Raw genomic sequence first — 56,272 nt, 5'->3', positions numbered from 1 at the left:
CAGCAGCCGTCCCGCACCCCATGAGCGACCAGAAGCCGGAACAAGACCAGGAAATGCCCCTGGTCTCGCACCTCACTGAACTGCGTACGCGCCTCCTGCGCTGCGTGGCGGCGATCTTCCTGATCTTCGCGGGCCTGTTCTATTTCGCCCAGAAGATCTACACCCTGGTATCGGCGCCCCTGCGCCAGTACCTGCCGGAAGGCGCGACCATGATCGCCACCGATGTGGCGTCGCCCTTCCTCACGCCCTTCAAGCTGACCATGGTCGTGGCGCTGTTCCTCGCCATGCCGGTGATCCTGCACCAGGTCTGGGGCTTCATCGCGCCTGGCCTGTACAAGCACGAGAAGCGCGTCGCCCTGCCCCTGCTGGTCTCGAGCATCGTGCTGTTCTACGGCGGCATGGCCTTCGCCTACTTCCTGGTGTTCCCGCTGATCTTCCACTTCTTCGCCAGCGTGACGCCCGAAGGCGTGTCGATGATGACCGACATCAGCAGCTATCTCGACTTCGTGATGACGCTGTTCTTCGCCTTCGGCGTGGCCTTCGAGATTCCCGTGGCCGTCATCCTGCTGATCTGGATCGGCGTGGTGGATGTCAGCTATCTCAAGCGCATCCGCCCCTACGTGATCATCGGCTGCTTCGTGGTGGGCATGGTCCTGACCCCGCCAGACATCTTCTCCCAGACCTTGCTGGCCGTGCCCATGTGGCTGCTGTTCGAGGTCGGCGTGTTCTTCGGTGGCCTGATCCGCAAACGCGGCGATCATCCGGAAGACGACGCCGAAGAGCCCGGCGACCAGCCGCCCGCTACCCGCCCGTGAACCTGCTGCTTCTCGAAGACGCCGACTTCATCGCGGCGGACCGGGCACGCCTGGAAGGCAGACGCCTCAAGCACCTGCATGAAGTCCACCGCGCCGAGGCCGGCGACAGCCTGCGGGTGGGTCGCCTGGGCGGCCAGATGGGCCAAGGTCGCCTGCTGAGCCTCGAAACCAACTGTGCGGAGCTGGAAGTCAGCTTCGACCAGCCGCCGCCAGCCAAGCTGCCCATCACGCTGCTACTGGCCCTGCCCCGCCCGAAGATGCTCCGCCGCGTGTTGCAGACCGTCGCCGCCATGGGCGTGCCGCGCCTGGTCCTGCTGAACAGTTACCGAGTGGAAAAGAGCTTCTGGCAGACCCCTTTCCTCGAAGCGGCGGCCATCCGTGAACAGCTGATCCTGGGCCTGGAACAAGCTCGGGACACCGTGCTGCCCGAAGTCGTCATCGAGAAGCGTTTCAAGCCGTTCGTCGAAGATCGCCTGCCGCAGCTCGCCGCCGGCACCCTCGGCTTGGTGGGTCACCCCGGTGACCACCCGCCCTGTCCCCGCGCCGTGGACGAGCCCATCACCCTGGCCATTGGCCCCGAAGGTGGCTGGATTCCCTACGAGGTCGAGAAACTGCACGAGGCCGGCCTGCAGCCCGTGCAGCTCGGCGAGCGCATCCTGCGGGTGGAGACGGCGGTAACCGCGTTGCTCGCCCGACTGTTCTGAGGCGCGGCGCTGGCGTAGGCTGGCAACATCCTCTCCGCTATCGAGATTGAGCCATGCGCCCGCTGACCATCGACCTCGACCAACTCGCCTTTGCCCTCAACACTTTCGGACTCGACCACTACCTCGACCTGCTCAGCGGCAAGGTGCTGCTGATCCCCGAAGAAGATGCCGATCCCGAACTGGAAGCCCTGCTGCGCGAGGAGCCGGAGCGTTTCCTGCTGGTTGAACCCCTCGGCCAGGCCGACGAACTGCGGCTGATGCAGGAGTTCCTCCATGAAGTGGTCCATCCCCATGCCTATTCCGCCCTGGAACAGGCGCTGGCAAGCCGCAAGCCGGCGCGCACGTTCCGCCACGTGCTGATGGAGTACCCGGTGCTGCTGGAGGCCTGGCACCAGTTCGAAGCCGCCCGGCTACGCGAGCTGGCCCAGGACTGGCTGGCGGAGAATGAGCTGCAACCGGCGATGCCGCTGCACTGAGCCCCTTCCCATTGCGGCCCTCACCCCAACCCTCTCCCGGAGGGAGAGGGGGCTGTCTGTGCCGGTGCCTAGCGCAGCGCAAACCCTGTAGGGGCGAATTCATTCGCCAAGGGCCGCGCAGCGGCCCAAAGCATTCCGATCAGAGCACCTGCCGCAGGAAGCTCTGCGCACGCGGGTCCTGGGGCTTGTCAAAGAACTGCGCCGGAGGCGCGTCTTCCAACAGCTTGCCATGATCGAAGAACAGCACCCGGTCGGCCACTTCACGGGCAAAGCCCATTTCGTGGGTCACGCAGACCATGGTCATGCCTTCCTGGGCGAGCTGCTTCATCACGTCCAGCACTTCACCGACCATTTCCGGGTCGAGCGCCGAGGTGGGCTCGTCGAACAGCATCACCTTGGGCTCCATGCACAGGGCCCGGGCAATGGCGACGCGCTGCTGCTGGCCGCCGGACAGGCGCGAGGGGTACTCATGGGCCTTCTGCGCGATGCCGACCTTGGTCAGCAGCGCCTGGGCCTTGGCCTCGCGTTCGGCCTTGCCGCGCTTGCGCACGACCTTCTGGGCCAGGCAGAGGTTTTCCAGCACGGTCATGTGCGGGAACAGGTTGAAGTGCTGGAACACCATGCCCACTTCGCGGCGGTAGGCGTTCACGTCGGTCTTCGGGTTGGCGAGGTCGACGCCGTCGATGCTCACCGAACCGGAATCCAGCTCCTCCAGGCCGTTGAGGCAGCGCAGGAAGGTGGACTTGCCGGAGCCCGACGGGCCGATCACCACCACCACTTCGCCACGCTTCACCTGCGTGGTGACGTTATCCACAGCCCGCACTTCATGGCCGCGGGCATCGAAGACTTTCACCAGGTTTCGGACTTCAATCACTTTTCCCGAGCCTCCGCTCCAGACGGCTGGCGATTTGCGACAGCGGCAGGTTGATGACGAGGTACAGCCCGGCGACGCAGAACCAGATCTCGAAAGTGGAGAAGGAGGTCGTGATTGCCTCGCGGCCGCTCTTGGTCAGTTCGGTGATGGCGATGACCGACACCAGCGACGTGTCCTTGACCAGGCTGATGAACTGCCCGGCCAGCGGCGGCAGCACGCGCTTGAACGCCTGCGGCAGGATCACGTGGCGCATGGACTGGCCGGCGGTCAGGCCCAGGGAGCGTGCCGCCTCGTTCTGGCCACGGGCGATGGACTGCACGCCAGCGCGGACGATCTCGCCGACGTAGGCGCCGGTGAACAGCGCCAGCGCCGCCACCCCGGCGAACTCGCGGGAGAGGTTCAGCACGGTGCCGATGAAGAAGTAGAAGATGAAGATCTGCACCAGCAGCGGCGTACCGCGCACCAGCTCGACGTAGACGGTGGACAGGTCGCGCAGGGTGGGGTTGCTGGACAGGCGGCAGAGGCCGGTGAACAGGCCGATCACCAGGCCGAAAGCGCCGGATACCACGGAAATCCACAGGGTGGTCCAGAGGCCCCAGAGCAGAGGGCCGGCGGCCCAGTGGCGAGTCACACCGATCTGGTCGCCTTCGGAAACATCATCGCCCTGGCTCACCTGCAGGCTGTCACGAGCGACTTCCAGCACCTGTTCCTCACCGCCCTCGGCGGTCAGGGTCACGCGGGCGTTGTCACCGGCGTCGGCGATGGCGCTGACGGTGCCGTAATCGGCAGCGCGCTGACTTTCCTCCGCCTGGTAGGCGAAGTACTGGGGCACGCGATTCCAGCGCCATTCGTAGGAAATCAGTGAGGTGGAGTACCAGAGTCCCCAGCCCACCACGACCAGGATCAGACCGGTCAGGATGTGCCAGGGCCAGTTACGGCGATGTTTTCTAGTCACGGGAAATCTCGCTCATGGCGGGTAACAAAAGGCAGGCCCGGCCTTGTGGGCCGGGCCTGTCATAACCAACGCGGCCCTGAAGCCGGCGCGGCCTTATTCCATCTCTTTCAGCCAGTCGTTCTTCTTGAACCACTTGGTGTGGATGCGATCGTAGGTGCCGTCGTGGCGGATCTGGTTCAGCCAGTTGTTGACCCAGTTGATGCTGTCGTAGTCACCCTTCTTCAGGCCGTAGGCCAGGGGTTCGAAGGTGAAGGGCTCTTCCAGGAACACCAGCTTGCCCGCACCGGCCTTGTTCACGGCAACCACGTTGTACGGGGCGTCGTAGATGAAGGCGTCGGCCTTGCCGTTGACCACGTCCATCACCGCTTCCTGCTCGTTGTCGAAGCCGTGGTACTGGGCCTTGGAGATCAGCTTCTTGGCGACCATCTCGCCGGTGGTACCGATCTTGGAGGTAATGCGGTACTTGGCATCGTTCAGGTCCTTGTAGGACTTGATCTCGCCTTGCAGCTCCTTGCGGATCAGCAGGGTCTGGCCGACCACGATGAAGGGCTCGGAGAAGTTGATGCGCAGGTTGCGCTCCTGGGTCAGGGTCATGCCGGAACCGATCATGTCGAACTTGTCGGTCAGCAGGGCCGGGATGATGCCGTCGTAGCTGGTGGACACCAGTTCCAGCTTCACGCCCATGGCCTTGGCCATGGCTTTGAGCAGGTCGACTTCGAAGCCGATGATCTCACCGCGCTTGTTGGTCATTTCGAAGGGCATGTAGGTCGGGTCCATGCCGACACGCAGGGTGCCGCGCTTGACTGCATCATCGACCATGCCGGCGTGGGCCAGGCCAGTCAGTGCGCTGGCGGCGAACAGCAGTGACGCGAGAAGCTTTTTCATTCTTTCTCCTAATGGGGCGGCTCGTTGAGAAACGTTAACGACGCAGTCGAGGCGACGCCTCGGCAACGCAGGTAGCGTTTCAACAGCCTGCCAATGGGGCAGCTCGTTGTTGTTGTGCAGCCCACGAACGACGGGGCATGGCGCGCATGCTAAACCGCATCTTCGTGGATGGCGAGTCGCAGGAAGCAGATATCGGGCCAGCTCAGCTTTCGAGCAGGAAAGTGACCGGTCCGTCGTTGACCAGGTGCACCTGCATGTTGGCGCCGAAGCGGCCAGTGGCGACCTGTGGATGCTTGAGGCGGGCCTGCTCCACCAGATAATCGAACAGCTCCTCACCGCGCGCCGGGGATGCTGCGGTGGAAAAGCTGGGGCGCAGGCCGCTCTTGGTATCGGCGGCCAGGGTGAACTGGGATACCAGCAACAGCCCGCCACCGACCGCGCCGAGGGACAGGTTCATCTTGCCCTCGGCATCGGCGAATACGCGGTAGTTGACCAGTTTGTGCAGTAGTTTGTCGGCGCTGGCCTCGGTGTCCTGGGGCTCGACGCCGACCAGCACCAGCAGGCCCTGGTCGATGGCCCCGACCACTTCACCTTCCACCTCGACGCGGGCGGCACTGACCCGTTGCAGCAGTGCCTTCATCAGGCGTCTTCCTCGGGCGGCAGTTCCAGCAGGCGGCGCGCCATCTGGTTGGAGGCGCGCACCAGGGCATCGGTGATGCCGGCCTCGGATGCGGCGTGACCCGCGTCCCGAACGATCTGCAGCTCGCTGTTCGGCCAGGCCTTGTGCAGCGCCCAGGCGTTGTCCAGGGGGCAGATGACGTCATAGCGGCCGTGCACGATCACGCCCGGCAGGTGCGCGATGCGCGGCATGTCGCGGAGCAACTGGTTGGGTTCGAGGAAGGCGTTGTTGACGAAGTAGTGGCATTCGATACGGGCAATGGACAGGGCGCGCATCGGTTCGCTGAACCGTTCCACCACCGGCGCGCTCGGGCGCAAGGTAGCGGTGCGGCCCTCCCAGGTGGACCAGGCCTTGGCGGCGTGCATCTGGGCGATCTGGTCAGGGCCAGTCAGGCGCTTGTAGAAGGCCTGCATCAGGTCGCCATGTTCCTCGGCCGGGATCGGCGCCAGGTAATCCTCCCAGTAGTCCGGGAATATGCGGCTGCAGCCTTCCTGGTAGAACCACTCGAAGTCCTGCGGACGGCACAGGAAGATGCCGCGCAGGATCAGGCCGAGTACGCGATCCGGGTGCGCCTGGGCATAAGCCAGGGACAGAGTGGAACCCCAGGAGCCGCCGAACAGGACCCACTTGTCGATCCCGAGGTGCTGGCGAATGCGTTCGAGGTCCGCCACCAGGTCCCAGGTGGTGTTCTTTTCTAGGCTCGCATGGGGCGTAGAGCGGCCGCAGCCACGCTGGTCGAAGGTGACGATGCGGTACAGATTCGGATCGAAGAAGCGCCGGCTCAGAGCGTCGCAGCCGGCTCCCGGGCCACCGTGGATGAATACCACCGGCAGCCCTTCCGGCGTGCCGCTCTCGTCCACGTAGAGCACGTGCGGCGCATCCACCGCCAGCTCGTGCCGGGCGTAGGGTTTTATCTCCGGATACAAAGTCTGCATTCTTGGCTCCCGAATCTGTGCGAAAGGTCGACTCCTGGGCGAGTCCGGCCTTTTAATCTGCCGGGCATCATAACGAGGAAAAAGGAGTTCAGCATGCTACTCAGGAAGTTCGCGCTGCCAACGCTATGCGTTCTGGCAATCCTAGCCGGTTGTGGCCGGAACGACCCGGCAGCGGAGCTGGATGCGGCGGTGCAACAACTGCAGGACAACCTCGAAGCGAAGAAAACCGCTGCGGTGCTGGAGCAGTTGCACCCGCAGTTCATTGCCCAGCAACAGAACGATCGCGACTGGGCCAAGCGCACCATGACCCTGCTGTTCATGCGCCACAAGAATGTCAGCGTGCTCGCCCTCAGCAAGGCGAACAGCCTAGACCCGACCTACCGCGAAAAAGGCTACACGGACGCCCAGGTGGCCCTCACGGGTGCCGAGGGGCTGATTCCCGACAGCGCACGCCATTACGGGGTGAAGCTGGAATGGTGGCTGGAAGACGGTGAGTGGAAGCTCGCCCGGATGGACTGGCAATGAGCGCGCCGCTCACCCATCGCATCCGCGCCGCCGGGCTGCTGGTACACGAGGGTCGCATCCTGCTGGTCAAGCACGTGGTCGGCGACGATACCTACTGGATCCCGCCAGGCGGCGGCTTCGAATCGGTCAGCGACGAATGCACCCGCGATACGGTCCGCCGTGAGTTCAGGGAAGAAACCGGACTCGACGTGGACGTCGGCCCGCTGGTCTACGTCCGCGAATTCTCCGAACCGGCCATGGGGCGCTTCCATATGGAACTGTTCTACCGGATCGACGCCTGGCGCGGCGAACTCAGCCTGGCCAATCTCAACGGCCTGGGTGGCGACGAGTTCGAGATCCGGGAAGTGGGCTGGATCAGCCGCGAGGCGCTTGCCGCCCTGCCCTTCTACCCGGCCGAGCTGCTGGACGATGTGTGGGAACGGGTGACGGCCGAGGAGGTGGTGATCCGTCACCTGGGGTTGCAGCGGTAGAGCCCTTGGCTATCGTCGCAATCAGCTCTTGATCTGGAGTGCCGGGTTCACGGGGCTAGCCTTGGGGTTTTGGGGGCTTCCACTTTCGCGAGGACAGTCGCCATGCACCCGGACCCGTTGGAAACCGACTACCTGGTGATCGGCGCCGGCGCTGCAGCGATGGCCTTCGTCGACACTTTGCTCAGCGAGTCCGACGCCACTGTGCTGATGGTGGACCGCCACGCCCAACCCGGCGGCCACTGGAACGACGCCTACCCCTTCGTCCGGCTTCACCAGCCCTCGGCCTGCTACGGCGTGAATTCCCGTGAGTTGGGCAGTGGGAAGAAAGACAGCTCCGCGCTGGGGGAAAACCTCTACGAATTGGCCTCCAGCGCGGAAATCCTCAGCTACTACGAGCAGGTGATGAACCAGCGTTTCCTGCCGTCGGGTCGGGTGCGCTACTTCCCCATGTGCGATTACGTCGGGGATCGCGCGGCGGACCATCGTTTCGTTTCCCTGCTTGGCGGCACTGAGTATCGGGTGCAGGTACGACGGAAAGTGGTCGATGCCACCCATGCCCAGACCCAGGTGCCTTCTACTCATCCGCCGAAATACCGGGTCGCCGCCGGGGTAACCTGCGTGCCACCCAACGAGCTGCCACAGATCCGCCAGCCACATCCCGCCTACGTGGTGGTTGGCTCCGGCAAGACTGGCATCGATACCTGCCTGTGGCTGCTGCAGAACGGCGTGGCGCCGGGATCGATTCACTGGATCATGCCCAGCGATCCCTGGCTGGTGGATCGCGCCACCTTGCAACCCGGCCTCGAGTTCTTCGAGCAGTGCGTGCGTGGCGTCACAGCGCAGTACTCGGCCCTCGCCACCGCCACCTCGCTCGCAGACCTGTTCGACCGGCTTGAACAATCGGGCCAGCTGCTGCGGATCGATCCGTCCGTCACGCCTGGCGCCTATCGCGGCGCCACCGTCACCCGGAGCGAGCTGAGCGCTCTGCGCGGCATCGGACACAAGGTGCGGTTGGGTCATGTCGAGGCGATAGAGCCGGGTAAGGTCCTGCTGGAAGGCGGCAGCGTCGAGGTGCCCGTGGGAGCCCTGTTCATCGACTGCAGTGCCAGAGCCCTGGCCGGATGGAAGGTGGCGCAGGTGTTCGACGGGAACAGGATCAATCTGACTTTCGTCAGCAACAACCAGCCGGTGTTTTCAGCCGCCCTGATCGCCTACGTCGAATGCCACCTGCCCGACGACGCAGCCAAGAACGCCTGCTGCCAACCGGTGCCGGTGCCACGGGTTCCGGAGGACTGGCTCAGGGTCTGGGGCGTCTACCTGGGCAACTTCCAGCGCTGGCGAGAAAACCAGACCCTGACCCAGTGGCTGTTCAGCTCCCGCCTGTTCCTGATGACCACCGTGGTACGCGACGTCCGGCCGGACGACAGCGGGCGCCACGCCCTGCTCCACGAACTGACCCTCGCCCGGCAGCAGGCAGCGGTGAACCTGCCCCGGCTGATGGCACTGCTCGCCTGAGCGGCCGTTGTGAAAATGCCCGCTCCGACACTGGAAACCCTCACCGTCAACGGCATCCGCATGCGCGTCGCGATGCAGGGCGAAGGGCCCCTGGTGCTGCTGTGCCACGGCTTCCCGGAGCTGTGGTACGCCTGGCGGCACCAGCTCGATGCCCTCGCGGCGGCCGGCTTCAGGGTGGTCGCCCCGGACATGCGCGGCTACGGCGGAACCGACGCCCCGCAAGCCGTGGAGGCCTACTCCAGGCTGCACCTGGTCGGGGACATGGTGGACCTCGTGCGGGTGCTTGGGGAGCGCCAGGCGGTCATCGTCGGGCACGACTGGGGGGCCATGGTGGCCTGGGCCGCCGCCCTGGTGCGACCGGACCTGTTTCGCGCGGTGATCGGCATGAGCGTGCCCTTCGCGCCTCCCGACCCGACGGACATCCTCAAGGTGCTGGAAGACCGGGGTATCCATGATTACTACCTGCAGTACTTCCAGGCCCCTGGCGTGGCGGAAGCCGAACTGGAGTGGGATGTCAGCGCAACCTTCCGTCGAATGCTCTTCTGCGGTTCCGGTGATTGGCAGGGCCTGCCGGCATTCGGGCGCTTGCAACCCGGCCAGGGCTTCCTGGGGCACATGGAGGAACCCGATGTGCTGCCAGCCTGGCTCAGTGAAGACGACCTCGACTACTACGTGCAGGCTTTCCGGCACACCGGCTTTCGCGGCGGGCTGAACTGGTACCGGACCATGCGCCTGTCCAGCGAGCTCATGGCACCGTGGCGCGGCGGCATCATCCGCCAGCCGTCGCTGTTCATGGCTGGAACCCGGGACTCGGTGCTCGGTTTCCCGGTGATTCCCCAGTTGATCGCCGCGTTCCCGCGAACGCTGCCTGGGCTACGCGGCTGCCACCTGCTCAATGGCGCCGGGCACTGGGTTCAACAGGAGCGGGCGGAGGAAGTCAGCAGCCTGATGCTGAATTTCCTCCGCGCCCTTTGAGGCAACGACGGCGCTCGCCGTTGCCTGCCAGGGAGGTCAGCGGCCGTAGCGCTGCTGCCCCCACGCCAGCATCGCCTGCAGCAAGCGATTCAACACGGCCTGAGTCGGCGCCGCGAGGTCTTCGCGGTAGTCGAAGGGCACCTGCTCGTCCATGTAGGTGCACTGAGCGAGCTCCAGTTGCACGGCATGGATGTGTTGGTCCGGCTGGCCGTAGTGGCGGGTGATGTGACCACCCTTGAAGCGGCCATTGAGCACGTGGCTGTAGTCCTCCGCCTCGGCGCAAACCGCCACCAGGGCATCGGCCAGGCCCGGATCGCAGCTGGCCCCGGCGTTGGTGCCGAGGTTGAAGTCCGGCAAGCGGCCATCGAACAGGCGCGGGACGAAGGAACGGATGGAGTGGGCGTCGAACAGCATGGCGTAGCCGAACTCGGCCTTCATCCGCGCCAGTTCGTCATGGATGGTCTGGTGATAGGGGGTCCAGATGCCTGCCAGGTAGCGCGCCCTCTCCGCCGCGGAAGGTTCTTCACCCTCACGGTACAACGGCTCGCCATCGAACAGCGTCGCGGGATAGAGGCCGGTGGTGGCGGTGGCATAGAGCGGCTTGTCGTCGGCTGGGCGGTTCAGGTCGATGACATAGCGCGAATACTGCGCCGCCAGCGTGCTCGCCCCCAGCTCGGTGGCGAAGTCGTAGAGGCGCGGGATGTGCCAATCGGTGTCGGTGAGGTCCCAGCCCGCTTCCACCATCCCGGCTTCCACCGCGGGGGTCAGGTGGGTACCGGGGTGCGGCATGCTGATCAGCAACGGAGCGTCGCCGCGACTGAAGTTCAGTACGTTATCCACAGTCGATCTCCTGTCCATGTCGAATCACCCGCTTGGGCACGTCGCCGCCCAGCCAGTAGGCGAGTTCCGCCGGGCGCTGGATGTCCCAGGCGATGAAGTCGGCCACCTTGCCGTTCTCCAGGCTGCCGTGGCTGTCGGCCAGGCCCAGGGCCTTCGCGGCGTGCAACGTGGCGCCGGCCAGCGCTTCCTCTGGAGTCAGGCGGAAGGAGGTGCAGGCCATGTTCAGCATCATCCGCAGCGACAGCGCCGGGGACGTACCGGGGTTGAGATCGGTGGATACCGCCATCGCGACACCGTGCTTGCGCAGGGCATCGATGGGCGGCAGCTGGGTTTCCCGCAGCAGGAAGAAGGCGCCTGGCAGCAGCACGGCAACGGTGCCGGCCTTGGCCATGGCGATGGCGTCGTCCTCGGTCATGTATTCCAGGTGGTCTGCCGACAGAGCCTGATAGCGCGCCGCCAAGGCGGAACCGTGCAGGGAGGACAGTTGCTCGGCATGCAGTTTCACTGGCAACCCGAGTGTCTTTGCGACCTTGAAGACGCGTTCCACCTGGGCCGGAGAGAACGCCAGGTGTTCGCAGAAGGCGTCCACCGCGTCCACCAGCCCTTCATCGGCAAGCGCCGGCAGCATCTCGTTGCAGATGTGGTCGATGTAATCATCGGCGCGGCCGGCATATTCCGGCGGCAGGGCGTGAGCCGCCAGGCAGGTGGCGCGCACGGTGATCGGCAGGGTCTCGCCCAGGCGCCTGGCGACCCGCAGCATTTTGCGCTCGCTGGCCAGGTCCAGGCCGTAACCGGACTTCACCTCCAGGGTGGTGACGCCGTCGCGCAGCAGCTGGCGCGCACGACGGCTGGCGCTCTCCAGGAGCTCCTCCTCGCTGGCCTCGCGGGTGGCGCGCACGGTGCTGGCGATGCCGCCGCCCTGGGCGGCAATCTCGGCGTAGCTGACGCCTTCCAGACGCTGTTCGAACTCGCGGCTGCGGTCACCGCCGAACACCAGGTGCGTGTGGCAGTCGATCAGTCCCGGGGTCAGCCAGGCACCGCCGAGATCGACTTCGACATCGTAGGGGATGGCCGGCAGTTCATCGCGTGGGCCGATCCACTCGATGCGCCCTGCGTAGGTCAGCAGCACGGCGTCTTCGATGATCGAGTACTTGCCGCCTCGCATGGTGGCGGCGTGGCAGTTGTGCCAGAGGTGTTTCATTGCAGGCCTCCGGTGCGAACGGAAATCCCTTCCAACGCAGCACCGTCACGCAGCAGGTCGGCGGCACGGGCGATGTCCGGTGCCAGCCAACGGTCCTGGTCATAAGCCGGCACCTGTTCGCGCAGGGTTTCCCACGCGGCCGATGTGCCGACACCGAAGCCCCTGGGCTTGTGGAACTCGAAAGCCTGGGCGGCAAACAGATATTCGATGGCAAGGATACGGCGGCAGTTCTCCACCGCCTTGCCCAGCTTGAGGGCGGCACTGGTGCCGAGGCTCAGGTGGTCTTCCTGCAGGCCGGAGGTGACGAAGTTATCCACAACGGCCGGCTGCGCCAGCTGACGGTTTTCCCCGACCAGGGCGGCGGCGACGTACTGGGCGATCATCATTCCCGAGTTGACCCCGGGCTGGCTCACCAGGAATGCCGGCAGGCCGCTGACCAGCGGGTTGACCAGGCGATCCAGGCGGCGCTCGGCGATGCCGCCAAGCTCGGCCACGGCGATGGCCAGCAGGTCCGCCGCCATGGCCACCGATTCTCCGTGGGGGTTGGCCTGGGAAACGATCTTGTAGCTGTCCGGGGTCCCCAGCAGCAGCGGATTGTCGTTGGCCGATGCCAGTTCGGTATCCACCTGCTTCGCGGCATGGGCCAGCTGATCACGGCAGGCGCCATGCACCTGCGGGATGGAGCGGATGCTCAGGGCGTCCTGGGTACGGATGCCCTGGCTGGCGGCGACCACCTCGCTGCCCGCGAGCAGGGCCAGCAGGTTGGCGCCCACCGCCTGCACGCCGGGGTACGGCTTGAGGGCGATGATGTCCGGGTCGAAGGCGGCGATCTGTCCGCGCAGGGCTTCAAAACTCATGGCGCCGATCACGTCCGCCCAACGCATCAGGCGCTCGGCGTCGTCCAGCACCAGGCAGGTCAGGCCGGTCATGCAAGGCAGGCCGTTGACCAGGCAGAGCCCGTCCTTGGCACCCAGGCGCACGGGTTCGAGGCCTTCGGCCGCCAGCGCTTCGGCTGCGGGCACCACCTGACCGCGATAGCTCACTTCGCCGACACCAAGCAGGGCGATGCCAACGTGGGCCATATGGGTCAGGTAGCCCACTGAACCCTGGGACGGCACCTGTGGGGTGATGCCGCGCTCCAGCAGAGCCAGCAGTGCTTCCACTACAGCGCGCTGCAGGCCGGAACGACCATGGCTGTAGTTGGCGATGGCACAGCAGATGATGGCGCGGGTCTGCTCGTCGGCCAGCACCGGGCCGACACCGCAGGCGTGGCTGAGCAAGGTGTTGCGGGACATCGTGGCGAACTGCTCGGCGGTCAGCACGACCTCGCTGAGCGCACCGAGACCGGTGCTGATCCCGTAGGCGCGCTCGCCCCGCTCGACAATGCGATCGACAATGCCGCGGGCATTGTCGATGCGCGCCCAGGCGGAAGGCGTCAACTCCAGGCGCGCGCCGTGGCGCGCCACCGCCACCACCTGGCGCCAGTTCAACGGCGAATCGCCCAGCAGGACTTTCTCGGGTAACGACATTCAGCTGTTCCTTACAGATTGGCCACGCGGCGCTGGACGAAGCGGTCGACGTAGTCGTCCGCTGGCTGGTGGAGGATCTCTTTCGGCGTGCCGACCTGGATCAGCTGACCGTCCTTGAGGATGGCGATGCGGTTGCCGATGCGTACGGCCTCGTCGAGGTCATGGGTGATGAAGACGATGGTTTTCTGCAGGGTCTTCTGCAGTTCCAGCAGCTGCTCCTGCATGTCGGCGCGGATCAGCGGGTCGAGGGCGCTGAAGGCTTCGTCCATGAGGATGATGTCGGTGTCCGAGGCCAGCGCCCGAGCCAGGCCGACGCGCTGGCGCATGCCGCCGGAGAGCTGGTGCGGGTAGGACTTCTCGTAGCCCTTCAAGCCCACCGTGGTGATCCAGTGCTGGGCACGCTCCAGGCAGTATTCCTTGGTCTCGCCGCGTACCTTGAGGCCGTAGGCGACGTTGTCGATCACCGACTTGTGCGGCAGCAGGCCGAAGCTCTGGAACACCATGCTGATCTTCTTACGGCGGAATTCGCGCAGCTCTTCCATGTCGTAGCGCAGGATGTCTTCACCATCGACCAGGATCTGCCCGCTGGTGGGGTCGATCAGGCGATTGAAGTGGCGCACCAGGGTGGATTTGCCGGAACCGGACAGGCCCATGATCACGAAGATCTCACCCGCGCCGATGGACAGCGACAGGTCGTTGACCCCGACCACGCAGCCGGTGTTGGACAGCACGTCCGCCTTGCTCTTGCCCTGTTGGATCAGCGCCAGGGCCTCGTCGGCGCGCTGGCCGAAGATCTTGAATACGTTCTTGACGACGATCTTGCTCATGTTCTCGCCACTCATTTGCTGGCTGCGTGCCGCGAACGGCCGTAAGCCTGGGTGATGCGGTCGAAGACCACGGCCAGGATGACGATGGCCAGGCCCGCTTCGAGGCCCTTGCCGACGTTGAGGGTCTGGATGCCCACCAGGACGTCCTCGCCGAGGCCACGGGCGCCGATCATGGAAGCGATTACCACCATCGACAGGGCCATCATCGTGGTCTGGTTGATACCGGCCATGATGCTCGGCATGGCCAGCGGCAACTGCACGCCGAACAGCTGCTGCCAACGGTTGGCCCCGAAGGCGTTGATGGCTTCCATCACCTCTCCATCCACCTGGCGGATACCGAGGTCGGTCAGGCGGATCAGCGGCGGCGCGGCGTAGATCACGGTGGCGAAGATGGCCGGCACCTTGCCCAGGCCGAAGAGCATCAGCACCGGAATCAGGTACACGAAGCTGGGCATGGTCTGCATGATGTCCAGCAGTGGCATCAGCACCGCACGCAGGCGGTCGCTGCGGGCCGCGAGGATGCCCAGCGGAATGCCGATCAGCACCGAAATGAAGGTGGCCACTAGCATCAGCGCCACGGTCTGCATCAGTTTGTCCCAGAGCCCCACGGCGCCCACGAGGAACAGCAGGCCAGCGATCACCACTGTCGGCAGGATGCGCCGGGTGGCGTGCCAGGAGATCCCGGCGACCACGATCAGCACCAGCCACCAGGGCGTGGCGCGCAGGATGCCTTCCAGATAGACGATGGCCCAGAGCAGGGTGTCGGAGATATGGCGGAATACATCGCCGTAGTTGGTCACCAGGCTGTCTACCCAGCCATTGACCCAGTCAGCGATGGAGAAGGTGAAGCGTTCGGGGAACATAGCTCGCTCCGGTCAGGTGGTGAACCCGCTCCTCCGTCCGAGGAGCGGGCCGTGATAGGGGGACTGCCTCAGCCTCAGAGGGCGGCTTCGATCTTCTTCGCCGCATCCTCGCTGACCCAGGCGTGCCACACCTCCGGGTGCTCCTTGAGGAAAACCTTGGCCAGGTCGGCCGAGTCCATCTTCTCCTTGGCCATCTTCGCCAGGTTCTGGTTCAGCAGGTCGATCGGCAGGTTGACCTTCTTCAGCACGGCCACCAGTTCCGGGGCCTCGTCATGGAAGGTCTTGGACAGGCCGACCTGGATGGTCACGCTCTTGTCCTCGCCGGGCTTCTCCTCCAGCTTGACCAGGTCCGCCTGGCCCATCAGCGGCGTCGGCGACCAGTAATAGAAAAGAATAGGCTCGCCACGGCGATAGCTCGACAACACGGCTGCATCCAGGGCTGGGCCGGTGCCGGGCCGGAAGTTGGTGAACTTCTCTTCCAGGCCGTAGCTCTTCAGCATTTCGCTGTTGTCCAGCTCGCAGGTCCAGCCGGCCGGGCAGTTGTAGAAGCGGCCCTTGCCCGGCTCTTCCGGGTCGCGGAAGAGTTCGGCGTACTGGCCCAGGTCGGCGATGGACTTGAGCTGCGGCGCCTTGGCCTCGATGCCGCGCTTGGCATCGCCCTCGATCACATAGCGCGGTACGTACCAGCCTTCGGTAGCGCCGACGATCGGTGCACCCACGCCCACCACCTTGCCGGCGGACGCGGCCTTGTTCCAGGCGTCGCTGCGGCCGATCCATTCCTCGGCGAAGATCTGGATGTCGTTGTTGCCCAGGGCCTGCTCCATGGTGATGGAGTTGCCCGGCAGGCTGTCGGTCTCGCAGCCGTAACCATTCTTCAGCACCAGTTGCAGCACGTCGGTGAGCAACATGCCGCTTTCCCAGTTAAGCCCGGCGAACTTCACCGGTTTGCCGGATTCACACCAGCCCGCCGCCTGGGCGGAAGCTCCTCCGGCCAGCAGACCCGCAGCACACATCAGGCCCAACACTCGCTTCTTGAATTGCATGTTCCGACGCTCCTGAAACTTGGTAAGGGTTAAGGCAGTTCGTTCATCGACAGAAGCCGGTTGTGCCGGCTCCCGGTGCCAGTGACTGGCAATTGTTGTTTTGACGACCGGTCCCGACTCGTGATCGTTCCCGGGCACCTCAAGCAGTTGCGGTCTTCCCGACCTGGGCAGGACACACGCGCCCCACCCTCCCGCTCCCTACTTCAGGTTCACAGGCTCGGCAGCAGCTTTGCCGGGACCAGCGCGTTCAGGCAGCCGCTGGCCAGCAGGTCACTTGCCGTTTCGATGTCAGGGGCGAAGAAGCGGTCCTCCTGGTAGTAGGAGACCTTGGCGCGCAGCAGGCCGCGGGCTTCTTCGAGCTTCGGCGAACTCTTCAGGCCGGTGCGGAAGTCCAGGCCCTGGCAGGCGCCCAGCCATTCGATGGCGAGGATGCCGCGCACGTTTTCGGCCATGGCCCAGAGACGCTTGCCGGCGTTCGGCGCCATGGACACGTGGTCTTCCTGGTTGGCCGAGGTAGGCAGGCTGTCGACGCTGGCCGGGTGGGACAGGGCCTTGTTGTCGCTGGCCAGGGCGGCGGCGGTGACCTGGGCGATCATGAAGCCGGAGTTGACCCCGCCGTTTTCCACCAGGAAGGGCGGCAGCTGGGACATGTGCATATCCATCATCAGCGAGATACGACGCTCGGACAGCGAGCCGATCTCCGCAATGGCCAGCGCCAGGTTGTCAGCGGCCATGGCCACCGGCTCGGCGTGGAAGTTGCCGCCGGAGATCACATCGCCCTCTTCGGCGAACACCAGCGGGTTGTCGGAAACCGCATTGGATTCGATCTCCAGCACCTCGGCAGCCTGGCGCAACTGGGTCAGGCAGGCGCCCATGACTTGCGGCTGGCAGCGCAGGGAGTACGGGTCCTGCACCTTGTCGCACTTCTCATGGGAGCGGGCGATTTCGCTGCTGGCGGTGAGCAGTTCACGGTAGGCAGCTGCCACGTCGATCTGGCCGCGCTGGCCACGGGCGGCATGGATGCGCGCATCGAAGGGTGCACGGGAACCGAGCATGGCTTCGACGCTGAGACCGCCGCAGACGGTGGCGCCGGCGAACAGATCCTCGGCCTCGAACAGGCCGCGCAGGGCATAGGCGGTGGAGACCTGGGTGCCGTTGAGCAGGGCCAGGCCCTCCTTGGCGGCCAGGGTCAGCGGCTCAAGCCCGGCAACGGCCAGGGCCTCAGTGGCCGGCAGCCACTGGCCCTTGTGACGCGCCTTGCTTTCGCCGAGCAGCAGCAGGGACATATGCGCCAGGGGCGCGAGGTCGCCGGAAGCGCCTACCGAGCCTTTCAGCGGGATGTGCGGATAGACCTCGGCGTTGATCAGGGCGATCAACGCGTCGATCACCTTGCGACGGATGCCGGAGAACCCACGTGCAAGGCTGTTCACCTTGAGCAGCATGATCAGGCGCACCATGGCGTCGTCCAGCGCTTCGCCAACACCGGCGGCGTGGGACAGCACCAGAGAGCGCTGCAGTTTTTCCAGGTCGGCCGGGGCGATCCGGGTCGACGCCAGCAGGCCGAAGCCGGTGTTGATGCCGTAGGCGGTACGGCCTTCGGCGATGATGCTCTCGACGCAGGCAACGCTAGCGTCGATGGCCTTGCCGGCGCTGGCGTCCAGGGTCAGCCGCAGGGGCTGCTGGTACACCTTGCGCAGGTCGGCCAGGGTCAGTTGGCCGGGTTTCAGATTCATATTCATCGAGGTTCTCCTTGGCCGCCTCTCGACCTTGTCCGCCGCCGCCTTCCGCTGGCGACGTGCTTTAAAAAGTGGATGCGACGATCAGGTCGCATCCCGTTTTGAGTACCCGATTCAAGTGCCGCTGGCTAACTTGCTCAGGTTCATGGATTCGCAGGTGACATCATGCGCTCCGCTTCCGACCTGGCGCTGCAATGGACAACCAGGTCTTGGAGTGCGTTGGGCATTGCACCTGCGCATGAGCCTCGATCTCAGCGTTTTCCGGTGATCATCGGCAGGTTCAGGCCCTGTTCCTTGGCGCAGTCGATGGCGATCTGGTAACCGGCATCGGCATGGCGCATCACGCCGGTGCCTGGGTCGTTGGTGAGGACGCGGGCGATGCGTGCCGCGGCTTCGTCAGTACCGTCGCAGACGATGACCATGCCCGAGTGCTGGGAGAAGCCCATGCCCACACCACCGCCGTGGTGCAGGGACACCCAAGTCGCGCCGCTAGCGGTGTTCAGCAGGGCGTTGAGCAGCGGCCAATCGGAAACGGCGTCGGAACCGTCCTGCATGGCCTCGGTTTCGCGGTTCGGGCTGGAGACCGAGCCGGAGTCCAGGTGATCGCGGCCGATGACGATGGGCGCGGACAGCTCACCGCTGCGGACCATCTCGTTGAAGGCCAGGCCGAGCTTGGCGCGCAGGCCCAGGCCAACCCAGCAGATACGCGCCGGCAGGCCCTGGAAGCTGATGCGCTCGCGGGCCATGTCCAGCCAGCGGTGCAGGTGGGCGTCGTCCGGGATCAGCTCCTTGACCTTGGCGTCGGTCTTGTAGATGTCCTGCGGATCACCGGACAGCGCGGCCCAGCGGAACGGGCCGATGCCGCGACAGAACAGCGGACGGATGTAGGCCGGGACGAAGCCGGGGAAGTCGAAGGCATTGGCCACGCCCTCTTCCTTGGCCATCTGGCGGATGTTGTTGCCATAGTCGAAGGTGGGCACACCCATCTTCTGGAAGTCCAGCATGGCCTGTACGTGGACAGCCATGGACTGCTTGGCAGCCTTGACCACGGCGGCCGGTTCGGTCTTCGCGCGGTCACGGTACTGCTCCCAGCTCCAGCCGATCGGCAGGTAACCGTTGAGCGGGTCGTGGGCGCTGGTCTGGTCGGTGACCATGTCCGGACGGACGCCACGGCGCACCAGTTCCGGCAGGATTTCAGCGGCGTTACCCAGCAGGGCGATGGAGATCGCCTTGCCTTCGCCGGTGTACTTGGCGATGCGCGCCAGGGCGTCGTCCAGGTCGGTGGCCTGCTCGTCGACGTAGCGGCTGCGCAGGCGGAAGTCGATGCTGGTCTGCTGGCATTCGATGTTCAGCGAGCAGGCGCCGGCCAGGGTCGCGGCCAGGGGCTGGGCGCCGCCCATGCCGCCGAGACCGGCGGTGAGCACCCAGCGACCGGTGAGGTTGCCGTTGTAGTGCTGGCGGCCAGCCTCGACGAAGGTTTCATAGGTGCCCTGGACGATGCCCTGGCTACCGATGTAGATCCAGCTGCCGGCGGTCATCTGGCCGTACATGGCCAGGCCCTTGGCGTCCAGCTCGTTGAAGTGTTCCCAGGTCGCCCAATGGGGAACCAGGTTGGAGTTGGCGATCAGCACGCGCGGGGCGTTGGCGTGGGTCTTGAAGACGCCGACCGGCTTGCCGGATTGCACCAGCAGGGTTTCGTCTTCGTTCAGTTCCTTCAGGGACTCGACGATCTTGTCGTAGCACTCCCAGTTGCGCGCGGCACGGCCGATGCCGCCATACACCACCAGTTCCTTCGGGTTCTCCGCCACCTCGGGGTCGAGGTTGTTCATCAGCATGCGCAGCGGCGCTTCGGTCAGCCAGCTCTTGGCGTTCAGCTTGTTGCCACGCGGGGCGCGGATTTCGGTGTCACGGAATTTGGTCATGCCTGGCTCCTCGTAGGGTGGTTGCGGTGGCAACGTTACTGCCTGACTGCGCGGGAAAAGCAGTGCACATCTGCACACATATAAACTTGTACATACAAGCATATGCAAGCCAGGGGCCAAATCCGTTCAGGCGAGTGGCAAAGGGAGGGGAAAGCCTTGCGGCACAAGGGGCGCAGCGCGACAAGATGTATAGACAAGTGAAGAAGCAGACAGCGGAAAAACTGTTACCGCGACGGGGAAGCGCCCGCTTTCGAAGCAGGCGCGCCCCTAACTGGGGCCTTAGGTAACAACTACTTCAAGGAGGCATCGATTCGCTGCGCGACGTCCGCCGGCACCCAGCGCGACCAGACATCGCGATGCTGGCGATAGAAGTCGACGGCCACGGGCGCAGCCTCGGCATGTTCCTCCGCCATGCGCGCCAGAATGCCGTTGAACAAGGGCAGTGGGATTTCCAGCTTGGCGAAAGCGTCCACCAGGGGCTGTGCCTTTTCATGCAGCTCGCGGGATACGCCGATGGAGATTTTCGCCGGCAGCGAGCGGGAGCCAATGGGCTTGGGGTTGTTCGGGTCGATCAGGGTTTCCCAGGCCTTCTGGTCGAAAGGCGGCTCCTCCAGCTGCACCAGTTGATAGCGACCCATGAGCGGCGTCGGCGACCAGTAGTAGAAAAGAATCGGCTGGCGCTGGCGGATCGCTGATGTGATGGCCGCATCCAGCGCCGGTCCGGTTCCGGTGCGGAAGTTCACATAGCTGTCTTCCAGGCCGTAGGCTTTCAGCTTCTGGGTATTGACCCCTTCACAGGTCCAACCCGTTGGGCAGTTGTAGAAGCGCCCCTTGCCGGGCGACTCCGGGTCCTTGAACAGCACCTTGAAGCGCGGCAGGTCGTTCACCGAACGCAGGTCGGCAGCGGGGGCGCCCTCCCCTTTCACCAGGTAATCCGGCACCCACCAACCTTCGGTGGCACCCTTGACCGGCTCGCCCACGGCGAACACTTCGCCTGCTGCCTCGGCCTTGCGCCACAACTCGCTGCGTCCGGCCCACTGCTCGGCGATCACCTGGATATCGTTCTGCCGCAGGGCGTTCTCCATGGTCAGCGTGTTACCCGGCAGCACATCGGTCTTGCAGCCGTAGCCCTTTTCCAGCAGGTAGCGCAGCACTTCGGTGGTGAACATGCCGCTTTCCCAGTTCAGCCCAGCCAGCACCACGGGTTTGGGATAGGGACATTCGGCAGCTGAGGCTGAGGCGGGTAGCACCAGCGACAGGGCGATGGCAGCGAGGACGCTGTGGCGTGGCATGGGGCAGCTCCGAGAGGCGTGGCAGGCGACAGGTTAGGTGTAGACCCTGTGGCGCGGTCGTGCCCGCCAATGGAGCTATGGAGCAGGTTATCTGTAGGGGCGAATTCATTCGCCAAGCTGGCCGTAGGGTGCGCTGTGCGCACCGACGTCAGGATCAGCCTCTGCACCCCGTCAAACCGCCGGTGCGCATGGCGCACCCTACCGGATTGGCTTCATCCCTTGGCGTGGCGTCAGCTCGATCAGGCAGCAGGCGCCCTTGCCATCCAGCTTCAGCTCGGCCAGCGCGCCGGATGCTTCGATATGCAGGCAGTCATGGCGGCCCAGCGCCTCGGATGCCTGGCCATCGATCACCAGGCTCGTTCCTGCTTCGGCAGCGAACAGCAGCAAGGTGCTGGCAGCACTGAACAGCTTGTGTTCGCCATCGACCCGCAGCCACTGCAGACGAGCTGCATAGCGCTGGGGCGAATAGATGAGGTTGAAGTCGCGGATCGGGCCGTCGATCAGCTCGCAATGCACCGTGCTGTCGCCATCGAAGGCGAAGGCGTCGAGGGCGGTCAGGTCGCGGGATTGCTGCCCATCCACCGCAAGGCGCATGCCGGCGCCTTCCAGCACCGTGATCACCCGCTGGTAGCCGGTGAAGGCGGAAAAACCACCCGACTCGCCGACGTCGGCAATGGACAACCGCCAGCCGAAGCCGTCGAGACCGTCGCCGGCATCGCGGGCGATTTCCAGGGTGGAACCGGCGCCGTTCTTCCACGGCATACGGGGGTAGTCGGCGGCACGCAGCAGGCGGGATTGGGTCATGAACCGAAACGTCCTTCGAGGCGGTAGCGGGAACCGGGATAGAGCAGGCGCGCGCTGGTCACGGTATTGCGTCCGGACCAGGTACGACGGCGGATCAGCAGGCAGGGCTCACCGCGCTCGATCTGCAGCAGCTTGCACTCGTCCGCGTCGGCCAGGATGGCCTCGACCACATGCTCACCCTCGGTCAATGGCGCCACACTGGACAGGTAGGCATAGGGGGTCTGGCGAGTGAAGTCCTGCTTCAGGTAATCGGGGGCGACCGCGGGATTCACGAAGCGGTCTTCGATCTGCACTGGCACATCGTTCTCGAAGTGCACGATGCGCGAATGGAACACGCGTTGTCCTTCGCGCAGGTCGAGCGCCAGCGCCCGCTCAGGACCCGCCACCTCGTCCACCAGGCTGACCACCACGCAGTGATGGCGATGGCCACGGGCGGCGATCTCTTCGGCGATGTTGTGCACTTCGAACAGGGCCGACTGGCCCTTCGGCTCGGCGACGAAGGTACCGACGCCCTGCATGCGCACCAGAAAGCCTTCGGCGGTCAGCTCGCGTAGCGCGCGGTTGATGGTCATACGGCTGAAGCCCAACTCGTTGACCAGCTCGCTCTCGGACGGCACGCGATAGTGCGGCGGCCAGGCTCCACTCTGGATCTGCTGGCTGATCATCTGTTTGACGCGGGCATAGAGCGGCGCGGGGGTTTCCCCCATCTGGGCGGCCAGCGAGGAAGGCGCTGTAGGCGAACTGGACACGAGATTCTCCTTGTCGGCGAAGAGGCAGGACTGGCGGTGCCCGGAACGTGGCGCCCGTCACCGGCATGTACCGGATTCGACAACTCCAGACAAGTGCGCGACTGACGGTGAGTTTACGTTACACGCAAACGTCTGTATATGTATATACAAATAAAACCACCCATCCAGGGGCCCCTCACCATGTCCGCATTCTTCGCCGAACGTGCCTTGCTGCCGCAGGGCTGGGCGCGCAACGTCCGCTTCGAAGTCTCCTCCGACGGCCTGATCCAGCAGGTCCTGGCCGATGCCGACGCGGCCGGAGCCGAACGTCTGCAAGGCCCGGTTCTGGCGGGCATGCCGAACCTGCACTCCCATGCATTCCAGCGCGCCATGGCCGGACTGGCAGAGGTGGCGGGCAATCCCAATGACAGCTTCTGGACCTGGCGCGACCTGATGTACCGATTGGTGGGCCGGCTGTCGCCGGAGCAGGTCGGGATCATCGCCCGGCAGCTCTATATCGAGATGCTCAAGGCCGGCTACACCAGCGTCGCCGAGTTCCACTACGTGCACCACGATGTCGATGGCCGCCGCTATGCCGACCCCGCCGAGCTGTCCCTGCAGGTCAGCCAGGCCGCCCGCGATGCCGGCATCGGCCTCACCCTCCTGCCGGTGCTTTACAGCCACGCCGGCTTTGGCGGTCAGGCACCGAATGACGGGCAGCGTCGCTTCATCAACAGCACCGACAGCTACCTGGCCCTGCAGGAACGCCTCCAGGCGGAAATCGCCCGCCGGCCCAACCAGCGCCTGGGCCTGTGCTTCCACTCGCTGCGCGCGGTAACGCCTGAACAGATCAACGCGGTGCTGGCTGCGGAACAGGGCACGCGCCCCATCCACATCCATATCGCCGAACAGCAAAAGGAAGTGGCCGATTGCCTGGCCTGGAGCGGCCGCCGTCCCTTGCAGTGGCTTTACGAGAATGCCCCGGTGGATGAGCGCTGGTGCCTGGTCCACGCTACCCATGCAGAGCCGGACGAAGTGGCATCCATGGCGTCCAGCGGCGCGGTGGCCGGTCTCTGCCTGACCACCGAGGCCAACCTGGGTGACGGTATTTTCCCGGCGGTGGACTTCCTCGCCCAAGGCGGTCGCCTCGGCATCGGCTCCGACAGCCATGTGTCGGTCAGCGTGGTGGAGGAACTGCGCTGGCTGGAGTACGGCCAGCGCCTGCGCGACCAGCGTCGCAACCGCCTCTATCGCGCCGATCAGCCCCAGGTCGGCCGTACCCTGTTCGATGCGGCCCTGGCCGGCGGCGCCCAGGCCCTCGGCCAGCCAGTAGGCGCCCTGGAAGTAGGCAAGCGCGCCGACTGGCTGGTGCTGGATGGCAACGACCCCTACCTCGCCACCGCCGAAGGCGACGCCCTGCTCAACCGCTGGCTGTTTGCCGGCGGCGACCGTCAGGTGCGCGATGTGATGGTGGCGGGGAAATGGGTGGTGCGGGAAGGCCGGCATGCGGCCGAAGTGGAGACTGCGAAAGCGTTTGCCGGGGTGTTGCGGGACGTCTTGCGCTAACCCAAACCGCCCTCTCCCCCCGCCCCTCTCCCTGAAGGGCGAGGGGAGCTTTTCCGTGCCAACGGTAGGTTCAATGCCTCGTATGACTCGGAGTCGCTGGTGGACTTCGTGGTATCAGGCGCGAGTCACCCCTCTCCTCTTCAGGGAGAGGGGACGGGGGTGAGGGAGCTGTCCGGCGTGCGCCAGATCAGCCGGTCCGTGTCATACCCCTGCTCTTCCGCCACTTCCAGCAACTGCTCACGGGTCTTCTCCGATACCACCGGCGTGCGCGACAGCAGCCAGAGGTACTTGCGATCCGGATTGCCTACCACGGCGGTGCGGTAGTCGTCGTCCAGGTACAGCACCCAGTACTCACCCTTGGCGACGCCCGGCAGGAGCCGGGAGAACCAGTTGTCGAAACGCACCCAGAGCTTATCGGTGCGCCCTTCCACCTGGGGCACGGCATTGCCGTGTGCTTCTTTCCAGTCCCCATCGAGGGTCCGGCAGCGGTTCAGCACGTCCAGGTCGCCGTCACCTTGCAGGCTGTAGCGGGCTTCGGACTGGGCGCAATCGCGCTGGAAGAACATCGGCAATCGCGCCAACTCGTACCAGGTGCCCTGGTAGCGTGTGAGGTCCACCGTTGACACGGTGCGCGGCGGCACGGGCGCGTCGCCATGGCTGGCGCAGCCGGCCAGCAGCAGAGCCGCCAGCAGCGCGCCAGCGGGTTTCACTTGAGCCCCTTGCCGGAGAACATCAGCACCTTCTCGCCAGCGTATTGCACGCTGACGAAGGTCTTCTCGTCACCCCAGGTGCAGCTGGTGAAGCCCACGGCGCCGGAGCACTCGGTCGGGCTGCCGAGCAACTGCTCCACCTCGGCCTTGGTCATGCCGGACTTGAGCTTGGAATAGTTCTCCTGGTTGAGCTTGTTGCAGGCGGTCAGCACCAGGCAGCAGGACAAGAGGGCGAGGATACGCAGCGACATGAAGCACTCCTTGGCGGATGGAACGCGCCCGCCGGACAGGGCGGGTCGCAAGATTGTTCCATTCGATTCTAGAAGCGCGAACCGGGTTCCCGCAGGAATGAGCTTTCTTCGTCGCTGGAAACGCGACCGAGTACCGCGTTGCGATGGGGAAAGCGGCCGAAGCGGGCGATGACTACCCGATGGCGCTCGGAGAAATCGAGGAAGTTCTCGAACAGCGCCCGCTCGGCGGCATCGGCGCCATCCAGCAGCAGGCGGTAGCGGTACAGCGCGCGCTCCTGGCTGGCGAGGTCCTCGGCGTGCTCCAGTACCAGGCAGATGAACACCTGGCGAATCGGGCTGAGATGCCGGTCCAGGCCGCGAGCCAGGCCGTCAGCGACCAGCGCCTGGGCGCGGGCGTCGCCGGCGAAACTACGCGGGTCGTTGCGGAACAGCATGCGGGGCAACTGATCCAGCAACAGCACCAGCGCCAACCAGCCGTCCGGCTGTGCGACCCAGTCGGCGAGACCGCCTTCCAGTGCCTGTTCGACCAGGCCACCGAAGCGCTCGCGGGCTTCGGCGTCCTGATGGTCTTTCTTGCCGAACCACAGACCTTGGCGCGCCGCGGCGACCTGGCTGGCGGAGGCCTCGGGGCCGAACCACCAGTCCAGCAACGGCTGCCACGGCTGCATGGGTTACTCCTGGTGGTAACCGGTGACGCGGGCGACTTCTTCCTTGGAACCCAGGAAGACCGGCACGCGCTGGTGCAGGGAGGTCGGCTCGATGTCGAGGATGCGCCGACGACCATCGGTGGAGGCGCCGCCGGCCTGTTCGATGATGAAGGACATCGGGTTGGCCTCGTACATCAGGCGCAGCTTGCCGGGCTTTTCCGGCTCACGGGCGTCCCAGGGGTACATGAAGATGCCACCGCGAGTGAGGATACGATGCACGTCGGCCACCATGGAGGCGATCCAGCGCATGTTGTAGTTCTTGCCCAGCTCGCCTTCCTTGCCGGCCAGCATTTCGCTGACGTAACGCTTCACCGGGGCTTCCCAGTGGCGCTGGTTGGACATGTTGATGGCGAACTCGGCGGTGGTTTCCGGTACGCGGATGTTGTCGTGGGTGAGCACGAAGGAACCCAGCTCGCGATCCAGGGTGAAGCCCTTCACGCCGTCGCCCAGGGTCAGCAGCAGCATGGTCTGCGGACCGTAGATGGCGTAGCCGGCGGCCACTTGCTTGGTACCCGGCTGGAGGAAGGCCTTCTCGTCCAGGCTGTCGTTCTGCGACAGGTACTGATCAGGGCAGCGCAGCACGGAGAAGATGGTGCCCACCGACACGTTGACGTCGATGTTGGAGGAGCCGTCCAGCGGGTCGAATACCAGCAGGTAGGCACCCTTCGGGTACTTGCCGGGGATCTGGTAGGCGTTGTCCATTTCCTCGGAGGCCATGCCGGCCAGGTGACCGCCCCATTCGTTGGCTTCCAGCAGGATTTCGTTGGACATCACGTCCAGCTTCTTCTGCACTTCGCCCTGCACGTTCTCGGTGCCCATGCTGCCGAGCACGCCGCCCAGCGCGCCCTTGGACACCGCATGGCTGATTTCCTTACAGGCGCGCGCGACAACCTCGATGAGGAAGCGCAGATCGGCAGGGGTGTTGTGGCTTCTGGTCTGCTCGATCAGGTAGCGACTCAGGGTAACGCGGGACATGGATTGGCTCCGGAGGGTGGAAAAATGCGCGCAGTTTAGCGCGAGTCGAATGGCATTGCCTCTCAGCGGGATGGAAGGTGCTGAAACGGCAGTGAATGCGGGCCACGGAGGCCCCGAAAATATCTGACGCCGGTGTCGGCCACTGGTTCAGCCATCAACCGACATCGCTCACGGCGAGTCGGCTCACTTGGTTGCGGCCATTGCGCTTGGCCTCGTAGAGCGCGGCATCCGCCACTTGCATCAGCTCCTCCAGGGCCTGACCTTGCAGCGGCCAGACCGCCAGGCCGGCAGACAGGGTCACCGACAGCGGTCCTTCCCGGGTAGGCAACGGCTGACCAGCAAGGGCCTGGCAGAGCGCCGCCAACCGCGCATACGCCTCATCGCCGGTGGCGCCGGGCAGGAGCAGGAGGAACTCCTCCCCGCCAATGCGGAACACCGCATCGCTGCCGCGCAGGTTGCCGGTGAGATGGATGGCCACCGCGCGCAACACATCGTCGCCGACCAGGTGGCCGTGGCGGTCGTTGAGTTGCTTGAAGTGGTCGAGATCGATCAGCGCCAGGGCGATAGGGGTGCGCTCGCGCTGGCTGCGGGCCTCCTCGCGGGCGAACAGTTCGCTCAGGTGGCGACGGTTGTAGAGGCCGGTCAGCGGATCCCGCAGCGCCTGCTCCTGCAACTGCTCATGCAGGCGGGTGATGGTGCGCAGGCGCTCTTCGCTGGTTGCCAGCGCCTCTGCCAGCTTGAGTTCACTGCAATGGCGTTCGGTGATGTCACGCAGGTAGAGCATCTGCCCGAGGATCGATGTACCGCTGCGGGTAACCCGCTCGATATCGCGGGAACGCACCTCGAAGTAACGCGAAGAGCTGGCCGGGACCAGGAGCAGCTCCTTCTCCTTCGCCACCAGCATCGCTTCCAGTTCCATGCCATAAACCGGCCACTTGGAGAGCGCCATGCCCTGCCAGCCCACGGGTTGTCCGGCCAGCGTCAACGCAGCGGGGTTGGCATCGATCACACGGCGCTTGGGGTCGACCACCAGCACCGGGTCGGGCAGCTCCTCCAGCAGCAGGTAGCGCGCCACCGGCACCAGGTCGAAAAGGCGAACGCCGAGAATCAGGAAGGTGAACGCCACCAGGGTGAAGGCGAAGCTGAAGGGCGTCGGGTCGAAGCCGAACAGGGTCCAGCCGTAAACCACGTAGCTCAGGTTGACGGCCCAGGGCACGCAGGTGACCAGCACGAATGCCAGGTAGTGACGGCGGTGCACGCCTTGGCTGGCCAGCGCGGCGCGGCTCACCACGGCCAGGCAGAACACCATGAACACGTAGACATAGACGGCCACGGCATCAAAAAGCGGGCCATGGTCATAGCGGATCGCCGCGCCCAGCGTATCGTCCACCGGCAGGGTGCCGGGGCCGTAGAAGAGCTGGTGCCAGGGGTTGCTCAGGGCCATGGCGGAGGCCACCAGCGGACCAATACCCAGGAGCAGGAAGGCGCGCAGGCTCAGGGGCTCGCGGATGCTGTTGACGTACTGCCAGAGAAACACGGCCCAGAAAGTCGGCACGCCGATGATGCCCGGCCAGGCCATGCTGGCCCAGAACACCTTGCACTGCGGACCCTGCGCGGCCAGCTCCAGGCCGGCAGCCGCGAGCCACCAACAGATGCCGGCATGCAGGACGAGGAAGCTCTCGCGGCCAGGGAAATGACGCTGACGGCGAACCCAGAGAGCGATGAGCACCACACCGATGCCGACGGCAATGGTCAGCGCCACCGGCCCGTTGAGGCTCCAGCCACCGGCCAGGCAGGCGTTCATCGCCGGGCTCCGGAGAGCACGGCGAGGGGAGACAAGGGTTCCGGATGGAGCGGCTGGAGGCTGGGCACCTGATCGTCCTGACCTGACGTGGAGCCGCCTGCTGCGGCCTATGGAATGACAGGACAAAGATACATCAAAAAGCCACTATCACCGTATGGTCATTCGCACATCATCAGGACCGTGCCTCCGGACGCCTCAGCAGGCTGAACGCCATGGCCCCCAACAGACCGACGCCAAGCAGCAACACCGCCCAAAGCCCGACGCGCTTCCACACGACCTGACCGGCGGTCTGCCGCTCAACTGGATGGACGCCCGTCTGCTCGGGGATCGCCACTGCTTCGGCGCGCCCCATCTTCTCCAGGCTGGTGCTGTCGAACCCCGGCACCAGCGTGGACAGGGGCAATTCGGCGCGGCTGACCTCGAGATTGCCCAGGGCGAGCGTGAACGGCGGATTGCCCCGAGCGAGGAAGACCACCTGGGTGGCATGCATGCCCACCTCCAGGCGGGGCACCTGCTGGCCAAAGCCGCCGGCACGCTGGTCCACCGTCAGGCGCAGTTGTTTGATCGCCATCCAGCCCGCAAGGTCCAGCTCTTCCTGGGCGACTTCCTTGCCTTCCTGGGGTAACCGGTAAAGCAGGCCGGACATTACCGGCTGCCATTGCGGGGCACCGTCGCGGCGAGCTTCCACCTGCACCGGCAGCAAGCTGCCGGACCGCTCCACGGCGATCCGCAGGCGCTCGATAGGCAGCCCCAGCGGCAGGTCCCAGACGTACTGGCCATCCTTGCTGCTGATCGGTTCCAGCGGCGCGGACCAGGCCATGGCCGCCGGGAGACTTTCGCGACTGGCGCTGAACACCTTCACCGCAGTCAGGTCCGCTGCGCGCCGGGGGCTCTGCCAGAGCAGTCGGAGGTAACGTGCGGAGCGTCCGGGAAGGGTCACTTCGCGCTGGTCTATGCGCTGGTCGGCAAACGACAGGCGCGCCACCTGCCCATCGCCCCAGGGCTCCCAATGCTGCAGGTCATCGCTGGCCTCGATGCTGAAATGCTGGAAGCCTTCAGCTGCACTGCTCCAGTCCAGGCTGAGCTTCTCCAGTGGGGCCTGCACGCCACTGACGTCCAGCAACCAGCCGCGTAGTTGCTCACCTTCGGCCGCAGGACTCTCCGGCACCACCTGCACGACTGTCCCGGTCGTGCTGCGCTCGATCCTCACGCTGGGCAAGGCACCACTCCCATCCGCCGGGCCGCGCAGGGGGAACCAGCGCACTGCGTGCTCGTGACGGGCACGACGTTCGCTGGCGCTGCTGCGAGTCAGGGCGTAGGCCAGGGACTCGCCCTCGGCGTTGAACACGCGCAGGTCGCGCAGGTCGGCATGACGCGCGGCGAAGTGCAGCGCCATCGGCAGGTCCATGCGATACCAAGGGCCCTGCCCGTCCAGGCGCAGTTCGACGCGGGTAGTGAAGTCCTCCACCTGCTCGGCGGCGAGCAGCGGCTGGCAGAGCAAGCCCAGGCAGGCCAGCAAGGCCAGTGCGGGGCGGCGCAGACAAGACGATCCGATCATGCGTTGACCTGTTCCTGTTCAGATTCCGCGCGCCGTGGCGGCAGCGGCGCGAAGTAGCCGACGACCAGCAGCAGGACGCCGACGCCGATGAAAGACACGATGCGTTCCAGGCCACCGCGATTGCCCAGTTCGACGAAGAACAGCTTGGCCACCACCAGCGCGATCAGCGCTGCGCCAACCAGCCAAAGTTCACGCCGCGCCCGCAGGTGACCGCCAACCATCAGGCCCAGGGCGATGCTGGTCCAGACAATGGACAGTCCGGCCTGCACCAGCATGGAATCCAGCTGCGCGTCCAGTTGATAGGGCACGCCACCCCAATGGTGCGCGCAGCGGAACACGGCCGCGGTCGCCAAGGCGAACAGCGATACGCCGGCGACGCCCTGCGGCAGCCAATCCGGCAATGCGCGCAGACCGAGCTGCGGCAGGCAATCACGCAGCCAGAGACAGACACCCAGTAGCGCGAACAGCAGTCCCAGTTCCAGCGGGTTGAGCAGCGGCAGGTAAGGCAGCGGTTCGGCGGCGCCATCGCTCCAGGCGTTGGCGATCCAGAACCAGGCGAGCATCAGCAGGGCCAGCGGCAACGACGCCCACAGGCGATATTCACGCGGATAGGCTGCCACCGGCCAGGGCAGGCGCGGGCGCAAGGCCACCAGCAACAGCCAGGCGCTCGGCAGCAGCGCCCAACCCAGCCAGCGCCAGGCGTTGTACTGCTCGGAAAGCAGCATCAGCAGGTAACGCAACTCCAGCGCCAGCACGCCGAGCAACAGCCAGCAGCCCAGCACATGGGCGGAACTGCGCGCCCCCGTGGGCAGCAGCCCATCCAGCCTGCGCAGGGCCAGCACGTGCACGACGAACAACGCGCCCCACCCAGCCCAGCCGAAGTTTGCCGCCGGGTGATATTGCGGTTCCCAGGCAACGGCCAGCGCCACCACCCCTGCCGGCACCAGCACCAGGCAGAGCAAAGCCAACGCTCGCCACTGTTCGCGCCCTGCCAGCCAGACGGTGAACGCCACGCTGCCCGCCGCCAGCAACAGCGCCAGGGGGACTTGCAGTTCCGGCGTGGCGAAACGAGCGATCTCCGCCAACCAGGCCAGCGCCCACCAACCGGCACTCCAGGCCAGCAGCAATTGGGCCAGATGCGCGAGGCTCAGCCCGCCCACTGCCGCTTCTACTCGCGCGGCACGCTGTAGGCGCCAGGCACCGACGAAGGCCGCCAGAGCCAGCACGGTCGGCGTCCAGAAGCCGGCATGGGCCAACGGCCGAAGACCTTCGGCGCTCAGTTCGCCCAGCAGGAGCGGACTCACCGCGAGGAAGCTCATGCCCGCGAGCAACTGCAGGACCAGGCCAAACCAGAAACCTGCACGCTGTTGCAGGCGCAGGCTGAGCCAGAGGATCAGCAACCCACTGCCGGCCCAGACCGCAGCGGCGGTGCGCCAGGGCAGCACGAAGAGCACCGCGAGGTTGACGAAAGCGAGTCCCGCCAGCAGCACCAGCGACAACCCGCGCAGCAGTCGCGCATCGCTGCGTGCCAGCGGGTGGCGAGCAGCCAGGATCATCCCGGCAATCAGCGCCAGGCCGATCAACGACGCCACCATCAGTCCGCGCCAGCCTGGAACGGAACCGCTGCCCAGGCCTGAGCCATCGAGATCGAGCAGGAAAATCGCGCCACCGAGCAGTTGCACGGCGAATGCGCTGAAGAGGAAGGTGCGCGAGCCCAGCCGCAACCCGGCGAAGAGCGTCGCGAGGCCGGCCAGCGCCCAGGCAATGGCGGTGCCTTCCGCCGCGAAGGCGAGCGGCGCCATCAGGTAGAGGAACGACAGGCCGGCACAGGCGAGTGCCGGAACGAAGCGCCGCTCCAGGTCAGTAGCGGCTTCGTCCGGTGCCCGGCGCAGTTGCCAGAACACAAACAGCAGCGCCGTTCCCAGCATCAGGGCGCCCAGGGGCGAGCCGTCGAGCAGCGTATAGGCGCCAGTGCGTAACCCACCCAGGAAAGCAACCGCGGCACCGAACTGCAGCAACAGCGCGAAACCTCGCGCCAGCGGTCGGCCCTGGCGCAGGCCAAGCCAGTAAATACCGGCGCCTTCCACTGCCCAGGCGGCGGAAGTCCAGCGCGCATCCAGCCCCAGCGGAATGGCCAGACTGCCGAACACCACACCGAGGGCGAGGCAGGTTTCCACCAGCAACAGGGCGCGGCCGGCGGTACGGCCAGCCAGGACCCGTGCCAGAACGATGTAGAACAACCCCAGGGCCAGTGCGCTGAAGGCCGCGCCGAACTCGATATGGCGGACCAGCGCCACCTGCAGACCGAAGCCGATGATCGGTGGACCGAACAGCACGGTGCCGTCCACCGTGTCGCCCTGACGTGCCGACCAGCGCAGCAGTTGATCACGATCCTCTGGCGCGTCCGCCGCCTCAGCCAGCTTGCGCCGGGCGAACAGCAGGCCGATGCCCACGTACATCAGGAAGAACAACACCAGGAAAGGCTCGGTGCTGGCGAAGAGCTCCGGCTGGTAGGAGCGCAGGCCCCAGGCAAAACCGATCCCGAAGGTGCCGACGAAGCCGATCAGGTTGAGCAGGCGCCAGGCCTTGAACCAGGCAATGGCGAAGATGCCGGCATTGAGCAGCGCAAAGTAGCTGAACAGCGCCACATGGTTGCCGCTTCCACTGGAGGTGAGGATGGGGGCGGCGAAGCCGCCCAGCGCTGCTGCGGCGGCCAGGCCCAGGGCGTCCTGGGCCACGGCGAGGATTGCGGAAAACAGGGTTACCGCCACCAGCAGACCGAAGGCCATCTTCGGGTCCAGCAAGGGATGCAGGCGCATGGCCGCGAATACCGTCAGGTAGAGCACGGCGATCCCCGCCCCCTGGAGCATCAGCCCGTAACTGGGATTGCGCCCGCGCAGCCACCAGCCGAGGCCGAGCAGCGCGATGGCGGCCAGGGCCACGCCGGCGTAGCGGAGTTCCACAGGCACCACCATGCCCTCGGTGGCATAGCGCAGCAGGAAGGCCAGGCCGAGGAACAGCAGCACAACGCCGATGCGCAACACGGTATTGCCGCCGAACAGCCAGTTTCGAGCAGCCGCGAAGCCCCGTTCGAGCAGGGACGGTTCGCGGGGTTTCGGGGGAATCGGCGGAGCCTTCGGAGACGCACCGGAGCGGGCTTCCTGGCCCCAGGCATCGGCGGGCGCCGCAGCAGCGGGTGCAGGAGTGGGGGCAGGTGTAGCGGCGGCAATGGGATCGGTCAGCACATCCGCCGGCAGCTCCCAGACCAGATCGGAATCGTCTTCGGTCACAGCCCCGCGCGCCACTTCGGCCGAAGGCGCCATGGGTTCGGGAACAGGCGGGGGCGACGGCACATCCTCGGCCGGTGGCACCCTGCCCTGCTCCACCTTGAGCAGGCGCTCATGGATGGCCTGGGTGCCCTTGTCGAACCGTGCGGCGAAACTGGCGAGCGACTTGCGCAGCTCGGCATTTTCCCGCGTCAGCCACTGGAGCCGGATGGCCTGCCCCAATCCCAGCCCCATCAGGCCGCCGAGCAGGGCTCCGGTGACGCTTTCATCAATCCCGGCCCCGAAGGCCAGGCCAACCAGCATGAAGATCCATTGCATGCAGCGTTTACTCGGATGATTGAGCACTCTGGGCCGCATCCATCGCAGCCACGACCGCCCGGAAGCTACAGGAAACCGGCATCGACCCCATAGAGACGCCTGAGTCCTGGCTCACAGACACAGAAGATTCCTACAACCCAGTCACGTATCGATACAAATGCGGCGAGACAAAGGGAAATTTCGCGTTCCCCGACGGGAAACTGTTCACTTTTTCACCGACACCGCTATGATGCCCGCCCTTCTACCCTAGCCTGCTCGCCGACCATGAAGACCATGATGATCGTCGGTGCCGACCTCGACCGGACGGACACCTGGATCAAATACGAAAAGACCATGTGCCACGCATGCGTTTCCAGCTGCTGCACCATGCCGGTCGAAGCACGTCTGAACGACCTGATCCGCCTGGAACTGGTCGCAGAGTTCGAGCGTGGCGAGCCACCGAAGAACATCGCGAAACGGTTGATGAAGGATGGCGTGGTAGAGCGCTTCAACCAGAAGTCCGGCATCTTCACCCTCACCCGCATGGGCAACAACGACTGCTACTTCCTCGACCGCAAGAGCCGTCTGTGCACCGTGTACGACAAGCGCCCGGACACCTGCCGCAACCACCCGCGAATCGGCCCACGCCCGGGTTACTGCGCGTTCAAGCCAAAGGACTGAGCTCCGTCAGCGGGTCATCTTCTTCACGAACACCACCACGAACAGCGCCATCGTGAAGCTGCCGACGAAAGCCTCGAAGGCCGCCAGCGGTCGCGACAGGCCGAGCGGCGCGATGTCGCCGTAGCCAAGGGTAGTGAAGGTCACCACGCTGAAGTACATGCAGGCGGCCAGTTCCTCCAGGTTGGTCAGCACGTCCTGCTCCAGGGACAAGGCCAGCCGCACATCGCCGTGGTGAATGCCGGTCAGGAAATAGAGCAGCCCGCAGAACAGCACGAAGCCCAGGGAAAACAGCACCACGCGCAGGGGCTGTTCGCCGTAGCCGCAAAACAGGTCCACCAGCCAGGAAAACAGCCGTTGGGTTGACCAGCGCGGCATCTGCAGACGGCGCGTGACCATCTCGCGGTAGAAGAAGCGCCCCGCCTCTTCGAACAACCCGGCCTTCTCCAGGTGAATACGCAGGTTGCGATAGACCTCCTCGGCCTGCTGCAAAAGGTCCAACATCAGCGCGGGCTGTCGGTTCCTGCACGCGTCGCGGGCCTCGCGCTCCTGTAGCACGTGTTCGTCCCAGACCACGTTGTCCAGACGGGCGCCATCGAGCTTCACCCCGAGCAGATTGGCGTCACGCAAATCGGCGCAGTGCAGGTTCGCATCACGCAGATCGGCCTTCATCAGCGAGGCGCCGCGCAGGTTGATGGCGAATAAATGGGCACCGCGCAAATCTGCGCGGTAGAAATCGCTACCAGAGAGGTCGTACCCGGTGTGGCTTCCGCGGCGCACCAGATCGAGGCCGGCCAGGTGGCATCTCTTCAGACAGAACCCGCGCATCGGCGCACCGATGCGGGCGCGCGCCTCCAGGGCCGGGCCGAGTTCGGGCGTTCCCGATTTGTCCTGTTTGGCATCCCGCCAGAAGTCGTCCTCAGGTGGGATGTCGAGCATGCTGGCAAACCCAGGGTACGGATTTTCAGCCTAGCCCAGGCATTGAGTGGGAGCGATATCAATCGCGAATGAACTCGCCCGCCACGCAAATACCCATCGCAGCGCTGCTGCCTCGTAGGGTGCGCCGCGCGCACCGGGAACCCGCTTCGGAGCGATGAGTCAGCCCCTGACGGCGCGCAATACCTTCTTCACCACACTCACCCCGGCCAGCACCAGCGCACCCGCAGCGATGCCTGCCAGGCCGTCTACCAGTAGCTGCACCAGCCAGGCGAAGCCGCCAACGCTGGCCAGCACCGGTTCCAACAGGTGATGGGCGGCAGGGATGCCGTGCAGGATGATGCTGCCGCCCACCAGGAACATCGCGGCGGTACCGAGCACCGACAGCCCCTTCATCATCCAGGGTGCTGCGGCGAGGATGGCGCGGCCGATAGCCTGGGCCGTCGAGCTGGCTTGGCGCACCAGGTAGAAGCCGAGGTCATCCAGCTTGACGATGCCGGCCACCAGGCCGTAGACGCCAACGGTCATGATCAGCGCGATACCTACCAACACCGTCACCTGCTTGCCGAAAGCGGCATCGGCCACCGTGCCCAGGGTAATGACGATGATCTCGGCGGAAAGAATGAAGTCGGTGCGGATGGCGCCCTTGATCTTGTCCTTCTCCATGGCCACCAGATCCACTTCCGGATTGGCCACAGCCTCGACGAGCGCCGCATCGTGCTGCGCGTCTTCCGCCTCACTGTGCAGCCACTTGTGCGCCAGCTTCTCGAAGCCCTCGAAGCAGAGGAAGGCGCCGCCCAGCATCAGCAGCGGGATCACCGCCCAAGGAATGAAGGCACTGATCAGCAAGGCCGCGGGCACCAGGATGGCCTTGTTCACCAGGGAACCCTTGGCCACCGCCCAGACCACCGGCAATTCACGCTCGGCCCGTACGCCGCTGACCTGCTGGGCATTCAGCGCGAGGTCATCGCCCAGTACGCCAGCGGTTTTCTTCGCGGCAACTTTGGTCATTACCGAAACGTCATCGAGCAGCGTCGCGATGTCGTCGATCAGGGTCAGCAGGCTGGCTCCGGCCATGGGATGTCCTTCAGAGGGAGTGACGGGGCGCCGTAGTCCGGCGAAGGCGAACTACAGACAAAAACGCCCCGGCGGTCAACCCGGTGGAGCCTTTCTGCCGGCCGGTTCACGCTCGCCGCTGACCACTTCCATATCCGGCGTCTTGGTCTTGGGTTTGATCAGGCTGAAGTCGATCAGGGTTTTCGGCTGATAAGGGTTGCCGATCAGCAGCGGGCGCGCCTTGAAAGCGGCGTTGACCACACTGCGGCTGGGGTCGAAGTCATCGAAACCGATCCCGGCCAGGTCCGCCCAGGTGTGGATGAAACTGGAGCTGCTGTAGGGCCGCTTCAGGCTGGCGGATAGCTCCTGTGGATGAGCTGCGCGCCATTGTGGGGAGCGCCAGAGCATGAAGGGGATGGTGTACATGGGCACGGTTGGCGCCGCCTCATTGCGCCCCAGGACGTCCGGCTGCTCAGGGTCGAACACCGCTTCGCCGTGGTCGGAGAGGTAGAGCAGGAAGCCGTTGGCGTTGCTCCCGGAGAATCGCTCGATCAGGCTGGAAACCACCTGATCGTTGAACAGTACGGCGTTGTCGTAGCTGTTGTAGGTGGGCAGCTGATCGTCGGTGACGGAGTCCGGAACGCCCTGGCGATCGGTAAAGCGGTCGTACTCCTGCGGATAGCGGTACTGGTAGCTCATGTGGGTACCCAGCAGGTGCACCACGATGAACTTGCGCGGCGCCGGGTCGGCCAACACCTTCTCGAACGGCGGCAACACATCGTCGTCGTACTGGCGCGCGTTCTGGTTGCGGTTGTTGTTCAGATAGAACTGCTCGTCCGCCTGCTTGGAGAATGTGGTGAGCATGGTGTTGCGCTTGGTCAGGGTCTGCTGGTTGGTGATCCAGTAGGTCTTGTATCCGGCCTGCTTCATCATGTTCAGCAGCGAGGGCTTGGTCAGGTAGAGGTTCGGATTGCGCTCGTCCGCGAAGGTCAGCACCTGCTGCAGGGCTTCGATGGTGTAGGGGCGCGGCGTGATGACGTTGTCGAAGACGTCCAACTGATCACGGATGCGGTCGAGCTTCGGGGTCGTCGCACGCGGATAGCCGTAGAGGCTCATGCGCTGCCGGTTGGTGGATTCGCCGATCACCAGCACCAGGGTCGCCGGCAGCCCGGCATTGGCGTCCTTCAGATTGGCCAGGGGCGCGATGTTGGCGCTGTTCTCCAGCAAGTCATGCATGTCCGCCAGTTGCTGGCGGTACTGGCGATAGCCGACCAGCAACTGCCAGGGCACTGCCGGCTCCATGCGCTTCTCGAAACTGTCGCGCGCCGCCTCGAAGGTATCGTTGCCAAGCCCCTGCTTGACCGCCGGATAGCCGACCAGCGCAGCCAGCAGCGCCAGGCTGGCAAGCAGCGCCTTGCTACGGGGCAGATGGACCGGTCGCAGCCGCGTCCACAGCAATACGCCGCCCAGCGCATAAGCAAGAAACGCCGGGACCATCCACCAGGCGAAGTACTGCGCCATGTACTCCGAGCCTTCGGCCACGTTCGATTCGAACATGATGAAGATGACGCTCTGGGAGAACTCCTGGCCGTAGACCAGGAAGTAACCAAAAGCCGGTAGCGACGCGAGCCAGAGCACCAGCCCCAATCCCGCAGAGATAGCCCGGGTGCGCCCCGGGAAGAGCAGCACCGGGATCAACCACAGGCCGCTGAGCAGGAAGGCCTGGCGGAATCCGCTGAAACCGCTGGTACCCGTCACCTGGATCAGGAACTGCGTGACACCCGAGAAATACCAGAAAAAGAGGAAGAGCCAGCCGAGCCCGGCCCAGTCGAACCGACGCTCTCCAGCCTTGTGTAGATCGAACTTCATAGACATCCGCCCTAGTCGAGCCTTGACCAGTCCATCTGATCGAAAAGCAGGGAATATGACTATGAACGTGTGAAAAGTTCGTCAAAGGTTGTGGGAATTGGTGAATTTACTTGAAGCGTTTCAGAGTCGCCGGAGAGAAGAGACGACGCTCTGAAAGGTCTCGGCGGTCGGCCTAGAGGGCGGCGCTAGACTGCGCGGCGGCCGGGGAACCAAAAGGGGGTCGCGTAGATCAGCCAGGTAACGCTCGAAATCAGCGTCCTCGGCAAACACGACTTGGCAACAGAACCCGCCCCACCCTGGGCATGGCTTCTCCCTCCATGAAGACTGAATCGCCCCTAGTTTCATTAATACTTAGCATAGAAAGGGTAAAACACAGCGCGTGTAAAAATAGCTCGATTAGGTGGGTAGACTAAGGCTGTACGTTATTTATGAGCGCACTTGGGTGGTCATTCATAAAACAAGGTAAAAGTAGCCGTCGTGGACAACTTGCCCGAAGTCATCTCATCGCTATTGTTCACCGTGCGGTTGTAGCGAGCAGTCAGCGGAATGCTGACGCCTTGGGCCGCGCCCGAGGTCTCCACGTGAAGGAGTTTCGAGCCCAGGTGCAACGTCTCGAAGCTGTTCAAATCGCCCCGGAACAAACGTATGCCTACACCCGTGGCCATTTCCGGCCCGCTGGCATTAGCCAGCACGTCGGTGGCGGCCTGAGTGCCGTCGACCTGATAGCTCACCTTCACACCCGGGTCGCACAGCAAGTTGATAGAGAACATCCGAGCCTTGTCATTGGCCTGGATAACCGGCGAACCGTCTACAAAATCGACCTTGGCGATTGACGGCAGCTGGACATCGATGTTGCGGCTGTCGGCGCTCACCTCACAGCCCAGGCCGGTAACTGTGGTACCGCCAGTCAGAGTAAGACGGGCCAAAGGAAGATCGATATAGTAGATAGTCGAAACGCCACCTACGTTCAGGATCCCGGCGCTGGCGTCCACGTTTCCTGTTTTGATCAAGCGCACCCGCCAGTTGATGAGCTTTTTATACTCCACAGGCCCTACTTTCCAGTCTAGGTTGGGCAACGGGGTGAGCTTGGTGGGATCGGAGTCGCAGTTCGACTCATGATTGCACCAGAACACTGAAATGCCGATGCCCGGGATACCGGTCTCGAACACCGAACTGTAGCCGTTGCTGATGTAGCCGGGCACTGGCGCGCCGATGCTGGAAGCAAGTGTGCCGGAAACGGTACCGCTGGACGAGCAGCTGATGTGCGGGGTGCTGGAAGTTTGCCATAAGCTGTCCCAGAGCACGGTGCCGTTAGGGGCGTTGCGCGGGATAGGGATCGACGCTGGCAGGGCGATGGCACCATTCGATGTGTCGTAGCCTTTTTCGAACTCGCAGCCCGCCGCGAATACTGATGGCGACAGCAGCAGGAAAAGCAGAAACGCAAGATTTCTCATGGTGATCTCGATAACTTAGTGAGTAGCGACCTGGGGCGCGCGACTGAGGCGGCTGCACAGTGTCTCGGCTGTGCGGAAGTGGCTGGTGTGGCTACCCTTGGCAGGGGACGGCGGCAAGCGATAGTGCACACGGCATTGACGATCCTCGCCCTGGCCCCAGCGTACGGTCAGCTCGCCCTCGCGTTCGGCAGCGCGGATGAACACCCGGCTACCCTGGCCCACTAGCGTCAGGCTATTGCCCTGGGCGTCGAGCACTTCGGCGCCTACCGGAAGCATTTCGCCGTTGTCGTCACGCACCAGCAGCAGGACCGGCTCACCCGTGATGGTGGGGTACTTGAGCATCACTACCGCGCCGTAGCGTGGCGCAACGTTCTGCGAGGTGAGTTGAAGTTCGACATCGTCGGCCGTGCCCTTAGGGTCGAGTGCCACTTCGTTCTGTCGATAGGGCATCAGGCTGGAAACTACGCCGTAGCCACTGCCGTTCACTTCGGCGCCGCTGCTGTTGAGCAACGCCGCACCTTTGGCGCCCTTGGCCTCGACGATCGCCCGGGTTTCGCCCTGGGCCTGGCTGAAGGTCACGCCACCGGGGTGGGCGACGATGCTGCCCGAGAGCCCCAAGCCCATCTGACGATAGCCATCGCCATCGCTGTAGTTGCCCGAAAGGTTGGCACTGGCCGCACGATATTGGACGTTGACCCCACTGGCGCTGCTGCTGTCTTCGTTGGTGTGGCTTTGTGTGCCATACACTCCGTAGTTGAACTGGTTGAATTCCCCCAGCGAACCGGAAACGCCCACCTGGCTGTTGAGTTCACCCTTGTCTGAATAGGTCGCCGAACTGTTCAGGTGAGGGGCATAACTGGATCGCCCTAACGGCAGCGACAGGGTCAGCATGTACTGGGTGTCCGTATCGCCCTGGCCAGTCTCGGTGCGGCTGGCCGAGAGGCTCATGCTGCCCCAGCGAAAACTGTTGGAGTAGCCGGCTTGATAACCGATATCGCCGTCCTCGCCGGTCTTCCAATAGTTCTGTGCCGAGCCGCTGATGAACAGGCTGCCGTAGTGATCGCCGAGCGGCTGGTTGACGTTGACCTGCAGGCGGTTGCGCTGACGACGCGGGGACTGCGTGGCATCGTGCGCCTGGATGAAATCGCTGAAGCTCAGGTAGCCGGCGCTGGAAAAACGGTAGGCGGCGACCACAAAGTTGGTCCGCGAGGTCTCCACCAGCTTGCTATAGCTCAGACGATAACTTTGCCCACTGGATGAACCGCTCAGTTCTTCCTCGGCGTCCAGTCCCGAGGCATTGGAATGCGTGACGTCGAAGGCAAATGCGCCAACCGGGGTACTCAACGCCAGACCACCCTGTACCGCCATGTACTGGTCGGCGATGATGCTACCGGTGTAGCCGGTCCAGAGGTTGGAGATCCCCTGCTGGTATGTACCTTGTACGAACACCGGTTTGCTCTGAAGGCTATCGTCGCGATAGCGACCGGCCGTCACGCTGTAGCGTGCAGTGCCGGGGCGCAGCAACTGCGCTACCGAGGCGTAGGGCACGACAAAACTGCGAATCCGGCCATCGGCTTCGGTGACAGTAACGTCGAGATCACCTGAGTAGCCGGTGCTGTGCAAATCGTCAATGATGAAAGGGCCCGGTGCTACGCTGGTTTCATATAGCACAGCGCCGCCCTGGCGCACGGTCACCCGGGCATTGGTTTCCGCCGTGCCACGCACGGCCGGGGCGAAGCCGCGCTGCGAGTCCGGCAGCATTCGGTCGTCGGAGGTCAGCTGCACGCCGGTGTAGGGCACGCTGTCGAACAGGTCCGCGGGGGTGTAGTACTCGCCAAGGGTGAGCTGCGACTTCAGCTCGGTGATGTCACGTTGGGCGTAACTGCTGACCGCATCGTACTGACTGACGGTCGCTCCGGCAGCGCTGCTGCGGTTGTAGCTGCCATTGTGGCGCAGGCGCCAGTCGCCCAGGTTCACTCCAGCATTGAAACCGACATAGAACTGGTTGGTATTCTGGCCGCCGGCATCGCTGTGCAAGGTGTTGCCGTTGTAGTCGATGAATGCTGCAGTTACACCACGATCCCAGTCGCGTGGATCGACATAACCACTCAAGGCACGGTTGAGATACGCTTGGGGAATGCTCAGGTCCAGGCGCAGGGTGGACAGATCCAGAACTGCAAGGGCATCGGGCACGTGTTCGGTGATACTGATGCAGTCGGCGTCCGACGTCTCATCGATTTTCGGCAGGCGCTCGACATCCAGGCCAAGGCTGGACAACTGACTGCGCTTGAAACAGTAGCGCATCGACTGTTTATTCTCGGTATCCCCTACCCGAACTTCCTGTCGGCCGACCCAACTCTGGTTGACGTACACATCCAGTCGGTAGCTGCCCGCCGCCACCGGATTGCCCCGTTCGAAGCGGGTAACATCCACATTGCGCCCTCCAGGCCCTTGCAGAAATGTAGGGTTGAACGATGCTTGCAGGGCATCGGCCTGAACAATTTCCGCGTTCAGGCAATAACCTATCGCCGTTGCCAGTACCAAGTTTCGGGCGTGCGGAAGCACGCCAGCGTGGTGACGCGGCGAAGGGGGCGTCGTAGACATGGAAGTTCCTTCGACTAGATAAGTACAGTCGTCGCGAGTTTGCGCAAATCAGTGCAGGGGAATGGTCTGTTCGGGGGCGGCACCGAAGTCGCTCATCCAGCGAAAACGCAAGGTGTCGCCGTTGCCGCTGGAATAGCCAGGCAGTGCGAAGTCGTGGTGACTGAACGGCGGGATCATTCCGCCGGCGGTTTCGAAGCTTTGGCTGCCCTGGTTAAGAACCAGCGTACTGAACGAAATGTGGTAGGGACTGGGATTCTCACCGCGCAACACATAGCCGTTACCTTGGTGTTGTACCTGCCAGTTCACTTTGCCAACGGCGCTTGGCAGGTCGCCGGGCAACCCGCTCGGACGATAGAACAGCTTCAGTCGCGAGCGTACAGCCACCTGCAACATGCTGCCGTTGGCATCCTGCGGCATCGGCGGAATTTCCAGGGCGTTGAACCAGAACAGAGTCTCGCGATCCTGCGGTAGGTCCTCGCCAGTGAAAGCCAAGCGCACGCTCTGACCTTTTTGCGGGTCGAGACGGAAGATCGGTGGTGTGGCCAGGAAGGGGGCATCGGCCTCCTGAGGCTTGAGCTGGGCGTCACCACGATCGACCCAGGCCTGCATCAGAACGGGAGTCTGGCCCTTGTTGGTCAGTTCTACGGTGACTTCGCGCTCATCTGCGGGATATACGATTCGGGTTCCATTGATCAGTACACCGGCGACGGCATCGGACGGGACCGAGGCAGCAATCAGCAGGCCGGCGAGTAGGGAACCCAGCCGGAGGGCCGGAAAAGATAGCATGGGTGTAGGTACCTGGCTGGCCCGGGCGGTTAACCCGGGAGCAATGGATCACTCGTAAGTGAGCTGGTAGTTCGCCGTGACGTTGACATCACCTGCACCAGCGTCGCCCGCTAGCGAGTAGTACTGGGCGTAGTACTGTAGGTTGACTGGGGTCGAGCCCTTGACGGTGACCGCACGCGCCAACTGAGTGGTCGCGTCATCGGTGTTGATGTTGATTGCGGTCTGCGAACCGTCCAGCAGCTGCACCTGAACATTGCGTGCGGCACCGGAGGAGATGCTTCTCAAGTTGCCATATTCATCGACGTTATGGTCCGGCACAAAAGCCGCAGACACCTTCACGCCATCAGCGCAGCCGGTGACCTTCATGACGAAACCGGTACGGCCGGAGCTGCTCTGTGCGTTCTTCAGCAGATCCTTGTCGACACTGGGCAACTTGACGGCGAGGTTGGTGACGGACGAGTCGAGCACGCAACTGGTTTCGGTGACTTTGCCGGAGATATTGATGACGCCGGTCTGTGGGGGGGCAGCTACTGCATGCATGGATACACCCACACCGGCCAATAGGGATGCGGCAGCAAATTTACTTAACCTCATAAATTCATTCTCTTAATCAATAAAAAGACCGTCAAAGCCAGGTAATGAGGGCCTGGCTTTCGACATGAAATCGCATGGATCCAAGCGAGGCTGGGCATTATTGGGATGAATTTTCTGGGGGCCAATAGGACAATATCCGGTGATCTGTAGGAATTTTCCGATGGCTGTAGGAGTAGCAGCGAAGGCTCGGATCCCAGGGCTTCAGGCCGAGCCGGCGCGAGCCAGGCATCGAATCGCCTTTCTGCTGGGTATGCGTCCAGATCAAGTCGCCGAGGACCTATCGCCTCAAGCCTTGTCGGCAATATCCACGGGGCTCCCTATCGGCGAACCAGCTGACCTGTTTCGTCGACGGCCCGATATCCGTGCAGCCGAAAGGCGTTTGGCTGCGAGTACCGCCGAGGTCGGAGTTGCTACGGCTGATTTGTTTCCACGGGTCAGCCTGAGCGGATTTCTTAGATTCACGGCTGGGCGGGAGTCGCAACTTGGCTCACCGGCAGAAAGGCATGGAGCGCGGCCCCAACCCTAACCTGGAGCGCATTCGACTTGAGCAGTGCACTATAAAAAAGGGGGACAGATTTATTTTCCCTACTCTATTTTCGGTCTGCCCTGCTTTCTGCGCTCAATCCGCACCCCGGCAATACGCTCGACTTCGTCCACAAAGCGGTTGGTCCCGGTAAGTTGGCCGCGTTGAATGGCCGCTCGGATGAGGCCCAATTCCTCGGAAGGAACCGCTTGCCTTACAAAATCGGCATACCGGTGGCGCCGCTCCTCAGCGGTTACACCGAGCGCCTTGAAGCATGGGTCTTCGTCCAACCAGTTCTGCTCAGGCGCAGCATCAATACGCAGGGCATAGCTGGACCAGGGATAATCCCCTGCCTCCGCCACCATGAACGCCCGCACAGGATTCAGTTCGATATATCGACTGCAGGCCAACAGGTAAGTATCAGACTGGACGATGCTCGACTTGTAGCGGCTTTCCCACACAGTTCCGGAGCGACCTTCCAAACGATTGCGGTAGCGTGTGGTGCGAGCGGCCAAGGTTTTCATCAACTGGCTGAGTCCGCCGAGTGAATCATCTGGGGCCAGCAGCAGGTGCACATGGTTGGTCATCAGGCAATAGGCATAGACCTTGACGCCGAAGGCATCCTTCAACTCGCGCAAATCGGCCAGATAACGCTCGAAATCGGCGTCCTCAATAAACACAACTTGCCGGTTGTGACCCCGCTGCACAATGTGATCCGGGTCGTTTGGCAACAGAACCCGCCCCACCCTGGGCATGGCTTCTTCCTCCATGAAGATCTAGAACGTGCTCTCTATTTCTAAGGAATTAGAGTAGGAAAAATAAATCTGCCCCCTTTTCTGTCCCCCCCCCTTTTCTGTCCTGGGCATGGCTTCTCCCTCCATGAAGATCTAAAACGTGTTCTCTATTTCTAAGGAATTAGAGTAGGAAAAATAAATCTGTCTTTTTCTTTGCGCCCCCTTTTTAGTCCCTTCCCCCTCAATCAAAATCCGACCCACGCCCTACCGTAACCATTAAATGCAAACATTCCCAAATAAACTAATAGTGCCCAGACACCGACTAAGAGCCTAACCCCCCACGGGTGATCAACCTTAACCCCCCCGGGCGCCAATCGGATAGTTTTGTTTGCAATGTAACAATAAAATCCTTGACCAAAGAAAAACTGAACAGAAAGAACACCCCAAAAATTACTCCACTCACCGAGAAACCTGACGGAGTTCAGCGCGCTACCTAAACACATCAAAAAAAACACAAAACCCTTGTGCCGGCGGAGAAAATCAAGAAATTTCATTCAAATAGTTCCCGTCCATTTTCGACCAGTCCGTCCCAAGAGCCCATGACGGATAGTATATTTGCCAACTTCGTAGCTGCCTCCGGCGGGACACCCCTTGAAGTTTCATAAGATTCAAAACCAACGCTCAAGCTGCGGAGGTGGCAGTTCCGGACAAGTCACCTTTCAGATAACCGGATATAAGGCTAGAAAAAAGGGAACAGATTTATTTTCTTTACTCTAATCTCACCCCGCGAGCCAGATTTAGAGTAGGAAAAATAAATCTGTCCCCTTTTCTCCCACGAGCCAGGCTAAGAGTAAAAATAAATCTTCTCTTCCTTTACGCTGGGGTATACCCAAAAAAAACGCCCGCATGACTCTACGGGCGCAAACTCCATGGAAGCAACGCACAATATAAAAATATCAGTCCATTAAATACTTAGCGTCAATTTTTGATTTCTCGAGAGCGTACGCCTTCAAGTCAACCGAGCCATTCTTCAGCTCTTCATCCAAGCCATCCAATTCATTTTTACGCAACTGTCGAACATGCTCCTTGGTGGAGTAATAATTTATTGACTCAGCCGCGTTATACCCACTTACGGGGTCCCAGAGAATGGAGATTGGCCAAAGCAGTAGGTTTATTGCACCGAATCCATACTCGCGACCATAAAATGATCCGCCGCCTGGCAACAATCCCAATGCCGCACCTGCGCCAGGATTTTTCTCCTCAACAGACAGACCCCGTGACTCGAAATTTCTCAACTCTGTTTTTTGCTGGCTATTTAGCCCGCTCGCGCAACCGGAGCCGATTACTAGGAAGCCTGCAAGAATTGTTAACTTAAGTGCTTTCACTCGCCATATCCTTTAACTGTAAGCGCCTGTCAAAAACAGCCCAGCGATAGTAACAGCACAGGAATTCAAGAAAGCACGCACCACAAACCAGACTATTCTTAGCATCTAGTAAGAAAAATCCGCACAATCAAAAACAGGCTAGAAATTTCAGACAAAAGAAGAAGCTTATTTCCCCGTCGACCTTCTATGAAGGTCTGATAATTACAGTCCTCTGCAGAAGTCACCTACCAACGACGTCCGCACCGTAGCTGTGAAGATAGAAATAGTGGGTAAATGCGCTGCAGCGGCTTTCCGAAAGAGCGCGATAGCGCGTGGTGCGAGCGGGAAAGGTCTTCAGCAACTGGCTAAGTCCGACGATTGAATCATCTGGAGCCAGCAGCAGGTCCACATGGTTGGTCATCAAGCAGAACGCATAGACCTTCACGCCGAAGCATCCTTCAACTCGCGCAGATCGACCAGATAACGCTCGAACTCGGCTTCCTCAACAAACACAACTTGCCGGTTGTGACCCCGCTGCACAATGTGATTCGGGTAGTTTGGCAACAGAACCCGCCCCGCCCTGGGCATGGCTTCTTCCTCCATGAATATCTAGAACGTGTTCTCTATCTCTAAGGAATTAGAGTAGGAAAAACAAATCTGCCCCTTCTCACCCCAGGAACCAAATATTACACAATTAACAATTTTCGATTATTTTTGGCGTGCTCGTCCCCTCCCAAACTATTTTTCGATAAAATCCAGTCAGCTTTTTTTGATCCCTCAAAAATTCGAATACTTCGGCCGGGCACCAATCCGGGCCAACGGAGAAGCAAATACCCTCATCTCGCAATCTAGAGAATACCTCCACCTTAAACTCTTGATTTGGAGCAATTAACGAAAGTGTTTCTTTTTCCTTGCCTGGCACAGCGACAAACCCAAGCCCTACGAGAAATTCAACCACACTATCATCCATGATTTTTACAACTATTTCCGACAATGCGCCTTCGGAAACAAAGGCTTTCGCACTTGATTTCACAGAGGTCATTTCACTATCACCGTAGTAACTGTCTTAACTTTCGCTGAGTCAGCAGCAAAAAAAGGGGACCAGCAAAAAAGGAGCAAAAAAGGGGACAGATTTATTTTCCTTACTCTAATCTCACACCGCGAGTCAGATTTAGAGTAGGAAAAATAACTCTGCCCCCTTTTCTCCATATTCTGTTAGCCCTTTTTCTGTTACGCCTCAATTGACCTCTTCGCCAAAACTAATGACTCTAAGAAACCAGCCAGCGGAACCTTTAGAACTGAGCTATCCAAGTCGGCAAACACCTCAAGCTCTAACCTATCCATTCCTTGGTCCTGATTAATTTGAGCCGCCGACTCTCCCTTATATTGAATTTCAACAGTCAACTTCTCATAGCGACTATCGCTAAATTCCAAAACCTCAAAATCAGAATTACTGTCAAGTTTCAATAGCTGCACCTTCGGATCTAAGAAGCCAGAGAATTAGCCATCACTACTTTACCGTAGCCCTGCACCGTCCGGCGCTCTCACCTCTAGCCCTCTCCGACTCAAATTTTTACTGAAAAAATGGACAGATTTATTTTCTTTACTCTAATCTCACACCGCGAGTCAGATTTAGAGTAGGAAAAATAAATCTGTCCCTTTTTCGTCTGTCATCAGGCAGTACGCATACACCTTCACCCCAAAGGCATCCTTCAACTCACGTAGGTCGGCTAGGTAACGTTCGAAGTCCGCATTCTCGGCAAACACAACCTGTCGGTTGTGGCCACGCTGCACGATGTGATGTGGATAACTTGGCAACAGAACCCGCCCGACCCTGGGCATGGCTCCTCCCTCCATGAAGACCTAGAACGTGCTCTCTATTCCCAAGGGATTAGAGTAGGAAAATAAATCTGTCCCCTTTTCCGGAGCCAGCAGCAGGTGCACATGGTTGGTCATCAAGCAGAACGCATAGACCTTGACGCCGAAGGCATCCTTCAACGCGCGCAGATTGGCCAGATAACGCTCGAAATCGGCGTCCTCAACAAACACAACTTGCCGGTTGTGACCCCGCTGCACAATGTGATGCGGGTAGTTTGGCAACAGAACCCGCCTTACCCTGGGCATGGTTTCTCCGTCCATGAAGATCTATAACGCTCTCTCCATTCCCAAGGGATTAGAGAATAACAATCCCCTCCACTTTTCTCGGTTTTTTGCGCTTTTGCACCATATTATTTTTATAATTATATTTTGAAATAAACTCAAACATACTCTCGTCTAGAATAAATAAACCCACTAAGCGGCTCCAAATCTCGCTTAGAGCCCTCCGCATGAACACATTCGACATCAATTTTATTGATAGGAATTTTTTTCCGCCCATTGAATCAAGATTTGTAGCTACGACTTCCAAGCTTTCCAGATCAAAATCCGTTGGCTGACGATCAAGATAATACCGAATCAATACTGAGCCATTTTCATTGTATCCGACAGCAACAGCTCTAATATTAGGGTAAATCTCGCCAAGTAGCGCAATTCGAAAGCATGCCACGAGCCAATCGGGTAATTGCGCAGAAAATATCATCTCAATTCCTCGCGTCTGGAACAATGTGAGCACCGTTTTTCCCATAGTGAATCTGGCCTCTGGTAACAGACTGCCCTGTCCGTCCATCTACCCCAATCGGCCTTCCAAAATCCACAATTGGGTTACCACGAGCCCCAGCGCCAACAACCGGATATTTACCACTGTGGGACGAAAAAAGGGGACAGATTTATTTTCTTTACTCTACTCCCACCCCGCGAGTCAGATTTAGAGTAGGAAAAATAAATCTGTCCCCTTTTCTTTATAGAACTGTTGCACTGACCATTTGAAGCCAAGGTCCCCTTTTCTACTGATTTGGGTCTTTAGACCAGAAGCTGCGTTGCTGACTAAAGACCGAACTAGCATCAGTGGCAGTTCCTTTTGGCAGAAAGAAACTACAAGATCCTCAAATCCTGTAGTTCCTCAATCTCCATCCCCATGAGCTCTGCTGCTGCTGCCAGCTGCTCTTTCACCCTAAATGGAATAGCCACATCAAACTCCACCAACTGAGAACAGAGCACTTCCAGTGCAACCCCAGACTCCCCACATTCGACCAACTCTTTGACGTTTTTCTCTGTATCATCGTCAAAGCACCCCGAAAGCTCTTCCATCGTCGACTGTATTATTTTCTCTGGCTCGCGCATGCGCACCTCTACTTCGGATATGCAGTAATAACCCCCTCTCCGTGAGGTTCGACTATTACACGAATACTCACGCCATCACGCACACCCTCTACCGCCCAGCGGACAGGTTTGCCTTTAGTAGTGAACTGGGCACCAGGCTTGCCAGTTAACTGTGTCCACGAAGCTTTAGGATCTGTAGCTAAATCAGAAACGTTGTGCATGACCTTATCGCCGTTCCAAGAAGCCGGGAAAGCTGTTTTTCCTGGAGCTCCCGGCCATAGATGCCCACCGCCAGTAGCATCTCCCAGCAGAATATGCTGAGTCCGTTGAGTGCTTGCCAAATTGATGAGCGAGTCAGCGCTTGGAGTTGCTTTTGCACCGCCAACACCGAGCTTTGCATTCTTAGCCAAACTGCCAGCGGCTGCAATCTGGAACAGCTCTGCGGCAAGGGCGGTCCCTTCGCCGTACTTATTCCGAATCAGCTCCATCTGAATGGTGCTTATGGCCTCCTCGTTCGACTCCGAGGCCAACTGAATGCCAATCGCCGCATTGACATCCTCAAACCGCAGGCTGTCGCCATCGTTGTTGCGCGTGGCCGAGGCGCGCCAGGCCTTTTCGCGACTGCCTTTGAGGTGCATCCGGCTACCACCCACCTGATCGCTGGGCACCAGCTCCAACTGCGCCTGGCGGGATGGCAGGCGGTTCAGATGGTCGACCAATTGCTCCAGTTCACGCAGATTGAGTACCTCACCGGTGCGGCCGGGGAAGGACATGGCCAGCTCGCGATCACTGGCGAGCTCGGAACTGTCGAGTCCCTCCAGCTTGCCCTCGATGACGATGATCTTGAGCCTGCCTGTGGAGAGGTCCTGCTGCGGCAGATAGGCGCGGGTGGTGACGTAGCCCCGATCCAGGTAGTGGCCGGTGATAAGTTTGAGCAGTTCGTTGAGCTGGGGGACACCGAGGCAGTGGCCAATGAAGGGGGCCAGCAGTTCATCTCGCTTGCCTTGCGTCAGAAGCGTTGCGCCCTGGATATCGATCTGGCGAATCTCGAAGCAGTGCCCCTCCCCCACTATCTGCTCCGGGGCGCTCTCGAAGGACCTGCCGGGTAGTTGCTGGAGTTCTTCCAAGCGCTTCTGCTGTTCCTGCAGCAGGCGCTCCTGTCGTTCACGGATCAGGTCGCGGTCGCCGGGCGAGACATCCGCCACTGCAGCCAGTGGCGTGCAAGTCACCAGCATGAAAACGGAGGTAATAAATCGAGAAAAGAGCAACGGGCAGTCCTTCGCAATCGATCGGGTTCAAACCGGTGCGAATGGAAGCAGTAATCCGTATGGGGGTATGCAGGATGGCAACTGAGCGTGCGATGGAAATTTCGCTATTGCCTGTGTGAAGGAGAATTGGCCCCGGCCGGATGTACCGAATGGCTGCCTGGGTAGCCAAGAAAAAGCCCCCACCGGATCGCTCCGGCGGGGGCTTTTTCATTCACTGATCGGAGATCAGACCTTGGTGCGCTCGTAGCGCTTGCGGTCGTTCTCGTTCAGCATTTTCTTGCGCAGACGGATGGACTTCGGAGTCACTTCCACCAGTTCGTCATCAGCGATGAATTCCAGAGCCTGCTCCAGGGTGAAGCGGATCGGTGGAACCAGGGCGATGACTTCGTCCTTGCCGGAAGCGCGCATGTTGTCGAGCTTCTTGCCCTTGGTGGGGTTGATCACCAGGTCGTTGTCACGGCTGTTGATGCCGGCCAGCTGGCCTTCGTAGATTTCGTCGCCTGGGCCGAGGAACAGCTTGCCGCGGCTTTGCAGGGTTTCCAGCGAGTAGGTCAGGGCGGTGCCGGTGGCCATGGAGACCAGTACGCCGTTCTGACGGTTGCTGACTTCGCCGGCCTTGATCGGGCCGTAGTGGCTGAAGGTCGAGGTCAGGATGCCGGTACCCGAGGTCAGGGTCAGGAAGTTGTTACGGAAGCCGATCAGGCCACGCGCCGGGATGGTGTATTCCAGGCGCACGCGGCCCTTGCCGTCGGGGATCATGTTGGTCAGATCGCCCTTACGCAGGCCCATCTGCTCCATCACGGAGCCCTGGTGCTGCTCTTCGATGTCGATGGTGACGTTCTCGTACGGCTCTTGCTTCTCGCCGTCCTTCTCGATGATCACCACTTCCGGACGGCCAACGGCCATCTCGAAGCCTTCGCGGCGCATGGTTTCGATCAGTACGGACAGGTGCAGTTCACCACGGCCGGAGACCTTGAACTTCTCGGCAGAATCGCCCGCTTCAACGCGCAGGGCCACGTTGTGCAGCAGTTCCTTCTCCAGACGGTCCTTGATGTTGCGGCTGGTGACGAACTTGCCTTCCTTGCCGGCGAACGGCGAGTCGTTGACCTGGAAGGTCATGCTCACGGTCGGCTGGTCAACGGTCAGCGGCGGACGGGCTTCGACGTTCTGCGGGTCGCACAGGGTGTCGGAGATGAACAGCTCTTCCATGCCGCTGACGCAGACGATGTCGCCGGCTTCAGCATCGGCAACTTCTACGCGCTGCAGGCCGGAGTGGCCCATGATCTTGAGGATACGGCCGTTGCGGCGGGTGCCGTCGTCGCTGACTGCAACTACCTGGGTGTTGGCCTTGACGCGGCCACGTGCAATACGGCCGATGCCGATCACGCCGAGGAAGCTGTTGTAGTCCAGCTGGGAGATCTGCATCTGGAACGGACCGTCGACGTCTACGTCCGGTACCGGAACGTGGTCGATGATGGCCTGGAACAGGGCGTCCATGTTGTCGTCCATCTTCTCGTGGTCCAGACCGGCGATGCCGTTCAGGGCGCTGGCGTAGACGATCGGGAAGTCGAGCTGCTCATCGGTGGCACCGAGGTTGTCGAACAGGTCGAAGATCTGGTCGATGACCCAGTCAGGACGCGCGCCCGGACGGTCGATCTTGTTGACGACGACAATCGGACGCAGGCCGGCCTTGAAGGCCTTCTGGGTCACGAAACGGGTCTGCGGCATGGGGCCGTCCTGGGCGTCGACCACCAGCAGTACGGAGTCCACCATGGACATCACACGCTCAACCTCACCGCCGAAGTCGGCGTGGCCGGGGGTGTCCACGATGTTGATGTTGAAGCCGTTCCACTTGATGGCGGTGTTTTTCGCCAGGATGGTAATGCCGCGCTCTTTTTCCTGGTCGTTGGAGTCCATCACGCGCTCGCTTTCCGCTTCTTTGCGGTCGAGGGTGCCGGACAGCTTCAGGAGCTTGTCCACCAGGGTGGTCTTGCCATGGTCGACGTGGGCGATGATGGCGATGTTACGGAGTTTTTCGATCACGTTTGTATCTCGATCAGAGGATTCGGTTTGCCGCGAAGTCTATGCGGCCCAGATGAATGAACTGCGACTCAGGGCCGGCAATCGGGAGGGCGGTGGCGGATGCTGCCGCCGAACAGCCCAGGCTGTTTAGGCCGGGCGATAAACGCGCACATTGGCGTGCCCCTCGCTGAGCAGATGGTGGGCATGCAGGCGACTCATCACGCCTTTGTCGCAATACAGGAGGTACTGGCGGTTGGCATCCAGTTCCTTGAAACGGTTGTTGACCGCATAGAACGGCAGCGCCTGCACTTCGACGCCAGGCAGTTCCAGCGGATCGTCTTCCTGCGCATCGGGGTGGCGGATGTCGATGACGATCTGCCCCGGCAGGGCTTCGCGCACTTCTTCCACGGCCACGTCCTGGCCCAGTTCGTCGATCACCCGGTCGATGGGCACCAGGCGCGCGCGTTCCAGGGCACGCTCAAGGATGGCCATGTCGAACTGCTCTTCCTCGTGCTCGATGCGACCGATCTTGGCCTTGGTGGTCGGGTTCACCGAGATCACGCCGCAGTACTCGGGCATGTGCTTGGCGAACTCGGCGGTGCCGATGCGGGTGGCGGTGTCGATGATGTCCTGCTTGTGGCTGGCGATCAGCGGACGCAGCACCAGCATATCGGTGGCCGAATCGATCACCGAGAGGTTGGGCAGGGTCTGGCTGGATACCTGGGAAATGGCTTCGCCGGTCACCAGCGCATCCAGGGTCAACTTGCGCGCCATGTGGGTGGAGGCGCGCAGCATCATGCGCTTGAGCACCACGCCCATCTGGCTGTTGTCGACCTTGCTGAGGATCTCGCCCACCACTTCCTCGAAGGGCACGCTGATGAACAGCACGCGCTGGGAACGACCGAACTTTTCCCACAGGTAATGGGCCACTTCCATCACGCCCAGTTCGTGGGCACGACCGCCGAGGTTGAAGAAGCAGAAGTGGGTCATCAGACCACGACGCATCATCTGGTAGGCCGCGACGGTGGAGTCGAAGCCACCGGACATCAGCACGAGGGTCTGCTCCAGGGAACCCAGCGGGTAACCACCCATGCCGTCGTGCTGATGGTGGATGACGAACAGGCGCTGGTCGCGCACTTCCATCCGTACTTCCACTTCCGGGTTCTTCAGGGAGATGCCGGCCGCATTGCACTCCTGGCGTAGGCGGCTACCGACGTGGCGCTCCAGCTCCATGGAGGTGAATGTGTGCTTGCCGGCGCGCTTGCAGCGCACGGCGAAAATCTTGCCGGGAATCTGGTCGGCGTAATGCAGCTTGCACTTTTCCAGTACATCGTCGAAATCGCCCAGCGGGTACTCGTGCACTTCCAGGAAGTGCGTGATGCCCGGGGTGCAAGTCAGCCGCTCGATCATCTCGCGCAGCAGCTTGGGCTCGGTCTGCCGAGTCTGCACTTCCAGGTTGTCCCAAACGCCGGTCACCTCGAGCTCCGGGTCCAGGTCTTTCAGGACCGCGCGGATGTTCTTCGAGAGCTGGCGGATGAAATGCTTGCGCACCGGCCGGCTCTTGATGGTGATTTCCGGGAAGACTTTGACGATCAGTTTCATGAAAACAGCGCCTGCAACGGCGGCCGAAAAAGAGGGGCGCGGATTATAGCGGAAATTGTTCAAGCTTTGACCAAAATCATTCAGGAAAGCTTTCGCCGCACCAAAACGGAGCACATGCACCATGCAGGGCACGAAAACAGTGCGTAAAACTGTGCACAAACGGAGCGGAGCCCCCGGCAGGCGCGAGTTTTGGGCCATCTGCCCATTCCGGGGCACTGGCACGCAATTTGCTCCCTTGTGAGGCAGGTCGCCCTGGCGGACTATCCCGCTCCGGCTTCAGCCCGAATTTATGGGAGGCAAGGTTTCTGCCCCCAACCACCTGGAGGACAACATGTCGAAGTCGCTTCAACTGATTAAAGAACACGACGTGAAGTGGATTGATCTGCGCTTCACCGATACCAAAGGCAAGCAGCAGCACGTGACCATGCCGGCCCGTGACGCCGATGACGATTTCTTCGAACACGGCAAGATGTTCGACGGCTCCTCCATCGAAGGTTGGAAAGGCATCGAAGCTTCCGACATGATCCTGCTGCCGGACGACAGCACTGCCGTTCTGGACCCGTTCACCGAAGAGCCGACCATTATCCTGGTCTGCGACATCATCGAGCCGAGCACCATGCAAGGCTACGATCGCGACCCGCGCGCCATCGCCCGCCGCGCCGAGGAATACCTGAAGACCACCGGTATCGGTGACACCGTATTCGTTGGTCCGGAGCCGGAGTTCTTCATCTTCGACGAAGTGAAGTTCAAGTCCGACATCTCCGGTTCCATGTTCAAGATCTTCTCCGAGCAGGCTTCCTGGAACACCGACGCCGACATCGAAGGCGGCAACAAGGGCCACCGTCCGGGCGTGAAGGGCGGCTACTTCCCGGTACCGCCGGTCGACCACGACCACGAAATCCGTACCGCCATGTGCAACGCCCTGGAAGAAATGGGCCTGGTGGTAGAAGTTCACCACCACGAAGTGGCCACCGCCGGCCAGAACGAGATCGGTGTGAAGTTCAACACCCTCGTTGCCAAGGCTGACGAAGTCCAGACCCTGAAGTACTGCGTGCACAACGTTGCTGACGCTTACGGCAAGACCGTGACCTTCATGCCGAAGCCGCTGTACGGCGACAACGGTTCGGGCATGCACGTTCACATGTCCATCTCCAAAGATGGCAAGAACACCTTCGCTGGCGAAGGCTATGCCGGCCTGTCCGATACCGCCCTGTACTTCATCGGCGGCATCATCAAGCACGGTAAGGCCCTGAACGGCTTCACCAACCCGGCTACCAACTCCTACAAGCGTCTGGTTCCTGGCTTCGAAGCTCCGGTAATGCTGGCCTACTCCGCCCGCAACCGTTCCGCCTCGATCCGTATCCCGTACGTGAACAGCCCGAAAGCCCGCCGCATCGAAGCGCGCTTCCCGGACCCGGCTGCCAACCCCTACCTGTGCTTCGCAGCTCTGCTGATGGCCGGTCTAGACGGTATCCAGAACAAGATTCACCCCGGCGATGCCGCTGACAAGAACCTGTATGACCTGCCGCCGGAAGAGGCGAAGGAAATCCCGCAGGTTTGCGGCAGCCTGAAAGAAGCCCTGGAAGAGCTGGACAAAGGCCGCGCGTTCCTGACCAAAGGCGGCGTGTTCTCCGACGACTTCATCGATGCCTACATCGAGCTGAAGAGCGAAGAAGAAATCAAGGTGCGCACCTTCGTGCACCCGCTGGAATACGACCTGTACTACAGCGTCTGATCCACGAATACCTATAAATAGCGTCAACATTAAGGCCTCCTTCGGGAGGCCTTTTTTATGGTTCATCGCGCTTTCCCGGGGAAGGCGGCCTTGATTTTCAG

The 56,272-nt window shown here is 62.3% G+C and carries 50 protein-coding genes and 6 pseudogenes (1 of these 56 cut by a window edge); 12 read left to right on the top strand and 44 right to left on the bottom strand.

The annotated features are described in order from the left end of the window. The 4 genes in view from tatB to MnOB_RS13405 are tightly spaced (at most 53 nt apart) and all read left to right on the top strand, a layout consistent with a single transcriptional unit that may run on beyond the window. Window positions 1–24, top strand: the 3' end of a protein-coding gene (tatB, locus tag MnOB_RS13420; RefSeq protein WP_077524724.1) for a Sec-independent protein translocase protein TatB. The gene continues 480 nt to the left of window position 1, outside the view; 24 of the gene's 504 nt are visible here — the last part of the coding sequence; its start codon lies off the left edge, out of view; the stop codon is at window positions 22–24. Beyond that, the gene (tatC, locus tag MnOB_RS13415; protein WP_077524723.1) at window positions 21–815 is read left to right on the top strand and encodes a twin-arginine translocase subunit TatC; all 795 of its coding nucleotides are present in this window, start codon (window positions 21–23) and stop codon (window positions 813–815) included. The genes tatB and tatC overlap by 4 nt, the downstream gene beginning before the upstream one ends. Next, entirely contained in the window at window positions 812–1,519 is a 708-nt protein-coding gene (locus MnOB_RS13410; RefSeq protein WP_077524722.1) for a 16S rRNA (uracil(1498)-N(3))-methyltransferase, read from the top strand. The genes tatC and MnOB_RS13410 overlap by 4 nt, the downstream gene beginning before the upstream one ends. 53 nt (window positions 1,520–1,572) lie before the next feature. After that, window positions 1,573–1,995, top strand: coding sequence for a UPF0158 family protein (locus MnOB_RS13405; RefSeq protein WP_077524721.1), 423 nt, complete (start codon window positions 1,573–1,575; stop codon window positions 1,993–1,995). A gap of 139 nt (window positions 1,996–2,134) precedes the next feature. Here the strand turns inward: MnOB_RS13405 and MnOB_RS13400 are convergent, their stop codons facing one another. The 5 genes from MnOB_RS13400 to pip form a co-directional block, all read right to left on the bottom strand. After that, the gene (locus MnOB_RS13400; protein WP_077524720.1) at window positions 2,135–2,869 is read right to left on the bottom strand and encodes an amino acid ABC transporter ATP-binding protein; all 735 of its coding nucleotides are present in this window, start codon (window positions 2,867–2,869) and stop codon (window positions 2,135–2,137) included. Beyond that, entirely contained in the window at window positions 2,862–3,824 is a 963-nt protein-coding gene (locus MnOB_RS13395; RefSeq protein ID WP_077524719.1) for an amino acid ABC transporter permease, read from the bottom strand. Before MnOB_RS13395 ends, MnOB_RS13400 begins: the two co-directional genes overlap by 8 nt. 93 nt (window positions 3,825–3,917) lie before the next feature. After that, window positions 3,918–4,709, bottom strand: a complete 792-nt coding sequence (locus MnOB_RS13390; protein ID WP_077524718.1) for a transporter substrate-binding domain-containing protein — start codon at window positions 4,707–4,709, stop codon at window positions 3,918–3,920. 202 nt (window positions 4,710–4,911) lie between these two features. Then, window positions 4,912–5,349, bottom strand: a complete 438-nt coding sequence (dtd, locus tag MnOB_RS13385) for a D-aminoacyl-tRNA deacylase (RefSeq protein WP_077524717.1) — start codon at window positions 5,347–5,349, stop codon at window positions 4,912–4,914. Next, window positions 5,349–6,323, bottom strand: coding sequence for a prolyl aminopeptidase (gene pip / locus MnOB_RS13380; RefSeq protein ID WP_077524716.1), 975 nt, complete (start codon window positions 6,321–6,323; stop codon window positions 5,349–5,351). Before pip ends, dtd begins: the two co-directional genes overlap by 1 nt. A 93-nt stretch (window positions 6,324–6,416) precedes the next feature. On the opposite strand from pip, the gene MnOB_RS13375 reads away from it, so the two are divergent. The 4 genes from MnOB_RS13375 to MnOB_RS13360 all read left to right on the top strand — a co-directional run bounded on the left by MnOB_RS13375 (window position 6,417) and on the right by MnOB_RS13360 (window position 9,808). Continuing rightward, window positions 6,417–6,848, top strand: coding sequence for a hypothetical protein (locus MnOB_RS13375; protein ID WP_077524715.1), 432 nt, complete (start codon window positions 6,417–6,419; stop codon window positions 6,846–6,848). Beyond that, a complete protein-coding gene (locus MnOB_RS13370) occupies window positions 6,845–7,318 on the top strand; it encodes an NUDIX domain-containing protein (RefSeq protein ID WP_077524714.1) in 474 nt (157 codons plus the stop codon). The genes MnOB_RS13375 and MnOB_RS13370 overlap by 4 nt, the downstream gene beginning before the upstream one ends. Before the next feature lie 102 nt (window positions 7,319–7,420). Then, a complete protein-coding gene (locus tag MnOB_RS13365) occupies window positions 7,421–8,833 on the top strand; it encodes an NAD(P)/FAD-dependent oxidoreductase (protein ID WP_077524713.1) in 1,413 nt (470 codons plus the stop codon). A gap of 15 nt (window positions 8,834–8,848) precedes the next feature. Then, the gene (locus MnOB_RS13360) at window positions 8,849–9,808 is read left to right on the top strand and encodes an alpha/beta fold hydrolase (protein WP_077524712.1); all 960 of its coding nucleotides are present in this window, start codon (window positions 8,849–8,851) and stop codon (window positions 9,806–9,808) included. A 36-nt stretch (window positions 9,809–9,844) separates the two neighbouring features. Here the strand turns inward: MnOB_RS13360 and hutG are convergent, their stop codons facing one another. From hutG to hutC, 11 genes are all read right to left on the bottom strand, one after another. Continuing rightward, a complete protein-coding gene (gene hutG / locus MnOB_RS13355) occupies window positions 9,845–10,648 on the bottom strand; it encodes an N-formylglutamate deformylase (protein WP_077524711.1) in 804 nt (267 codons plus the stop codon). Continuing rightward, the gene (gene hutI / locus MnOB_RS13350) at window positions 10,641–11,849 is read right to left on the bottom strand and encodes an imidazolonepropionase (protein ID WP_077524710.1); all 1,209 of its coding nucleotides are present in this window, start codon (window positions 11,847–11,849) and stop codon (window positions 10,641–10,643) included. Before hutI ends, hutG begins: the two co-directional genes overlap by 8 nt. Next, the gene (locus tag MnOB_RS13345) at window positions 11,846–13,378 is read right to left on the bottom strand and encodes an HAL/PAL/TAL family ammonia-lyase (RefSeq protein ID WP_077524709.1); all 1,533 of its coding nucleotides are present in this window, start codon (window positions 13,376–13,378) and stop codon (window positions 11,846–11,848) included. The genes hutI and MnOB_RS13345 overlap by 4 nt, the downstream gene beginning before the upstream one ends. An 11-nt stretch (window positions 13,379–13,389) precedes the next feature. Then, window positions 13,390–14,220, bottom strand: a complete 831-nt coding sequence (locus tag MnOB_RS13340) for a quaternary amine ABC transporter ATP-binding protein (protein ID WP_077524708.1) — start codon at window positions 14,218–14,220, stop codon at window positions 13,390–13,392. After that, entirely contained in the window at window positions 14,217–15,068 is an 852-nt protein-coding gene (locus MnOB_RS13335; RefSeq protein WP_077524707.1) for an ABC transporter permease, read from the bottom strand. The genes MnOB_RS13340 and MnOB_RS13335 overlap by 4 nt, the downstream gene beginning before the upstream one ends. 74 nt (window positions 15,069–15,142) lie before the next feature. After that, on the bottom strand, window positions 15,143–16,111 hold the full coding sequence (locus tag MnOB_RS13330) for an ABC transporter substrate-binding protein (protein ID WP_077524706.1): 969 nt from the start codon (window positions 16,109–16,111) through the stop codon (window positions 15,143–15,145). A 209-nt stretch (window positions 16,112–16,320) separates the two neighbouring features. Continuing rightward, a complete protein-coding gene (hutH, locus tag MnOB_RS13325) occupies window positions 16,321–17,850 on the bottom strand; it encodes a histidine ammonia-lyase (RefSeq protein ID WP_077524705.1) in 1,530 nt (509 codons plus the stop codon). A 248-nt stretch (window positions 17,851–18,098) separates the two neighbouring features. Then, a complete protein-coding gene (gene hutU, locus MnOB_RS13320; protein ID WP_077524704.1) occupies window positions 18,099–19,769 on the bottom strand; it encodes a urocanate hydratase in 1,671 nt (556 codons plus the stop codon). A gap of 290 nt (window positions 19,770–20,059) precedes the next feature. Then, entirely contained in the window at window positions 20,060–21,061 is a 1,002-nt protein-coding gene (locus MnOB_RS13315) for an ABC transporter substrate-binding protein (RefSeq protein WP_077524703.1), read from the bottom strand. A gap of 198 nt (window positions 21,062–21,259) precedes the next feature. Beyond that, window positions 21,260–21,865, bottom strand: a complete 606-nt coding sequence (locus MnOB_RS13310) for a HutD/Ves family protein (RefSeq protein WP_077524702.1) — start codon at window positions 21,863–21,865, stop codon at window positions 21,260–21,262. Next, window positions 21,862–22,572 (bottom strand): histidine utilization repressor, encoded by a 711-nt coding sequence (gene hutC / locus MnOB_RS13305; protein WP_077524800.1) that lies wholly within the window; start codon window positions 22,570–22,572, stop codon window positions 21,862–21,864. Before hutC ends, MnOB_RS13310 begins: the two co-directional genes overlap by 4 nt. A 222-nt stretch (window positions 22,573–22,794) precedes the next feature. On the opposite strand from hutC, the gene MnOB_RS13300 reads away from it, so the two are divergent. Next, on the top strand, window positions 22,795–24,159 hold the full coding sequence (locus MnOB_RS13300; RefSeq protein WP_077524701.1) for a formimidoylglutamate deiminase: 1,365 nt from the start codon (window positions 22,795–22,797) through the stop codon (window positions 24,157–24,159). Between the two features lie 140 nt (window positions 24,160–24,299). Here the strand turns inward: MnOB_RS13300 and MnOB_RS13295 are convergent, their stop codons facing one another. The 7 genes from MnOB_RS13295 to MnOB_RS13265 all read right to left on the bottom strand — a co-directional run bounded on the left by MnOB_RS13295 (window position 24,300) and on the right by MnOB_RS13265 (window position 33,769). After that, complete coding sequence (locus MnOB_RS13295) at window positions 24,300–24,869, bottom strand: lipocalin family protein (RefSeq protein WP_077524700.1); 570 nt, start codon at window positions 24,867–24,869, stop codon at window positions 24,300–24,302. After that, window positions 24,866–25,120: an outer membrane protein assembly factor BamE domain-containing protein gene (gene bamE, locus MnOB_RS13290; RefSeq protein WP_077524699.1), complete on the bottom strand. Its 255-nt coding sequence runs from the start codon at window positions 25,118–25,120 to the stop codon at window positions 24,866–24,868. The genes MnOB_RS13295 and bamE overlap by 4 nt, the downstream gene beginning before the upstream one ends. A gap of 68 nt (window positions 25,121–25,188) precedes the next feature. Then, window positions 25,189–25,788, bottom strand: a complete 600-nt coding sequence (locus MnOB_RS13285; protein WP_077524698.1) for a DUF924 family protein — start codon at window positions 25,786–25,788, stop codon at window positions 25,189–25,191. 3 nt (window positions 25,789–25,791) lie between these two features. Then, the gene (locus MnOB_RS13280; RefSeq protein ID WP_077524697.1) at window positions 25,792–26,802 is read right to left on the bottom strand and encodes a class 1 fructose-bisphosphatase; all 1,011 of its coding nucleotides are present in this window, start codon (window positions 26,800–26,802) and stop codon (window positions 25,792–25,794) included. 154 nt (window positions 26,803–26,956) lie between these two features. Next, window positions 26,957–28,606, bottom strand: coding sequence for a histidine kinase N-terminal 7TM domain-containing diguanylate cyclase (locus MnOB_RS13275; RefSeq protein ID WP_077524696.1), 1,650 nt, complete (start codon window positions 28,604–28,606; stop codon window positions 26,957–26,959). A gap of 172 nt (window positions 28,607–28,778) precedes the next feature. Then, on the bottom strand, window positions 28,779–30,164 hold the full coding sequence (locus tag MnOB_RS13270; protein WP_077524695.1) for a DUF3999 domain-containing protein: 1,386 nt from the start codon (window positions 30,162–30,164) through the stop codon (window positions 28,779–28,781). Beyond that, on the bottom strand, window positions 30,161–33,769 hold the full coding sequence (locus MnOB_RS13265; protein ID WP_077524694.1) for a DUF2339 domain-containing protein: 3,609 nt from the start codon (window positions 33,767–33,769) through the stop codon (window positions 30,161–30,163). Before MnOB_RS13265 ends, MnOB_RS13270 begins: the two co-directional genes overlap by 4 nt. A 264-nt stretch (window positions 33,770–34,033) precedes the next feature. On the opposite strand from MnOB_RS13265, the gene MnOB_RS13260 reads away from it, so the two are divergent. After that, the gene (locus MnOB_RS13260) at window positions 34,034–34,429 is read left to right on the top strand and encodes a YkgJ family cysteine cluster protein (protein ID WP_077524693.1); all 396 of its coding nucleotides are present in this window, start codon (window positions 34,034–34,036) and stop codon (window positions 34,427–34,429) included. Window positions 34,430–34,435: 6 nt separating this feature from the next. On the opposite strand, the gene MnOB_RS13255 is transcribed toward MnOB_RS13260, so the two are convergent. From MnOB_RS13255 to MnOB_RS13225, 7 genes are all read right to left on the bottom strand, one after another. After that, window positions 34,436–35,365: a pentapeptide repeat-containing protein gene (locus MnOB_RS13255; RefSeq protein WP_077524692.1), complete on the bottom strand. Its 930-nt coding sequence runs from the start codon at window positions 35,363–35,365 to the stop codon at window positions 34,436–34,438. A gap of 159 nt (window positions 35,366–35,524) precedes the next feature. Continuing rightward, on the bottom strand, window positions 35,525–36,439 hold the full coding sequence (locus tag MnOB_RS13250; RefSeq protein WP_077524691.1) for a DUF808 domain-containing protein: 915 nt from the start codon (window positions 36,437–36,439) through the stop codon (window positions 35,525–35,527). A 75-nt stretch (window positions 36,440–36,514) separates the two neighbouring features. Next, window positions 36,515–38,293 carry a phosphoethanolamine transferase CptA gene (gene cptA, locus MnOB_RS13245; protein WP_077524690.1) on the bottom strand — a complete coding sequence of 593 codons (1,779 nt, stop codon included), beginning with the start codon at window positions 38,291–38,293 and terminating at the stop codon, window positions 36,515–36,517. A 440-nt stretch (window positions 38,294–38,733) separates the two neighbouring features. Continuing rightward, window positions 38,734–39,741 carry a fimbrial protein gene (locus tag MnOB_RS13240; protein ID WP_077524689.1) on the bottom strand — a complete coding sequence of 336 codons (1,008 nt, stop codon included), beginning with the start codon at window positions 39,739–39,741 and terminating at the stop codon, window positions 38,734–38,736. A 15-nt stretch (window positions 39,742–39,756) separates the two neighbouring features. Next, window positions 39,757–42,345: a fimbria/pilus outer membrane usher protein gene (locus tag MnOB_RS13235; RefSeq protein ID WP_077524688.1), complete on the bottom strand. Its 2,589-nt coding sequence runs from the start codon at window positions 42,343–42,345 to the stop codon at window positions 39,757–39,759. Between the two features lie 48 nt (window positions 42,346–42,393). Continuing rightward, window positions 42,394–43,131, bottom strand: a complete 738-nt coding sequence (locus MnOB_RS13230; RefSeq protein ID WP_077524687.1) for a fimbrial biogenesis chaperone — start codon at window positions 43,129–43,131, stop codon at window positions 42,394–42,396. A gap of 48 nt (window positions 43,132–43,179) precedes the next feature. Then, complete coding sequence (locus tag MnOB_RS13225; protein ID WP_158713815.1) at window positions 43,180–43,671, bottom strand: fimbrial protein; 492 nt, start codon at window positions 43,669–43,671, stop codon at window positions 43,180–43,182. A 235-nt stretch (window positions 43,672–43,906) separates the two neighbouring features. Here MnOB_RS13225 and MnOB_RS29040 point away from each other — a divergent pair. Continuing rightward, window positions 43,907–44,277 (top strand): annotated as a pseudogene (locus MnOB_RS29040) (TolC family protein); the annotation flags it as partial. A 33-nt stretch (window positions 44,278–44,310) separates the two neighbouring features. On the opposite strand, the gene MnOB_RS13220 reads toward MnOB_RS29040, so the two are convergent. From MnOB_RS13220 to thiI, 14 genes and pseudogenes are all read right to left on the bottom strand, one after another. Next, on the bottom strand, window positions 44,311–45,003 hold the full coding sequence (locus MnOB_RS13220; protein ID WP_077524685.1) for a transposase: 693 nt from the start codon (window positions 45,001–45,003) through the stop codon (window positions 44,311–44,313). A 935-nt stretch (window positions 45,004–45,938) separates the two neighbouring features. After that, window positions 45,939–46,367, bottom strand: coding sequence for a hypothetical protein (locus MnOB_RS13215; RefSeq protein ID WP_077524684.1), 429 nt, complete (start codon window positions 46,365–46,367; stop codon window positions 45,939–45,941). A gap of 283 nt (window positions 46,368–46,650) precedes the next feature. Beyond that, a pseudogene (locus MnOB_RS13210) lies at window positions 46,651–46,934 on the bottom strand (transposase); the annotation flags it as partial. Window positions 46,935–47,040: 106 nt separating this feature from the next. Further along, window positions 47,041–47,388: a hypothetical protein gene (locus tag MnOB_RS28850; RefSeq protein WP_158713814.1), complete on the bottom strand. Its 348-nt coding sequence runs from the start codon at window positions 47,386–47,388 to the stop codon at window positions 47,041–47,043. A gap of 188 nt (window positions 47,389–47,576) precedes the next feature. Then, complete coding sequence (locus MnOB_RS13205) at window positions 47,577–47,813, bottom strand: hypothetical protein (RefSeq protein ID WP_077524683.1); 237 nt, start codon at window positions 47,811–47,813, stop codon at window positions 47,577–47,579. A 198-nt stretch (window positions 47,814–48,011) separates the two neighbouring features. Then, a pseudogene (locus MnOB_RS13200) lies at window positions 48,012–48,188 on the bottom strand (transposase); the annotation flags it as partial. A gap of 69 nt (window positions 48,189–48,257) precedes the next feature. Continuing rightward, window positions 48,258–48,470, bottom strand: a pseudogene (locus MnOB_RS13195) (transposase); the annotation flags it as partial. A gap of 49 nt (window positions 48,471–48,519) precedes the next feature. Next, a complete protein-coding gene (locus tag MnOB_RS13190; protein ID WP_234358253.1) occupies window positions 48,520–48,957 on the bottom strand; it encodes a MafI2 family immunity protein in 438 nt (145 codons plus the stop codon). Continuing rightward, the gene (locus MnOB_RS29615) at window positions 48,926–49,039 is read right to left on the bottom strand and encodes a polymorphic toxin type 50 domain-containing protein (protein WP_352230867.1); all 114 of its coding nucleotides are present in this window, start codon (window positions 49,037–49,039) and stop codon (window positions 48,926–48,928) included. Before MnOB_RS29615 ends, MnOB_RS13190 begins: the two co-directional genes overlap by 32 nt. A gap of 277 nt (window positions 49,040–49,316) precedes the next feature. Then, window positions 49,317–49,565: a MafI family immunity protein gene (locus tag MnOB_RS13180; RefSeq protein ID WP_077524681.1), complete on the bottom strand. Its 249-nt coding sequence runs from the start codon at window positions 49,563–49,565 to the stop codon at window positions 49,317–49,319. A gap of 8 nt (window positions 49,566–49,573) precedes the next feature. Continuing rightward, window positions 49,574–49,804: pseudogene (locus MnOB_RS29610) on the bottom strand (EndoU domain-containing protein); the annotation flags it as partial. A gap of 237 nt (window positions 49,805–50,041) precedes the next feature. Continuing rightward, window positions 50,042–50,779, bottom strand: a pseudogene (locus tag MnOB_RS29225) (POTRA domain-containing protein); the annotation flags it as partial. A 258-nt stretch (window positions 50,780–51,037) separates the two neighbouring features. Beyond that, window positions 51,038–52,855: a translational GTPase TypA gene (gene typA / locus MnOB_RS13170; protein ID WP_077524679.1), complete on the bottom strand. Its 1,818-nt coding sequence runs from the start codon at window positions 52,853–52,855 to the stop codon at window positions 51,038–51,040. Between the two features lie 126 nt (window positions 52,856–52,981). After that, a complete protein-coding gene (thiI, locus tag MnOB_RS13165; protein ID WP_077524678.1) occupies window positions 52,982–54,436 on the bottom strand; it encodes a tRNA uracil 4-sulfurtransferase ThiI in 1,455 nt (484 codons plus the stop codon). 331 nt (window positions 54,437–54,767) lie between these two features. Between thiI and glnA the strand changes: the two genes are divergently transcribed. Beyond that, window positions 54,768–56,171, top strand: a complete 1,404-nt coding sequence (gene glnA, locus MnOB_RS13160; protein ID WP_069086056.1) for a glutamate--ammonia ligase — start codon at window positions 54,768–54,770, stop codon at window positions 56,169–56,171. Window positions 56,172–56,272: the final 101 nt, after the last annotated feature.

It is taken from the genome of Metapseudomonas resinovorans (assembly GCF_002003485.1).
GTDB classification, from domain to species: Bacteria; Pseudomonadota; Gammaproteobacteria; order Pseudomonadales; family Pseudomonadaceae; genus Metapseudomonas; species Metapseudomonas resinovorans_D.
This window is presented reverse-complemented; position numbering and strand designations above follow the sequence as displayed.

What these genes read in the sequence shown, in the direction of transcription:
- tatC (WP_077524723.1), top strand. Translation starts at nt 21, where the DNA reads ATGAGCGACCAGAAGCCGGAACAAGACCAGGAAATGCCCCTGGTCTCG.
- MnOB_RS13405 (WP_077524721.1), top strand. Translation starts at nt 1,573, where the DNA reads ATGCGCCCGCTGACCATCGACCTCGACCAACTCGCCTTTGCCCTCAAC.
- MnOB_RS13390 (WP_077524718.1), bottom strand. Translation starts at nt 4,709, where the DNA reads ATGAAAAAGCTTCTCGCGTCACTGCTGTTCGCCGCCAGCGCACTGACT.
- dtd (WP_077524717.1), bottom strand. Translation starts at nt 5,349, where the DNA reads ATGAAGGCACTGCTGCAACGGGTCAGTGCCGCCCGCGTCGAGGTGGAA.
- pip (WP_077524716.1), bottom strand. Translation starts at nt 6,323, where the DNA reads ATGCAGACTTTGTATCCGGAGATAAAACCCTACGCCCGGCACGAGCTG.
- MnOB_RS13375 (WP_077524715.1), top strand. Translation starts at nt 6,417, where the DNA reads ATGCTACTCAGGAAGTTCGCGCTGCCAACGCTATGCGTTCTGGCAATC.
- MnOB_RS13370 (WP_077524714.1), top strand. Translation starts at nt 6,845, where the DNA reads ATGAGCGCGCCGCTCACCCATCGCATCCGCGCCGCCGGGCTGCTGGTA.
- MnOB_RS13365 (WP_077524713.1), top strand. Translation starts at nt 7,421, where the DNA reads ATGCACCCGGACCCGTTGGAAACCGACTACCTGGTGATCGGCGCCGGC.
- MnOB_RS13360 (WP_077524712.1), top strand. Translation starts at nt 8,849, where the DNA reads ATGCCCGCTCCGACACTGGAAACCCTCACCGTCAACGGCATCCGCATG.
- hutI (WP_077524710.1), bottom strand. Translation starts at nt 11,849, where the DNA reads ATGAAACACCTCTGGCACAACTGCCACGCCGCCACCATGCGAGGCGGC.
- MnOB_RS13345 (WP_077524709.1), bottom strand. Translation starts at nt 13,378, where the DNA reads ATGTCGTTACCCGAGAAAGTCCTGCTGGGCGATTCGCCGTTGAACTGG.
- MnOB_RS13340 (WP_077524708.1), bottom strand. Translation starts at nt 14,220, where the DNA reads ATGAGTGGCGAGAACATGAGCAAGATCGTCGTCAAGAACGTATTCAAG.
- MnOB_RS13335 (WP_077524707.1), bottom strand. Translation starts at nt 15,068, where the DNA reads ATGTTCCCCGAACGCTTCACCTTCTCCATCGCTGACTGGGTCAATGGC.
- MnOB_RS13330 (WP_077524706.1), bottom strand. Translation starts at nt 16,111, where the DNA reads ATGCAATTCAAGAAGCGAGTGTTGGGCCTGATGTGTGCTGCGGGTCTG.
- hutH (WP_077524705.1), bottom strand. Translation starts at nt 17,850, where the DNA reads ATGAATATGAATCTGAAACCCGGCCAACTGACCCTGGCCGACCTGCGC.
- hutU (WP_077524704.1), bottom strand. Translation starts at nt 19,769, where the DNA reads ATGACCAAATTCCGTGACACCGAAATCCGCGCCCCGCGTGGCAACAAG.
- MnOB_RS13315 (WP_077524703.1), bottom strand. Translation starts at nt 21,061, where the DNA reads ATGCCACGCCACAGCGTCCTCGCTGCCATCGCCCTGTCGCTGGTGCTA.
- MnOB_RS13310 (WP_077524702.1), bottom strand. Translation starts at nt 21,865, where the DNA reads ATGACCCAATCCCGCCTGCTGCGTGCCGCCGACTACCCCCGTATGCCG.
- hutC (WP_077524800.1), bottom strand. Translation starts at nt 22,572, where the DNA reads ATGGGGGAAACCCCCGCGCCGCTCTATGCCCGCGTCAAACAGATGATC.
- MnOB_RS13300 (WP_077524701.1), top strand. Translation starts at nt 22,795, where the DNA reads ATGTCCGCATTCTTCGCCGAACGTGCCTTGCTGCCGCAGGGCTGGGCG.
- bamE (WP_077524699.1), bottom strand. Translation starts at nt 25,120, where the DNA reads ATGTCGCTGCGTATCCTCGCCCTCTTGTCCTGCTGCCTGGTGCTGACC.
- MnOB_RS13285 (WP_077524698.1), bottom strand. Translation starts at nt 25,788, where the DNA reads ATGCAGCCGTGGCAGCCGTTGCTGGACTGGTGGTTCGGCCCCGAGGCC.
- MnOB_RS13280 (WP_077524697.1), bottom strand. Translation starts at nt 26,802, where the DNA reads ATGTCCCGCGTTACCCTGAGTCGCTACCTGATCGAGCAGACCAGAAGC.
- MnOB_RS13275 (WP_077524696.1), bottom strand. Translation starts at nt 28,606, where the DNA reads ATGAACGCCTGCCTGGCCGGTGGCTGGAGCCTCAACGGGCCGGTGGCG.
- MnOB_RS13270 (WP_077524695.1), bottom strand. Translation starts at nt 30,164, where the DNA reads ATGATCGGATCGTCTTGTCTGCGCCGCCCCGCACTGGCCTTGCTGGCC.
- MnOB_RS13265 (WP_077524694.1), bottom strand. Translation starts at nt 33,769, where the DNA reads ATGCAATGGATCTTCATGCTGGTTGGCCTGGCCTTCGGGGCCGGGATT.
- MnOB_RS13260 (WP_077524693.1), top strand. Translation starts at nt 34,034, where the DNA reads ATGAAGACCATGATGATCGTCGGTGCCGACCTCGACCGGACGGACACC.
- MnOB_RS13255 (WP_077524692.1), bottom strand. Translation starts at nt 35,365, where the DNA reads ATGCTCGACATCCCACCTGAGGACGACTTCTGGCGGGATGCCAAACAG.
- MnOB_RS13250 (WP_077524691.1), bottom strand. Translation starts at nt 36,439, where the DNA reads ATGGCCGGAGCCAGCCTGCTGACCCTGATCGACGACATCGCGACGCTG.
- cptA (WP_077524690.1), bottom strand. Translation starts at nt 38,293, where the DNA reads ATGTCTATGAAGTTCGATCTACACAAGGCTGGAGAGCGTCGGTTCGAC.
- MnOB_RS13240 (WP_077524689.1), bottom strand. Translation starts at nt 39,741, where the DNA reads ATGAGAAATCTTGCGTTTCTGCTTTTCCTGCTGCTGTCGCCATCAGTA.
- MnOB_RS13235 (WP_077524688.1), bottom strand. Translation starts at nt 42,345, where the DNA reads ATGTCTACGACGCCCCCTTCGCCGCGTCACCACGCTGGCGTGCTTCCG.
- MnOB_RS13230 (WP_077524687.1), bottom strand. Translation starts at nt 43,131, where the DNA reads ATGCTATCTTTTCCGGCCCTCCGGCTGGGTTCCCTACTCGCCGGCCTG.
- MnOB_RS13225 (WP_158713815.1), bottom strand. Translation starts at nt 43,671, where the DNA reads ATGCATGCAGTAGCTGCCCCCCCACAGACCGGCGTCATCAATATCTCC.
- MnOB_RS13220 (WP_077524685.1), bottom strand. Translation starts at nt 45,003, where the DNA reads ATGCCCAGGGTGGGGCGGGTTCTGTTGCCAAACGACCCGGATCACATT.
- MnOB_RS28850 (WP_158713814.1), bottom strand. Translation starts at nt 47,388, where the DNA reads ATGACCTCTGTGAAATCAAGTGCGAAAGCCTTTGTTTCCGAAGGCGCA.
- MnOB_RS13180 (WP_077524681.1), bottom strand. Translation starts at nt 49,565, where the DNA reads ATGCGCGAGCCAGAGAAAATAATACAGTCGACGATGGAAGAGCTTTCG.
- thiI (WP_077524678.1), bottom strand. Translation starts at nt 54,436, where the DNA reads ATGAAACTGATCGTCAAAGTCTTCCCGGAAATCACCATCAAGAGCCGG.
- glnA (WP_069086056.1), top strand. Translation starts at nt 54,768, where the DNA reads ATGTCGAAGTCGCTTCAACTGATTAAAGAACACGACGTGAAGTGGATT.